The organism is Pseudomonas entomophila, from assembly GCF_029478665.1.
GTDB lineage: Bacteria > Pseudomonadota > Gammaproteobacteria > Pseudomonadales > Pseudomonadaceae > Aquipseudomonas > Aquipseudomonas entomophila_F.
Genome location: NZ_JARPQB010000010.1, coordinates 115,343 through 156,555, shown reverse-complemented (window position 1 = coordinate 156,555; position 41,213 = coordinate 115,343). Strand labels below are relative to the sequence as shown.

Here is a 41,213-nt window from a genome sequence, read left to right as displayed (position 1 = left end):
TCAACCTTTAATTTCAATAATTTCAAATAATTAGCGAGAAGACCGCATCACGGCCGCCAGGCGTGCGCTCAGCACCTGCACCGCCCCGCAGATCGAGCGCCGCTTACGCGGCGCATCGCGGATGAATCCGCTCCTACAGGCACGGCGTGGTTTATCGGCTGGCGCTGCAGCCGCCCCGCATGACGAGAGACAGGTACCTGCCGGCCCCAACTCCTATATAGAAGAAAGAGCCAACCCCAAAAACAAAACGGGGAGGCCTGTCGGCCTCCCCGCTTCCGCTTCTTCTATATAGAAAGAACCAAGCCTCACTCCGCCTTCAACGTAACTCGCGCAAAGGACTTCTTGCCCGCCTGGCACACATGGGTTGCACCAAGCACAAACATGAAGTCACGCTCGACCACCGCGCCATCAACCTTGACGGCGCCGCCACTCAACAAGTCCCGCGCCTGAGCCGAGTTCTTCACCAGTCCCGCCCGGTTCAACACGGCAGCGATCGGCAAGTCTTCCGCCGCAGCGACTTCGATCTCCGGCAGGTCTTCCGGCAGCTCGCCATCCTTCATGCGGTTACCCGCCGCACGGTGAGCATTGGCAGCCGCCTCCTCACCATGGAAGCGAGCGACAATCTCCTCAGCCAGCTTGATCTTGATATCCCGCGGGTTGGCACCCTTCGCGACATCCGCACGGAACTGATTGATCTCGTCCATGGAGCGGAAGCTGAGCAGTTCGAAGTAACGCCACATCAAAGTATCCGGAATCGACACAAGCTTGCTGTACATCACCCCAGGTGCTTCCTGGATGCCAACATAATTGCCCAGCGACTTGGACATCTTCTTCACACCGTCCAGCCCTTCGAGCAACGGCATGGTGACAATGTTCTGCGCTTCCTGCCCATACGCGCGCTGCAACTCACGCCCCATCAGCAGGTTGAACTTCTGGTCGGTACCACCCAGCTCCACATCGGCCTTCAGCGCCACGGAGTCATACCCCTGCACCAGCGGATAGAGGAACTCATGGATCGCGATCGGCTGATTGCTGGTATAGCGTTTGTCGAAGTCGTCACGCTCGAGCATGCGCGCGACCGTGTACTGGGAAGCCAGGCGGATAAAGTCGGCAGGCGTGAGCTGATCCATCCAGGTGGAGTTGAACGCCACCTCGGTTTTCGCTGGATCAAGAATCTTGAACACCTGCTGCTTGTACGTCTCGGCGTTATCCAGCACCTGCTCGCGGGTCAGCGGCGGGCGGGTGGCACTCTTGCCGCTCGGGTCACCGATCATGCCGGTGAAGTCGCCGATCAAGAAAATGACCTGGTGGCCAAGCTCCTGGAACTGGCGCAGCTTGTTGATCAGCACGGTGTGGCCCAGGTGCAGGTCGGGCGCGGTTGGATCGAAGCCCGCCTTGATGCGCAGCGGCTGGCCGCGCTTGAGCTTCTCCACCAGTTCCGACTCGACCAATACCTCTTCCGCACCGCGCTTGATAAGCGCCAGCTGCTCTTCAACCGACTTCATAGACAGACCCGCAAGGCTCAGATTCAAGGGGAGCCAACCATACAAGATCGGCCATCAATTACAAGTTTCGCAATGAAATGTGACCCGGACGACGCGCGACGGCGTCTACGCGCCCTTGCGCGAGAACGGATTTGGTTATATTTTATACAGTTATTTCATCTTCATCATGTCATTCATCTTTTCCACTTCATTTTTTCAAAGTCACTTCACCTATGACCAACGAAACGCCTAAAGCGCCCCCGCTTTATCCGAAAAGCCATCTGTTGGCCGCCAGCGGCATTGCTGCCCTGCTCAGCCTGGCGCTGCTGGTCTTCCCTTCCAGCGAAGTCGAAGCCAAGAAAACCACCCTCAGCCTGGAGCTTGAAAGCCCGGCCGAACAACTGAAGGACGAGTCCCGGGCCGCACCGCTGGTGCAGACCGAGCAGAACACCGACTCCCCTTTCGCCCAGATCGAAGGCGATGAGGCGGACACCGCCCAGACCAAGAGCGAACCCGCGCCTGTCGCCAAGCAAGAAGAGAAGGCTCCAGGCCATCGTGAAGTGGTCGTCTCCCGTGGCGATACGCTTTCCACCCTGTTCAACAAGGTCGGCCTGCCCGCCAACGCCGTCCACGACATCCTCGCCAGCAACAAGCAGGCCAAGCAGTTCAGCCAGCTCAAGCATGGCCAGGTGCTGCAGTTCGAACTGGACAAGGACGGCCAACTGACCAGCCTGCACAGCAAGGTCAGCAATCTCGAGACCATTCGCCTGACCCGCACCGACAAGGGCTTCACCTTTGACCGCGAGATCAGCAAGCCGGTGGTGCGCACCGCCTACGCGCATGGAGTGATCAAGAGTTCGCTGTCGGCCTCGGCCCAGCGTGCCGGCCTGTCCCACAGCATGACCATGGACATGGCAAAGATCCTCGGCTACGACATCGACTTCGCCCAGGACATTCGCCCAGGCGACGAATTCGACGTGGTCTACGAGCAGAAGATGATGGATGGCAAGGTGGTCGGCACCGGCAGCATCCTCTCCGCCCGCTTCACCAACCGCGGCAAGACTTACACCGCCGTGCGCTACACCAACAAGCAGGGCAACACCAACTACTACACCGCCGACGGCAATAGCCTGCGCAAGGCGTTCATCCGCACGCCAGTGGACTTCGCCCGCATCAGCTCGCGGTTCTCCGCGGGCCGCAAACACCCGATCCTGAACAAGATCCGCGCCCACAAGGGCGTGGACTACGCAGCCCCCCGCGGTACACCGATCAAAGCCGCTGGCGATGGCCGCATCGAACTGGCTGGCCGTCGCGGTGGCTACGGCAACACCGTGATCATCGCCCACGGCAACTCCTACAAGACCCTCTACGGTCATATGCAGGGCTTCGCCAAAGGCATCAAGACGGGCGGCAGCGTGAAGCAGGGCCAGATCATCGGCTACATCGGCACCACCGGCCTTTCGACTGGCCCGCACTTGCACTACGAGTTCCAGGTCAATGGCGTGCACGTCGATCCGTTGAGCCAGAAAGTGCCGATGGCCGACCCGATCGCCAAGGCCGAACGCGCACGCTTCAACCAGCAGAGCCAACCCCTGATCGCCCGCATGGATCAGGAAAAGGCCACCCTGCTCGCCGCCAACAAGCGCTGACGGCATGGCGCTCTACCTGGGGGTGATGTCCGGCACCAGCCTCGATGGCCTGGACATCGCCCTGATCGAACAACACGAGCAGCCAAAGCTGCTCGCCACCCACTACATCCCCATGCCCGCCGATCTCCGCCGGGATTTGCTCGGCCTTTGCGCCAGCGGGCCGGACGAGATTGCGCGCGCAGCCCTGGCGGAGAATCGCTGGGCCAGCCTCGCGGCCCACGGCATCAACCACCTGCTGGCCACTCAAGGCCTGAAGCCTGACGCTATCCGCGCCATCGGCAGCCACGGGCAGACCATCCGCCATGAACCCGCTCGCGGTTTTACCGTGCAGATCGGCAACCCGGCATTGCTCGCCGAACTGACGGGTATCTGCGTGGTGGGTGACTTTCGCCGCCGTGACGTGGCGGCCGGCGGCCAGGGTGCGCCACTGGTACCCGCATTCCATGAGGCCTTGTTCGGACATCTTGGCCAACGGGTAGCGATCTTGAACGTAGGGGGTTTCAGTAATCTGAGCCTGATCGAACAGGACAAACCGGTGCACGGCTTCGACTGCGGGCCTGGCAACGTACTGCTGGACGCCTGGGTCGAACGCAAGCAAGGCCTGGCCTTTGATGCCAATGGCAGCTGGGCGGCCAGTGGGACAGTCCAGCCTGACCTGCTTGAAGCGTTGCTGAGTGATCCGTTCTTTGCCGGGAGCGGCCCGAAGAGTACTGGCCGCGAAGTGTTCAACCTTCCCTGGCTGGATATGCATCTTGCGCGCTTGCCTGCGTACCGAGATGAAGATGTTCAGGCCACTCTGCTGGAACTGACCGCCACCAGCATCATCGATTCGCTGCGCCAGGCACAGGACGCTACCGAGTCGTTGCTGGTGTGTGGTGGGGGAGCACGCAACGGAACGCTGATGGCCCGCCTGGCGGCATTGATGCCCTCGACGCAGGTTGCCAGCACTGCGGCGCATGGCGTGGACCCAGACTGGGTCGAAGCCATGGCCTTCGCCTGGCTTGCCCACTGCTGCCTGGAGGGCATCCCCGCCAACCGCCCCAGTGTGACCGCCGCCAAAGGCTTGCGCATCCTCGGCGCCATCTACCCGGCATAGCCATCTTGCAGAATGCAAAACGCCGCGCAATTGCGCGGCGTTTTGCATTGCAGCACGGCAGTCAGATCGAGAACGACGAACCACAACCACAGGTAGTGGTGGCATTCGGGTTCTTGATCACGAAGCGCGAACCTTCCAGGCCCTCCTGGTAGTCCACCTCAGCGCCAGCGAGGTACTGGAAGCTCATCGGATCGACCACCAGCGCGACACCCTCACGCTCGACAATGGTGTCGTCCTCGGCCACGTCCTCATCGAAGGTGAAGCCATACTGGAAACCCGAGCAACCACCGCCGGTCACGAATACCCGCAGCTTCAGACGGTCATTGCCCTCTTCGCTGACCAGAGTCTTCACCTTGTGCGCAGCCCCTGGGGTGAACTCCAAAGCCGTGGGGGTGAAGGATTCGACGCTCATGTTGATTCTCCCGGCGCAGTGCCGCCATAAAACTCGATGTCGCGCATTATCCGCTTCTCCGAGAAAATCGGTCAAGAATTGTGCGGCTTTAGTCGCGCCCATGAAAAAGGCCCGCACAAAGCGGGCCTTGATGCACGGAGGCTGCTTACGGCAACAGGCCTGCGTGGGACAGCCCCATGCGCTCATCCAGGCCGAACAGGATGTTCAGGTTCTGTACCGCCTGTCCGGAAGCGCCCTTGACCAGGTTGTCGATCACCGACAACACCACCACCAGGTCTCCACCCTGCGGCCGATGCACGGCGATGCGGCAGACGTTGGCGCCGCGCACGCTGCGGGTTTCCGGATGGCTGCCGGCCGGCATTACGTCGACGAACGGTTCGTTGGCATAGCGCTTCTCGAACAGCGCCTGCAAGTCCACGGAGGTGTCGGCGACTGTGGCGTACAGGGTGGCGTGAATGCCGCGGATCATCGGGGTCAGGTGCGGCACGAACGTCAGGCCGACGTCCTTGCCGGCGGCCAGGCGCAGGCCCTGGCTGATTTCCGGCAGGTGGCGATGGCCTTTGACGGCATAGGCCTTCATGCTTTCGCCCGCCTCGCAGAACAACGAGCCCACCGCAGCGCCACGGCCGGCGCCGCTTACACCCGACTTGCAGTCGGCTATTAGACGCGAAGGGTCGGCCAGGCCAGCCTCCAGCAATGGCAGGAAACCCAACTGGGTGGCGGTCGGGTAGCAGCCGGGTACAGCGATCAGGCGTGCCTGACGGATCTTCTCGCGGTTCACTTCGGGCAGGCCATAGACCGCATCCTTGAGCAATTCGGGAGCGCCATGTGGCTGGCCATACCACTTGCCCCATTCAGCAGCGTCCTGCAGGCGGAAGTCGGCGGACAGATCGATGACCTTGGTCCCCGCCGCCAGCAGCTCGCCGGCCAGGGCGTGGGCCACTCCGTGCGGGGTGGCAAAGAACACCACGTCGCAGGCGCCGAGGGTCTTGCTGTCGGGCACGCTGAAGGTCAGCCCGTCGTAATGGCCGCGCAGGTTAGGGTACATGTCGGCAACCGCCACGCCCGCTTCGGAACGCGAGGTGATCACCGCCACTTCGGCCTGAGGGTGCTGCGCCAGCAGACGAAGCAGTTCGACACCGGTGTAGCCCGTGCCGCCAACGATACCGACCTTGATCATGACGCTTGCCCCTTATCAACGAACCGACTGGAAAACGCACGATAATAGGGGCGCAAAAGGCCCGTAACAACTCTTGGGATGTCCCTTGGGGCGCTGGGACTCTACTATCTGACGACCGTGAAAACCCGAAGGAACTCCTCATGCTCTATCTATGGATCAAGGCGCTGCATATCGTCAGCGTGGTCTGCTGGTTCGCCGGCCTGTTCTACCTGCCACGCCTGTTCGTGTACCACGCCCAGAGCCAGGACAGCGTCAGCCTGGATCGCTTCGTCACCATGGAGCGCAAGCTGTACCGCGGCATCATGAACCCGGCGATGATCGCCACCTATGTGTTCGGCGGCTGGATGCTGTATCTCAACCCCGGCTGGTTGAGCCAGGGCTGGCTGCACGCCAAGCTGACACTGGTCGCCGTGCTCACGGTCTACCATCACATGTGCGGCGCCCAGCGCAAACGCTTCGCCGCAGGCAGCAACACCCGCAGTCATGTCTACTACCGCTGGTTCAACGAAGTGCCCGTCCTCATCTTGCTGGGTATCGTAATTCTCGTGGTGGTCAAACCGTTCTGACGATAAACCGCCACCTACAGGAGTTTCGCCATGTCGCTGCCCGCCTCGCTCGAACAACGCCTGCGCTTGCCGCTGGTGGCCGCACCGATGTTCCTGATCTCCAACCCCGGGCTGGTGCTGGCTTGCTGCGCCAATGGCGTGGTGGGCAGTTTTCCGGCGCTCAACCAGCGCGACAGTGCGGGTTTCAAAACCTGGTTGGAAGAAATCGAGGCTGGACTGGCACAACTGCAGGTGCCAGCGCCCTATGCGGTGAACCTGATCGTGCACCAGAGCAACCCGCGCCTGCAGGCCGACCTGGCACTGTGCGTCGAGCACCGCGTGCCGATCGTCATCACCAGCCTGGGGGCGGTGAAAGAAGTGGTGGACGCGGTGCACAGCTATGGTGGCCTGGTGTTTCACGACGTCACCACCCGCCGTCATGCCGAAAAAGCCGCCGAAGCCGGCGTCGATGGGCTGATTGCCGTCGCCGCGGGCGCGGGCGGCCATGCCGGGACCTGGAGTCCGTTCGCGCTGGTTGCGGAAATCCGACAGTTCTTCGACAAGACCGTCCTGCTCGCGGGCTGCCTCAACCACGGCAACCAATTGCTTGCCGCCCAACTGCTGGGAGCCGACCTGGGCTACATGGGTACACGCTTTATCGCCACCCGAGAGAGCCAGGCCCAGGAAGCCTACAAACAGATGATCCTGGACGCAGGCGCGGCCGACATCGTGCATACCCCGGCAGTCTCCGGCATCCCGGCCAGCTTCCTGCGCCAGAGCCTGGAGCACGCCGGTTACGATCCAGGCGCCCTGAAGAACAACCCCGAGACCGGCAAGCTCAAGCCACTGGACGACGAGGCAAAGGCGTGGAAAACCGTCTGGTCCGCCGGCCAGGGCGTTGGCGAGATCCACGACCTGCCTGGCGCCGCCGAACTTATCAGACGTCTGTGCGACGAGTACCAGGCGGCCCTTGATCTTAGCCAGCAGCTACGCGGCAACGCCTTGTAGCAAATCGGCCAGGCTGTACACTAGGCGCCCCTCACGCCCCAGGAGCCTTGCATGACCCGTTACGCCATGATCACTGGAGCCTCCAGCGGCCTGGGCCTCGCCCTGGCGGAGGCACTGGCGCGGCGCGGGCGCAACCTGATCCTGGTGGCACGCCAGCGCGAGACGCTGGAACCGGTAGCCATCGAGCTCACCCAACGATTCGGGGTCGAGGTGCTGTTCCGTGCCTGCGATCTCAGCCAGCCCTTGCGCCTGTCGGGGTTCGTGCTCGAACTGGAGGAAGGCGAGCGGCGTATCGACTTGCTGGTCAACTGCGCCGGACAGCGTACCTATGGGCCGTTTCTCGCCAATGAATGGGCCGACGAGCAGGACCTGCTCGAGGTCAACATCCTCGCCCTGAGCCGGCTGTGCCACGCCATCGGCAACTTGATGGCGATCCAGGGTGGCGGGCAGATTCTCAATGTCGCCGGACTCGCCGGTGCCGCACCCGGGCCCTGGATGGCTGCCTATGCCGCCAGCAAAGCCTATGTGATGAGCTTTTCCGAAGCGTTGCGTGAGGAGCTCCGGCGTACCGGAATCAAGGTTTCAGTGCTGTGCCCGGGGCCGATACGCTCATCCCGGCGCAGGATACCGAGGCTTGATGGCGGCACTCGCTGCCCCAGCCCCGAGGAAATTGCCCTGTACACCGTCCGTGCCCTGGACAAGAACCGCGCACTGATCATGCCAGGCCGACGCAACCGCTGGCTGGCCTTCGCCCCGCGCCTGCTGCCACGCTGGCTGACGCGCAAACTGGCCGGCGTGATCCATCGGCGCTACTGCCCGGCCGGCATGGAATAACCACTGGGCGAGCGGCATCGGGCTCAGTACACTCGGCCCGGACACTCACCATGGAGCAAGTGCTGTGGACGATCTATTCCTCAAAATCATCAACCGGGAAATCCCGGCGGATATCATCTACGAAGACGACCAGATTCTGGCCTTCAAGGATATCGCCCCCGCGGCGCCGGTACATTTCCTGGTCATACCGAAGAAACACATCCGCACCCTCAACGACCTGACCGAAGAGGACAAGGCCCTGGCCGGCCACATCCTGTTCACCGCCCAGCGCCTGGCCGTCGAGCAGGGCTGCGAGGAAGGCTTCCGGGTGGTCATGAACTGCAACCCGCAAGGCGGCCAGACCGTCTACCACATCCACATGCATGTGCTCGGCCAGCGCCAGATGCACTGGCCACCGGGCTGATCCAAGGCAAGCTCGGTGCAACCGATTGCGGTAAACTGTCGGGCACACTCTTGCGGAGGTGCCCGATGGCTACCGAACGTCACTATTCGCCGCTCGACCGCTTGTTGCTGCAGGCCGATACCGCCATGCGCACCTTGCTGCCCTTCAGCGGCCAACCTGCCCGTCCGTCCCCGGCGATCATCCAGCCGGACACTGAACTCGACGAACAGCAGACCCGCCACATCGCCGGCCTGATGCGCATCAACCACACCGGTGAAGTCTGCGCCCAGGCGCTCTACCAGGGCCAGGCCCTGACCGCCAAGCTGCCCCAGGTGCGTAAAGCCATGGAGCATGCGGCGGAAGAAGAAATCGACCACCTGGCCTGGTGCGAACAGCGTATTCGCCAGCTCAACAGCCACCCCAGCGTACTCAACCCGTTGTTCTATGGCATGTCCTTCGGCATCGGCGCCCTCGCCGGTCTGGTCAGCGACAAAGTCAGCCTCGGTTTCGTCGCGGCTACCGAGCATCAGGTGTGCAAGCACCTGGACGAGCACCTTGAGCAGATCCCCGAGAACGACGGCAAGTCCCGCGCGATCCTCGAGCAGATGCGCATCGACGAGGAGCACCACGCTGAATCGGCCCTGGAAGCCGGCGGCTATCGTTTCCCGGCACCAGTCCGCTTCGGTATGAGCCTGTTGGCCAAGGTCATGACCAAGAGCACCTACCGCATCTGAGGTAACCCGGATGGAACGCTTCGACGCCAAGGACCTGGCACGCGCCGTGAGCGCCGGGATACTGCAACCCGGCCAGGACCGCGCATTACTGGACTTCCTGCGCCAGCAGCCACAAAGCTCCGGCAGCTTCCAGCTGGCTCACGTGGCGTTCTACTTTGGCGCGCTACTGATCATGGGCGCCATGGGCTGGTTGCTCACGGAAGCCTGGATGCGCATCGGCGACTCTGCGCTGCTGGCCATCGCCCTGCTCTACATTGCGGCGATCACCCTGTTCGCCTTGTCACTGCAACGCCGAGGCCAACCCCTCGCCGCAGGGGTGCTGGCGGCGGTGGCGGTCAGCATCGTGCCGCTGGCGGTGTTCGCCATCGAGCAGTTGCTCGGGTGGTGGCCAATGGATGATGCCCAGGGCGACTATCACCAGTACTACACCTACGTGCAGGGTGGCTGGCTGGTCATGGAGGCGGCAACCGTGCTCGCCGGCCTGCTGATGCTGCGCCTGGTGCCCTTTCCTTTCATTGTCATGCCGATTGCCGTGGCGCTTTGGTTCATGTCGATGGACCTCACCGAATGGTTTTACGGCGATGTCTTCGATTGGGAACAACGCCGTACCGTATCGCTGTGGTTCGGCCTTGGCATGTTGCTGGTGTTTCTCGTGGTGGACGGTCGCACCGAGCGCGATTACGCCTTCTGGGGTTATCTCGCGGGGTTGGCGGCTTTCTGGGGCGGGCTGACGCTGATGGACAGCGGCAGCGAATGGGGCAAGTTCGTGTACTGCCTGATCAACCTGGGCCTGATGGGCCTGGCTGTGCTTTTGCGCAGGCCGGTGTTCATGGTGTTCGGAGCGCTGGGGGTGGCGGCTTACCTGGGATACCTTTCCTACGAAGTATTCGCCGATTCCCTGCTGTTCCCTGTAGTACTGAGCCTGATCGGTCTCGCCGTTATCGGGCTAGGCGTGCTCTATCAGAAGCAACGGGAAGCATTGAGCGCACACCTACGAACAAAAGTACCTGCCAGCCTTTTGCAACTGCTCCCAGCGTTGCGCCGTTGAACATACGAATGTTCATCACCCGCCTGCTGCAAGGCCTCGGGCTGATTCTGGTTGCCTATCTCTTCGTTTGCCTGATGACAGCCAGCCTCAGGCAAACCGGGTTCAGCCTGGAGCTGCCTTATCTCGTCGAACCCAATAGCAACAGCGCACTCGAACTGTTGCTCTTCACCGCCCCGGTGCAGCTAGTGTTCCTTCTGCTCGGCTGCTTTATCCACAGCCGTCGAACGCTCATCTGCATTTTTGTGCTGCTTGCGATCATCGTCGCGCAGTTGCAGTGCTTGAACTTCGCCGAAAGCTACGGCAGTACCTGGAGCGACCTGGAACTGGTCATGCTGCTGGGCCTGAACGTGCATTGGTTGCTGCTTGCCCTAATCCCAGGGCTCGCACTACTGCTTGGCGTTGAGCGACTGCGCAAGCAGAGCGCCTGAGCTCCAGGCGCTCCCCCACGTCAGGCGAGCTCGACGATTTCGTAACCGTGGGTAATCTCGACGCCCGCGCGGTCCAGCATGATCGAGGCCGAGCAGTACTTCTCGGCCGACAGCTCCACCGCACGCTTGACCTGCGCCTCCTTCAACCCGCGGCCCTTGACCACGAAGTTGAGATGGATTTTGGTGAACACCTTGGGGTCTTCACTGGCACGCTCGGCCTCCAGGAAGGCTTCGCAGCTTTCCACGGCCTGGCGCGACTTCTTCAGGATGCTGACCACGTCGAAGCTGCTGCAGCCACCGAGGCCCAACAAAAGCATCTCCATGGGGCGTACGCCCAAGTTGCGGCCACCGGCTTCGGGTGGGCCGTCCATCACGACGACATGGCCGCTCCCCGACTCGCCGAGGAACATCGCTTCACCGGCCCACTGGATGCGTGCCTTCATCTATCCGGACTCCCGATTTCGTAAAAGGGTGTCAGCTTAGTCCTTGTGGCGCTGTCGGAAAAGCTCAAGACACGCCGCTTTTATGCCGATACAAACGAAAGTGTCTGATAAGCTGGCGCCAAATGCCTGGCGCACCACGCCAGGCCAACTATATAAAAGCCAATGCGTCGCATCGAACAGGATTTCGTGATGGTCTCCTCAGCCCTTCCCGCCAAGATCAAGAACATCGACAAGCTGCTCGGGCACTGCCAGCGCCGCCGCTATGCGGCCAAGAGCAACATCATCTGCGCGGGCGACCGGGCCGAAACGCTGTCGTTCATCGTCAAGGGTTCGGTGACGATCCTGATCGAGGACGACGAAGGCCACGAAATGATCATCGCCTACCTCAACAACGGCGATTTCTTTGGCGAGCTGGGCCTGTTCGAGCCGGTTGGCCAGGAGCACCAGCGTAGTGCCTGGGTGCGCGCCAAGACCGAATGCGAAGTGGCCGAGATCAGCTACGACAAGTTTCGCGAACTGGCGCGCCAGGACCCGGAAATCCTCTATGCGCTCGGTAGCCAGATGGCCCAGCGCCTGCGCAACACCACGCGTAAGGTGGGTGACCTGGCCTTCTTCGATGTAACCGGCCGGGTTGCCCGCTGCCTGCTCGAACTGTGCAAGCAACCCGACGCCATGACCCACCCCGATGGCATGCAGATCAAGATCACCCGCCAGGAGATCGGCCGGATCGTCGGTTGCTCCCGTGAAATGGTCGGCCGCGTGCTCAAGGACCTCGAGGAGCGCAGCCTGGTGCAGGTCAAGGGCAAGACCATGGTGGTCTACGGTACCCGTTAATCCTTCGGCAATGCCCCGATCACATCGGCATAAGCCTGGTTGAGGCGCTCGAACCAAGGTACCTCGGGCACCGCTTCATGCAGGGCGATATGGCTGTCGGCACGGCAGCGTTGCTCTAGCTCACAGCACTCGTTGAAGCGGTTCACCGCCGCCACCATCGATTCGCGCTCGTTATCCAGCAACAGTGCGCCATGCACCAGCACCACAGGGCGCTTGCCACCCAGGCCCTGGCGCCAGCGCTGGGCGGTGCCGACCAGTTTGCGGCCATTGAGGTTGACGTTGTAGCGCCCGTCACAGAAGGCGCCGTCGATTTCACCGACCGAAGCCCCCCCACCCCATTCGCGCAACACATCACATAACGGCAGGCACAGGCGCTCGTAGGCGTTCTCGATCCGCCCATGGTCGCCTTCGCTGCGCGGCGCCAAGTAGACCAGTGCAATGTTCACCGTGGCGTGGGACTGCGGCACCGGCTCGCCACCGGTTTCACGCAGCAACACCGGCCAGCCGGCGATCGCCAGCTCAGCGCAGGCGGCTTCGAAGTTGTCCAGACGGCTCATGCGTCGTGGCATCACCAGGGCATGGTCGGTCGGGCGCCAGAACAGCACACCGGATTCGCGTTCACCGCGGCACACGGCGGCCAGCAGGTCCTGCTCGGCGTGCAGGCCTTGCTCGACGGTCAGGGCCAGGGGTTGATCGGTCATTGTCCACCTTTGATGTTGTTCTCTCGGCCCCCTTCGCGGGTAAACCCGCTCCCACAGGAGCAATATGAGGAACCTGTAGGAGCGGGTTTGCCCGCGAAGGGGCCATGGCATACAAACAAAAAAGCCGACAAATGCCGGCTTCGACTCGATCAGTCCAGTGGCTGAACCACGGTTTTCTTCACCTAGTCCGGGAAGAACAGCCGTTGCAACTCCAGCCCCGGCTGCTCGGCGCGCATGAAGGCTTCACCGACCAGGAACGAATACACCTCGTTGATTTCCATCAGCTCGACATCGGCACGGTTGAGGATGCCGCTCTCGGTGATGGCCAGGCGATCGCGCGGAATGCGCGGCAGCAGGTCAAGGGTGGTCTCGAGGCTGACCTCGAAGGTGTGCAGGTTGCGGTTGTTGACCCCGACCAGTGGCGTTTCCAGGGTCTTCAACGCACGCTCCAGCTCATCACCGTCGTGCACTTCCACCAGCACATCGAGACCGACATCCTTGGCCGTGGCGGCCAGTTCGGCCATTTTTACATCGTCGAGCGCCGAAACAATCAGCAGCACGCAGTCGGCACCCAGGGCACGGGCTTCGACGATCTGGTACGGGTCGACCATGAAGTCCTTGCGGATCACCGGCAACGAAACTGCGGCACGGGCCTGCTGCAGATAGACGTCGGCACCTTGGAAGTAGTCCACGTCGGTCAACACGGAGAGGCAGGTCGCACCGCCCTTCTCGTAGCTGACGGCAATGTCTGCCGGCACGAAGTTCTCGCGGATCACGCCCTTGCTGGGCGAGGCCTTCTTGATCTCGGCAATCACCGCCGGTTTCTTGCGCTTGGCCTGCTCGATCAGGGCCTTGGCAAAGCCACGCGGCGCATCGGCAGCCTTGGCCATGGCCTCGAGCTCGGCGAGGCTGACGCGTGCGCTACGCTCGGCCACTTCCTGGAACTTGCGGGCGATGATCCTTTCCAGCACCGTCGGGACACTCATGCTTCGTTCTCCACCTTGAATACCGCGGTAAACGCACCCAGCTCCTGCAGTTTTTCCCAAGCCAGCCCGGTGTGCAGCACGTCATGGGCCAGTTCCACACCTTGCGCCAGGGTCATCGCGTGATCGGCGGCATACAAGGCGGCGCCCGCGTTGAGTACGATCATCTCGGCGGCCTTCTGTCCGTTCTCGGTCTTGCGCCGGCCCAGCGCGTCACGGATCAGTTCCAGCGACGCTTGCGGGCCTTCGACGGCCAGGCCATGCAGGCTCTGGCTCTTCATGCCGAGGTCTTCCGGCTCGACCCAGTACTCGGTGATCTGGTCATTCTTCAGTTCGGCGACGAAGGTCGGAGCGGCCAGGCTGAACTCATCCAGGCCGTCCTTCGAATGCACCACCAGCACATGTTTGCTGCCCAGGCGCTGCAGCACTTCGGCCAGTGGACGGCACAGGGCTTGGGTGAAGACGCCGACCACCTGGTGCCTCACGCCGGCCGGATTCGTAAGCGGGCCGAGCATGTTGAACAAAGTACGCAGGCCCAGGTCACGACGCGGTCCGGCCGCGTGCTTCATGGCGCTGTGGTGGGTCTGGGCGAACATGAAGCCGATGCCCAGGCTGTCGATGCAACGCGCCACCTGGACCGGCGTCAGGTTCAGATAGATGCCGGCAGCCTCCAGCAGGTCAGCGCTGCCGCTCTTGCCGGAAACCGCGCGGTTGCCGTGCTTGGCCACGGTGCAACCGGCCGCCGCGATAACGAAGGCCGACGCCGTGGAGACGTTGAAGATGTTGGCGCCATCGCCGCCGGTGCCGACGATGTCGACCACGCCGTCAAGGCTCTTGAGCTCGACCTTGTCGGCCAGCTCACGCATCACCGACACCGCGCCGACGATCTCGTCGATGCTTTCGCTCTTCATGCGCATGCCCATGAGGAAGGCGCCGATCTGCGCCTCGCTGCACTGGCCGGTCATGATCTGGCGCATGACATCGCGCATTTCCTCGGTGGACAAGTCCAGATGGCCGACGATACGGCTCAAAGCGCTCTTGATATCCATGATCGATCCTTAGCGGCGGCCGCCGGTCTGCTTGAGGAAGTTGGCGAACAGTTCATGGCCCTGCTCGGTGAGAATGGACTCGGGGTGGAACTGTACCCCTTCCACATTCAGCGTCTTGTGACGCAGGCCCATGATCTCGTCGACCGAGCCGTCTTCGTGGGCGGTCCAGGCCGTGACTTCCAGGCAATCCGGCAGCGTTTCGCGCTTGACCACCAGCGAGTGATAGCGCGTGACGGTGAGCGGGTTGTTCAAACCGGCGAACACGCCCAGGTCGCGGTGGAACACCGGGCTGGTCTTGCCGTGCATCACCTGGCGTGCGCGCACCACGTCACCGCCGAAGGCTTGGCCGATGGACTGGTGGCCGAGGCAGACGCCCAGGATGGGCAGCTTGCCGGCGAAATGCAGGATGGCCTCGATGGACACACCCGCCTCGCTGGGTGTGCAGGGGCCGGGCGAGACGACGATGCGCTCGGGATTGAGGGCTTCGATCTGGGCGATGGTCATTTCGTCGTTGCGAATGACCTTGACCTCGGCACCCAGCTCGCCAAGGTATTGCACGACGTTGTAGGTGAAGGAGTCGTAGTTGTCGATCATCAGTAACATCTGGAACGAACCTCTTGAATACTGACTTTTGATTCGAGCCTTCCACTGCCGATCACGGGTGCGCGAACAGGTGCGCAACAGGGCGGCAGGTGAAACGAAAGGAAGGCAAACAGGGACGGGCCGGGTATGCCGGCAGGAGAAAAAGTCAGGCGCGCCAACGCCAACGGGCGATGGCCTTGATCACGTGCATCAAGAGTTTGCTGACGATCAACACAGGGTAGGTCTCGTTCATACGTTCCGGCACAGTAGCCTACCGTGGCGACGGGCGCAATATGCCCGTAAACACGGGGAAACGAATGGAACGGTAGGCAAAGACCGGGAATTTGCTAAGGTCATTCGGCTTGTCCCGATAAAAACAACGAAAAGGATATCCCTGCATGCACAAGGCTCCCTTCCTGCGTACTTCACTCGGTGCCCTCGTGTTCGCCTGCAGCCAGGCCATGGCTGCACCCTCTCCCTATAGCTCGCTGGTCGTCTTCGGCGACAGCCTGAGCGACGCCGGGCAGTTTCCCGACCCAACCGGTGGTACAGCAGGCATGCGCTTCACCAACCGCGACGCCAACGGCAACTATGCGCCGGTATCACCCATGATCCTCGGCGGCCGGCTGGGCTTCAGCGACGCCTCGCTCGGCCCCTCGACGTCACCGACCAACCAGCTGCGCGGCATACCGGACGGCAACAACTGGGCAGTGGGCGGCTACACCACGCAACAGATCCTCGACTCGATCACCACCACCTCGAAAGCGGTCATCCCGCCAGGGCAACCCGGAGCCGGCACGGTGCTGCGCCAACGCCCCGGTTACTTGGCCAACGGCCTGGGCGCCGACCCGAACGCCCTGTACTACCTGACAGGTGGCGGCAACGACTTCCTCCAGGGCCTGGTCACCAGCCCGGCCAGCGCCGCCGCGTCCGGCGCCCGCCTGGCCGCCAGCGCCCAAGCGCTGCAACAGGCAGGTGCCCGCTACATCATGGTGTGGTTGCTGCCCGACCTGGGCCAGACACCGAATTTCAGTGGCACGCCACAACAGGGCCCGCTGTCGCAGCTGTCCAGCGTGTTCAATCAGTCGCTGGTCAGCCAGCTTGCCAGCATCGACGCCGAGATCATTCCCCTGAACATACCCGTGCTGCTCCAGGAAGCCCTGGCCAGCCCTGCGCAGTTCGGCCTGGCCACCGGCCAGAACCTGGTCGGCACCTGCTACAGCGGTAGCAACTGCGTGGGCAACCCGGTCTACGGCGCCAACGGCACAACGCCCGACCCGACCAAGCTGTTGTTCAACGACTCCGTGCATCCGACCATCGCCGGTCAGCAACTGATCGCCGACTACGGCTATTCGATTCTCGCCGCACCGTGGGAGCTGACCCTTCTTCCCGAAATTGCCCACGCCAGTGTCCGCGCCCACCAGGACGAGTTGCGCAACCAGTGGCAAACACCTTGGCAAGCGGTCGGCCAGTGGCAGGCGTTCGTCGCTACCGGCGCGCAAGACCTGGACTTCGGCAGCCAACGCAGTACCGCCAGCGGTGATGGTCGGGGCTATAACCTGACCCTTGGTGGCAGCTACCGACTCGACGATACTTGGCGGCTGGGGCTGGCCGCCGGTGTGTACCGGCAGAAGCTCGAGGTGGGCCAACAAGATTCGGACTACAAGCTCGACAGCTACCTTGCCAGTGCCTTCGCCCAGTTTCGCCAGGACCGCTGGTGGGCCGACGCGGCGCTCACCGCCGGGCATCTTGATTACAGGGACCTCAAGCGCACCTTCGCCCTGGGCGTGAACGATCGCAGCGAGAAAGGCGATACCGACGGCGAGACCTGGGCGGTCACCAGCCGCCTGGGCTACAACCTGGCCGCCGAGGGCAGCGAGTGGCAGTTGGCACCGTTCGTCAGCGCCGACTATGCACGGGTCAAGGTGGATGGCTATGACGAGAAGAGCGGACGCTCGACGGCGCTCGGCTTCGATGACCAGGAGCGCACGTCACGACGCCTGGGCGTCGGGATGCTGGGTAGTGTGCAGGTGTTGCAAGGCACGAAGCTGTTCGCCGAGGTCGCCCGGGAGCACGAGTTCGAGGATGACCAGCAGGACCTGAACATGCACCTGACCACGCTGCCGGCCAACGACTTCACCTTGACCGGCTATTCGCCGCACAGCAACCTGACCCGCGCCAGCCTGGGGGTGACTCATGAACTGGTGCCGGGGGTGAACCTGCGGGGGAACTACAACTGGCGCAAGAGTGACGAGCTGAGGCAGCAGGGGGTGAGCCTGGCGGTGAGCGTCGACTTCTGAGTAGCGATTCGCCAGCATGGATAAAGCCGTAATCGACTTCGCACGACCTCTGTAGGGGCTTTAGCCGCGATCACCCGCAAGGCGGGGATCCAACACCGCGTTGCCTAAATCGCGGCTAAAGCCGCTCCTACAGTGAGTTCTGTTGCCAGTGCTTATTTCGAGGTTTGCTCAGCCAACGCCACGGCACGGAACATCGCCCGGCGTTTGTTGATGGTCTCTTCCCACTCCAGCGCCGGCACTGAGTCCGCGACAATGCCACCACCTGCCTGTACATGCAGTTCGCCATCCTTGATCACCGCAGTACGGATGGCAATGGCGGTATCCATGTTGCCGTTCCAGGCGAAATAGCCCACGGCGCCACCATAGACACCACGCTTGACCGGCTCCAGTTCGTCGATGATCTCCATGGCACGGATCTTCGGCGCACCAGACAAGGTGCCGGCCGGCAAGATCGCCCGCAGCGCATCCATCGCCGTCAGCCCTTCACGCAGCTGGCCGGTGACGTTGGAGACGATGTGCATGACGTTGGAATAGCGCTCGATCACCATCTTCTCGGTCAGGCGCACACTACCTGTGGCCGACACCCGGCCAACATCGTTGCGGCCCAGGTCGATCAGCATCAGGTGTTCGGCGATCTCCTTGTCGTCCGACAACAGGTCGTCCTCCAGGGCACGATCGGCCTCTTCGGTGGCACCGCGTGGACGGGTGCCGGCAATGGGACGCACAGTGACCAGGTTGTCCTCGACACGCACCAGCACTTCCGGAGAGCTGCCCACTACGTGGAAGTCACCGAAGTTGAAGAAGTACATGTACGGCGTCGGATTGAAGCAGCGCAGCGCTCGGTACAAGTCGATAGGGGCGGCCTTGAAGTCGATGGACATGCGCTGCGACGGCACCACCTGCATGCAGTCACCAGCGAGGATGTATTCCTTGATGCGGCCCACCGCGTTCTCGTAGTCGGCGCGGGTGTAGCTGGAGCGGAACTCGGGCTCGGCGGCCATGGGCCCGCTGAGGTCCAGACCACGACGCGGGGTGATCGGCTGGCGCAGCTTCTCCAGCAACCCTTCCAGGCGCGCCTTGCCGTTTTCGAAAGCCTGCTCCTCGGCCGGGTCGACCAGCACGATCGCGTGCATCTTGCCCGCCAGGTTGTCGAACACCACCACTGCATCGGACACCATCAACAGGATATCCGGCACCCCAAGCGGATCCGGATTGGGGCTGGCGCCCAGGCGTTTCTCGACGTAGCGCACACAGTCATAGCCGAAGTAACCCACCAGGCCACCGTTGAAGCGCGGCAAACCGGGGATGTCGGCAACCTTGTAACGGTCCTTGAACGCCTCGACGAAAGCCAGCGGATCCTCGACATCGTGAGTTTCCACTTCGACGCCATCCTGCAGGATGCTGACGTGATAGCCATGCACGCGCATCACGGTGCGCGACGGCAGCCCGATCATCGAGTAACGGCCCCATTTCTCCCCGCCCTGCACGGACTCGAGCAGATAGGAGTTGGGTTGGTCGGCGAGCTTCAGGTAGATCGACAGCGGCGTGTCGAAGTCGGCCAGGGTTTCGCAGGCCAGGGGGATGCGGTTGTAGCCGGCGGCAGCCAGGCGCAGGAATTCTTCGCGGGTCATGTGTAGCCTCGTGGCAAGCAGCAATGGGGTCGGGCAAGCGGACGGGCCGGCAGGTGCCGGCGAGGGGGAGTCAGGCGCGCCAGCGCCAGCGGGCCAGGGCCTTGATGACTTTCATCCAGAATTTGCCAGTGACCACCACGTTTTTGTCTCTGCTTTGCGGGGCTTGAAGGTCCGCCAACGTTATCCCAGTGTCGGTGACTACGCAACCGGGCAGCAGGCGGCGCAGATCGTCGATCACCAGGCTGGGGGATTCATCGTCGATGGGGCGGCCGTGGTTGTAGCCATAGCTAAGGCCGACGCATTTGACCCCGGCTGCTTTCGCCGCCAACACATCACTGCGCGAATCGCCGATGAACAGCGACTGCTCAGGGGCAACGCCGGCCATCTTCATGACAAACAGCAAGGCTGCGGGGTCGGGCTTCTTCTGTGGCAGGGTGTCGCCACCAATGATCCAGCGGAAGTAGCGACCTATCTTCATCTGGTCAAGCAGGGGCGCGACAAAACGCTCCGGCTTGTTGGTGATCAGCGCCATTTCCACGCCCTGCTTGCTCAGCCAGCGCAGGGTGTCGCGCACACCGGGGTAGACGACGGTAAGCTCGTGGCTCTCGGCGTAGGCCTCCATGAACAGGGCCAGGGCACGTTCGGCCAGTTCGTCGTCCACGGTATCGTGTTCGATGCCGCCGGCCAACGCCCGGCGCACCAGGACCTGGGCACCGTTGCCCACCCAATGGCGCACGGCGTCGAGCCCGGCAGGCGGGCGCCCGAGTTCGAGCAGCATGCGGTCGACGGCTGCGGCCAGGTCGGGGACCGAGTCGATCAGGGTGCCATCCAGATCGAACATCACCAGCCTGGGCAGCGTCCCCGGGAACAGCTGCTCGAAGCCGCTCATGCGCGGGCCAGCGCCATTTCGGCACGCATCTTGTCGATGACTTCCTTGTAGTCCGGGGCGTTGAAGATCGCCGAGCCGGCCACGAAGGTGTCAGCGCCAGCGGCGGTGATCTCACGGATGTTGTTGACGTTGACGCCGCCGTCGATCTCCAGGCGGATATCGCGGCCGCTGGCGTCGATCAGCGCGCGGGCTTCGCGCAGCTTGTCGAGGGTGCCGGGGATGAACTTCTGCCCGCCGAAGCCTGGGTTGACGCTCATCAGCAGGACCATGTCGACCTTGTCCATCACGTACTTCAGGGCGTCGAGGCTGGTCGCCGGGTTGAACACCAGGCCGGCCTTGCAGCCGCCGTCGCGGATCAACTGCAGCGAGCGGTCGATGTGCTGCGAAGCTTCCGGATGGAAGGTGATGTAGGTGGCGCCGGCCTCGATGAAGTCGCCGATGATGCGGTCGACCGGGCTGACCATCAGGTGCACGTCGATCGGCGCGGTCACGCCGTACTTGCGCAGCGCGCTGCAGACCATCGGGCCGATGGTCAGGTTGGGGACGTAGTGGTTGTCCATGACATCGAAGTGGACGATGTCGGCCCCGGCGGCCAGAACCTTGTCGACGTCCTCGCCCAGGCGGGCGAAATCGGCGGAAAGAATGGAGGGGGCAATAGCGTAGGGCTGCATGGCGCACCTGTTGGCGGAAATCACGGTGGCGCGCATTGTAACCCAGGGAAGCGGATCGGGGCTGATTGGTATCAAGGATGCGCCGCAACCCTGTAGGAGCCGGCCTTGCCGGCGAACACCGGCACAGCCGGTGGCAGCCATCGCGTCGCCTGGTTCGCCGGCAAAGCCGGCTCCTACAACTGCACGGTCATCAGGCAGGTTGCTGGGTTCTCAACTTCTCGCTACGCCCTCGCAACCATTCCAGGGTCAGCAACAGGATCACCGAAAACACGATCAGCAGGGTGGCCGCCGCCGCGATGGTCGGGCTCAGGTTCTCGCGAATACCGCTGAACATCTGCCGCGGCAGGGTTGCCTGCTCCGGCCCGGCGAGGAACAGGGTTACCACCACTTCGTCGAACGAAGTGGCGAAGGCGAACAGCGCCCCGGAAATCACGCCCGGCGCAATCAACGGCAATGTCACCCGACGGAAGGTCAGCAATGGCGAAGCCCCGAGGCTGGCCGCCGCACGCACCAGGTTGTAGTTGAAGCCCTGCAGCGTGGCCGACACGGTGATGATCACGAACGGCACGCCCAGCACCGCATGTACCAGGATCAGCGAGACGAAGCTGTTGCCCATGCCCAGCGGCGCGAAGAACAGGTAGCTGGCCACACCAATGATCACTACCGGCACCACCATCGGCGAGATCACCAGCGCCATCACCAGCGACTTGCCGGGAAAATCACCCCGGGTCAGGCCGATCGAGGCCAAGGTGCCGAACACCATGGCCAGTACCGTGGCCGCCGGGGCGACGATAATGCTGTTCTTCAAGGCCCGCATCCATTCGGCGGAGCCGAAGAAATCCTGGTACCAGTGCAGCGAGAAGCCTTGCAGCGGATAGACCAGGAAGCTCCCACTGTTGAACGACAACGGCACGATGACCAGCACCGGCAGCACCAGGAACAGCAGGATCAGGCCGCACAGGATGCGCAAGCTGTAGAACCACACCCGTTCCACGGGCGACATGTAGGGGCTCAGCATGACAAGGCTCCTCAGCTCAGGCGCAGGCGGCTGGCGCCGACCAGCCAGCTATAGATCAGGTACAGCAGCACGGTCGCCAGCAGCAATAGCCCGCCCAGCGCGGTGGCCATGCCCCAGTTGATGCTGGTGTTGGTGTAGAAGGCGACGAAGTAGCTGACCATCTGGTCGTTCGGGCTGCCCAGCAGCGCCGGGGTGATGTAGTAGCCGATGGCCAGGATGAACACCAGCAGGCAACCGGCGCCGACGCCGGCGTAGGTCTGCGGGAAGTACACCCGCCAGAAGCTGGCGAAGGGATGGCAACCGAGGGAGATCGCCGCGCGCATGTAGCTGGGTGAAATACCTTTCATCACGCTGTACAGCGGCAGGATCATGAACGGCAGCAGGATGTGCACCATCGAGATGTACACGCCGGTGCGGTTGAACACCAGCTCCAGCGGTTGGTCGATGATGCCCATCGCCATCAGCGCGCTGTTGATCAGGCCACCCGACTGCAACAGTACGATCCACGCCGCCACCCGCACCAGGATCGAAGTCCAGAATGGCAGCAGCACCAGGATCATCAGCAGGTTGCTCTGCCGGGTCGGCAGGTTGGCCAGCAGGTAGGCCAGGGGGTAGGCCAGCACCAGGCAGATCACGGTGATCACCACGCCCATCCACAGGGTGCGGGCGAAGATGTCGAGGTAGATGGCCTGGTCGGGGGTAGCCTTGGCCAGCTCGCCCAGGTCGTCGATACGGTGGTCCAGTGCGGCCAGCAGGTAGAACGGCGTGACGCTGCTGGTGTTGCGACGGATCGCCTGCCAGTAGGCAGGGTCGCCCCAGCGCTCGTCGAGCGCCTGCAAGGCTTCTTTATAGGAGGCGGGCTCTTCCTTGAATGGCAGCGCCCGCGCGGTCTTGGCCAGCAGGCTGCGGTAACCGGCCAGTTCCATGTTCAGGCGCTTGGAAAGATCGCCCAGGGTCTGGTTCTTGCGCGACTCGGCCAGGTCCTGGCTCAAGGCCTTGTAGACCGCCTCGCCGGGCAGGCTCTTGCCATCCCACTGCGCCACCGCCTCGACGGTACGCGGCAGGCCGCCGACCACCTCGGGGTTGCCGACGCTCTTGTACAGCAGCGCCGCGATCGGCACCAGGAACACCAGCAGGAGGAACAGCGCCAGCGGCGCGATCAACGCCTGGGCCTTCCAGCGGTTGACCCGCTCGGCACGCTTGAGGCGCTGCTTGAGGCTTGGACCTGCGCCTTCGTTGATTGGCATTGCAATGGCCATGACGAACTCCGGTAAAACGGGGAAAAGGCTGTTCGCCGGCAAGCCGGCTCCTACGGATGGATTGCGCTTNGCGAACCACCGCGCAGCGGCCCGTGACTACTTCTTCGCCGCCCAGGCGTTGAAGCGTTGCTCCAGCTGTTCGCTGTTGTCGGCCCAGAAGGCCACGTCGATCTGCACCTGGTTGGCGATGTTCTCAGGCGTGGTCGGCATGTCCTTCTTCACCGCATCGGCCAGCAGCGGGACGGCCTTGGAATTGGCCGGGCCGTAGGCGATGTTCTCGGAGTAGGTCTTCTGTTGTTCAGGCTGCACGGTGTAGGCGATGAACTTCTTCGCTGCTTCCACGTCCTTGGCACCCTTCGGAATGGCCCAGGCGTCGAAGTCGTAGATGCCGCCGTTCCACACCACCTTGAGGTTGCTCTCTTTCTGCACCGCGGCGATGCGGCCGTTGTAGGCCGAACTCATGACCACGTCGCCCGAAGCCAGGTACTGCGGCGGTTGGGCGCCGGCTTCCCACCACTGGATGCTGGGCTTGAGTTCATCGAGTTTCTTGAAGGCGCGGTCCTGGCCTTCCTTGGTGGCCAGCACTTTGTAGACCTCTTTCGGCGCGACACCGTCGGCCATCAGGGCGAATTCCAGAGTGTACTTGGCGCCCTTGCGCAGGCCGCGCTTGCCCGGGAACTGCTTCGTGTCCCAGAAATCGGCCCAACTGGTGGGCGCGGTCTTGAGCTTGTCGGCGTTGTAGGCCATGACCGTGGACCAGACGAAGAAGCCGACGCCGCAAGGCTGGATGGCACCCGGCACATAATCGCTATCGTTGCCGAACAAGGCTGGATCGAGCTCTTCGAACATACCCTCGTCGCAACCGCGCGCCAGCTCAGGGGACTCCACCTCCACCAGGTTCCAGCTCACGCTCTTGGTGTCGACCATCGCTTTCACTTTGGCCATCTCACCGTTGTACTCACCAGCGACGATCTTGCCCTTGCCGGCCTTCTCCCACGGCTCGTAGAACGCTTTGACCTGGGCGGCCTTGTTGGCACCCCCGAAGGAAATCACGGTGAGGTCGGCCGCCATGGCCTGGCCGGCGGCGAACAGCCCCAGGGCCAGGGCGGTCAGTTTCAACTGCTTGCGCATTATTATTTTCTCCACAGTACAGGGTTGGTGAAGCAAACCATCAATGGGCTTCGGCAATCGGATCGAGCGCGCGGGCGTGCTCCACCTCCCAGCCCAGCGGTACCACATCGCCCACGGCCAGGGCCGGGTCGAGTTCGGCGATCGGCTGCTTCACGAAGAAGTCGGCCTTGCCGCAGACCTCCAGGCGCACCCGTACGTGGTCGCCCAGGTAGATGAATTCGGCCACGCGGCCGGAGAAACGGTTGATGCAGTTTTCGCTGTGACCGTTGAGGCGCACACGCTCGGGGCGGATCGACAGGGTGACCGGCTCACCAGCCTGGCCAACGTTCACCGCCAGCGCCTCGACCCGCTCGCCACGGGCCAATTGCACCTGGCAGCGCTTGCCATCGCTGGCCAGCAGGGTGCCGTTGATGCGGTTGTTCTCGCCGATGAAGTTGGCGACGAAGGTGTTGCAGGGCTCTTCGTAGAGGGTGCGCGGGTCTGCGATTTGCTGGATCTCACCCTGGTGGAACACGGCCACCCGGTCCGACATGGTCAGCGCCTCGCCCTGGTCGTGGGTCACGTACACCACGGTCACACCCAGGCGCTGGTGGATGTGCTTGATCTCCATCTGCATGTGCTCGCGCAGTTGCTTGTCCAGCGCGCCGAGCGGTTCGTCCATCAGCACCAGTTGCGGCTCGAACACCAGGGCCCGGGCCAACGCCACGCGCTGCTGCTGGCCACCGGACAACTGGCCGGGGTAGCGCTTGGCGAAGGCATCGAGCTGGACCATGTTGAGCACGCGCTTGACCCGCTCGCTGATGTCGGTCTTGCTCAGGTTGCGCACGGTCAGCGGGAAGGCCAGGTTCTCGGCCACGGTCATGTGCGGGAACAACGCGTAGTTCTGGAACACCATGCCGATATCGCGCTTGTGCGGCGGCACGTTATTGATCGAGCGCCCGGCCAGCTGGATCTCGCCGGCGGTGGGGGTTTCGAAGCCGGCCAGCATCATCAGGCTGGTGGTCTTGCCCGAGCCGGACGGCCCGAGCAGGGTGAGGAACTCGCCCTTGCGGATATCGAGGTTGAGGTCCTTGACGATCAGCGATTCGCCATCGTAGCTCTTCTGCACGCCCCGGAAGCTGACCAGCGTCTCGCTGGCCGCGTTCGAATTCGCCTCGCTCATGCCTGTACCTTCTTGTTGGAATGACTGCGTGGGCAAAAGCGTAGAAGAGGCGCGAAGGCCCGAAAATCGGGGGCGCTGAGAGAATGTCATCATCCGGATGGAAGACTTGCTGTAGGGATCGCCCTACAAGAATGGCGTTTTCAGGCAACTCGATCCCTGTAGGAGCGGCTTCAGCCGCGATCACCCGCGAAGCGGGTGCCAGCGACAGCGGAGTCTGTATCGCGGCTAAAGCCGCTCCTACGGTGAGGCCGCGTAAACACCAATGTCGCAACCAGAACACTCACACCAGCTTGTGCTCCATGGCGTACTTCACCAATTCCGCCAGCGAGTTGACCTTGAGCTTCTGCATCAAGCGCGCCTTGTGGGTGCTGATGGTCTTGCTCGACAACGCCAGCTGTTGGGCGATGTCATTCACGTTGGCACCCTGGGCCAGGCGCTCGAACACCGAGAACTCGCGCTCCGACAGTAGCGTATGCAACGGCCGGGTCTCGGTCAGGCCCACCTCGAACACCATGCGGTCAGCCAGGGCCGGGTCGATATAGCGCCCGCCCCCGGCCACCCGGCGAATGGCGGTGAGCAACAGCGCCGGGTCGCTGTCCTTGGTGGCATAGCCCGCGGCGCCGGCCTTCAGCGCCCGGGCCGCCATCTGCGCCTCGTCGTGCATCGACAGCATCAGGATCGCGGGCGGGTTGTTCAACGCGCGGATCCGCGGGATCGCCTCCAGGCCATTCACCCCCGGCATGGAGATATCCAGCAACACCACCTCGCAGGGCGTGTGCCGCAGCGTCTCCAGCAATTGCTCGCCGTTACTCGCCTCGCCCGCCACCTGCATGTCCCTGGCCAGGCCGATCAACTGCTTGATGCCTTCCCGGACGATGGTGTGGTCTTCCGCCACCAGCACTCGAATCACGATCGTTTCTCCTACACCAAAGGAATCGCCACGCTCAGGCTGGTGCCTTCGCCCGGCTCGCTGTCCAGGCTCATGCTGCCGCCCAGCATCAGCACACGTTCACGCACACCCACCAAGCCGAACGAGGTCGGCCGCGCCTCGCCCGGTATGAAGCCTTTACCGTCATCGATGACCGTCAGGCGCAATTGCCCGCCCTCGCGCACGAGGTCGATCTGCACCGTGTGCGCCTGGGCGTGGCGCATCACATTGGTCAGCGCCTCCTGGAGGATGCGGAACAGGCCCGTGGCCTTGGCATCGCTCAAGGGAGGCAGATTGTCCGGCACCTGCACCAGGCAGGGGATCTGCGTGCGCGCCTCGAAACGCCGGGCCTGCCACTCGATGGCCGAGGCAATGCCGGCGTCGAGGATCGGCGGGCGCAAGGCGGTGGCCACATCGCGCACCAGCTGGAACAACTGGGCGATCAGACGCTTCATGCTGGCCAGCCGCTCGTTGAGCCCGGTGTCCAGCCCACCGTAGGCCAGCTCGCACATCGACACTTCCAGTTTGAGTACCGTGAGCATCTGCCCCAGTTCGTCGTGCACTTCGCGGGCGATCCGGGCCTTTTCTTCTTCGCGCACGCTCTCCAGGTGCGCCGACAGCTCGCGAAGCTGCTCCTGGGAGCTGGCCAGCGCAAGTTCCGCCTGCTTGCCCTGGGTGATGTCCCAGACCACCCCGTCCCAGACCATGCGCCCATCGGCCAGGCGGCGGGTAGTGGCCTTGATGTCGGCCCAGCGCTGTTCGCCCTCGCGCGTCAGGATCCGTCCTTGCCAGGACCAATCCTGGTCAGTCGCCAAGGCCAGGTCCTGGACGCGGTGGTAGTCGCCGCGATCCTCCGGGTGGACCAGATTGCGCAGCCCCATCTGCGGGTGCTGGATGGCTGCCGGGCTATAGCCGACGAGGGCTTCGCTGCCCTCGCTGATGTAGGGAAACTCCGGGTCGCCTTCGGCCGGGTCGCGCTCCAGGCGGAACACCAGCCCCGGCACATTGCCGGCGATACCCTTGAGGCGCGCTTCGCTTTCGCGCAGTTCGGCAAGGGCCCGGCGGCGCTCGGTGACATCGGAGAGGAACACCACCAGGTACTCGGCATCGCGAAAACGCAGGAACGACAGCGACAGGTCCACCGGCAACTGGCTACCGTCGGCGCGCACACATTGGCTCTCGAACTGCAGCTCCCCACCCTCGCCGCTGCGCGCCCGCTTCCACAGGGCCAGCCAGCGATCCATGCTAAGGCTGGGCTCGACGTCGCTCAGCGGCCGCTCGATCAACGCCCCCTCATCGAACCCGAGCATGCGCTCGGCCGCGTGATTGGCGTAGCGCACGTGGCTGTCCCAGTTGACCCAGAAGATACCGACCGTGCTCTGGTCGATGGAGAACTGGCTCAGGCGCAGCGCTTCTTCGCGCACCTGGCGCTCGACCAGCGTCTCGCGAGCCGCCAGCAAGGCCCGCTCCACCCCCCGCTGCTGGCGACGCTGCCACACCAGCGTGGCCAGGGCGCAGAGCAGCAACAGACCGAACAACAGCGCGAGGTTCTGCCAGAACCCGGTCGACTCGGAAAAGCGTGGGTACTTGGGTTGCAACCAGCGTTGATGCAATTGCTCCAGGCGCTTGGCCGGCATCGCCTGCAGGCCGCGCTCGAGAATGTCAGCGAGCATCGGCCAGTCTCGTCGCGAGCCGATCCGCAGCAGCTGGGGCAGGCCGATGTCGCCCACGACGGCCAGGTCACTGAATTCGCTTTCGCGGGAAAGACGGCTGAGTTGCGCTTCATCAAGCACGGCGAAACCGGCCTGGCCGCCCAGTACCAGCTGCAATGCCTCACGTTCGCTGGGCACGCCTTGCAGGTTGAGGTTGGTGTAGTTGCCACGCAGGTAATCGGCCAACCGGGAGGGCATGCGCACCGCGACCCGGTCATTGGCGGTCAACTTCTCCAGCTCCACCGCCACCGCGCCACTGCGCACTCCCACCACCAACTGCGGCACACGCATGTAGGGGTCACTGAACAACCAGTTGCGCAGGCTGGCCGGGGTCTGGGCAAGCCCAGGGGCAAAGTCGATCTCGCTCGCCTGCAAGGCATGCTCAAGGGCTGCCTCGTCGGTGAACCCGCGCCAGGTCAGATCCAGCCTGAGCGCCTGGGCCAGCTCATCGACCAGTTCGACATTCGCGCCGTAGTACTGCTGGAGACGGCGATCGAACTGCGCGTAAGGCGCTTGCAACACGAATCCGACACGCAGGCTGCGGTGCGCGTCCAGCCATTGTTGCTGGGCAGGCTCCAGCGCAACCACGGGGGGCGCCTCCGGCCTTGCCAACGCGATCAAGGGTAGACACAACCAGCCGATAACCCACAGGCAACGCACTCGCTTCATCTATACGCTCGTCTTGGCAAGGATGGCCACCTGGCGTGGCCGTCGCGGGCAAATACTATTAGGCTGCCGGTATCATTCTGGCCTTGGGTTGATTCATGTTCACACTTTATCGCACGACGCTGGCAATGTTCTGCCTGGCCTCGCTCCTGCCCCTCGGCGCTCAAGCCGCCGACACCGAAAAAACAGAGGCTGCCATCGAGGCCGCCGCACCTACGCCGCGCCCAGCCCTGGCCGAACGCAGCCAGGACGACGCCCTGGCCCTCGAGCGCCAGGCGCCCAAGGCCGAGCAGCAGACCTTGCAGGCCAATGGCGAGAACTTCCTGGCACTGTGGAAACCCGCCAACGACAGCGACCCGAAAGGCGCGGTGATCATCGTCCCGGGCGCGGGTGAGACGGCCGACTGGCCGAATACCGTCGGCCCGTTGCGCCGGGGCTTCCCGGACGCAGGCTGGCACACCCTGAGCCTGAGCCTGCCGGACCTTTTGGCCGAACGCCCGCAGGCACGGGTCGAGGCCAAGCCGGCCGCCACCGCGCAAAAGCCTGAGGGGGAGTCGGCACCGGCCAAGGACACGCCAGCGGACGCCAACGCCAACGTCGCCCAGGCCACCGCCCCCGAGGCGGACGCCGCCGAGAGCACCGACGCGGTCGAAGCCGACGAGCACAGCGACCAGGCCGATGCCGAGCGGATCTTCGCCCGCCTTGACGCCGCGGTGGCCTACGCGCAGCAGCAGAAGGCACGCAGCATCGTCCTGCTCGGCAATGGCAGCGGTGCCTACTGGGCCGCGCGCTACCTGAGCGAGAAGCAGCCGCCGCAGGTGCAGAAACTGGTGATGGTCGGCGCGCAGACGCCGGCACGGGTCGAGCAGGACCTGCAAAGCCTGACCTCGAACCTGAAAGTCCCGACCGCCGACATCTACTACGCCGGCCGCCCCCAGGACAGCCAGGCCGCCCAGCAGCGCCTGCAGGCGAGCAAGCGGCAGAAGGACAGCCAGTATCGCCAGGTTTCGCTGATGGCCATGCCAGGAAACAAGGCGGCAGAGCAGGAGCAACTGCTGCGCCGGGTGCGTGGGTGGCTGACGCCCAAGGAAGAGTGAAGCACCTTGCGGGGTATTCGGAATTCACGTCTGCGCCTATAGGCGCAGCCTTGAGCCGCGATAGGGCCGCAAGGCGGCCCTGGCGGTCTTTGCCCAGTACTGAAATCCTGGGGCCGCTACGCAGCCCTTTCGCGGCTCAAGGCCGCTCCTACAGGGATCGTGCAAGGCTTGTCCTTGGTGCGATCGCTGGCTAGATACCCCGACGTTTACGGACCATGGCAAAGGCCTGGTGCAGCTCACGCGTCAGCTCGGTCGCCTCGCGCACCTTCGCCTCACTGGCGCCACTGCCCACCAGTTTGTCCGGGTGGTGGCGACTGAGCAGACGGCGATAGGCCTGCTTCACCTGGTCGGTGTCGGTGTCCGGCTCCACCCCCAGCAGGCGCAAGGCTGCCGCATACGTCATCGTGCCGCCTTCGAGCGACGCCTTTCGCGGCTCGTACTCCAACGACAGCGCCTGCACCTGGCTGCGGCTCAGCCCCAGCTGCTCGCCCCAGCCCAACAACAGGTCACGCTCCTGGCGCCCCGCCTTGCCATCGGCCCAGACCATCCGCCAGCAGGCGCGCAAAGTACCTTCCGCAGCATGGGGCTGCAGCTTGATCCGGCGCAGGTGATGCCCCAGCCGATCCTTGCCCGCCTTGCCACGGTTGAACGCAGCGATGGCTCGCCGCCGCGCAGGCTCGCCAAGATCCAGGCGTATCATCTCCTGGCGGGCTTGCTGGATGTGCCCTTCGGCCACCCGACCATCGCTCTTGGCCAGGCGCCCAAGCAGCACGAACAGCAGTTCGTCATCACGCAGCGCCGGGCGGCCACCCAGGCGCTCGCGCATATCGTCCCATCCCTGAAGACGCAGGCGCCGATCCATGGCCTGGCCCAGCAGCGCCCCGAGCAATGCCCCTGGAATGCTGGCCACGGCGAAACCGGCCCCGGCACCAATCACTGTGCTTGGCCACCACATTTCAGGTATTCGCTCCGATCAGGCGCTCGACATCGGCCAGGCGTTCGAGGGTGCCGACATCGACCCAGTGCCCAGCATAATGCTCGCCACTCACACGCCCCTCGACCATGGCCTTGCGCAGCAACGGGGCCAATTTGAAGGCTCCCGCCTGACAGCCATCGAACAACGAAGGGTCGAGCACGGAAATGCCGCTGAACGTCAGCGTACCTGGTGCATCGTCGCCGTCGACCACTTGCCCATCCAGCAGTCGGAAATCGCCGCGACCGTGGTGCCCGGGGTTATCGACCAGCACCAGGTGCGCCTGGCCCTGCAGGGGGGCGTTCAGCGCGCGGAAGTCGTAATCCGTCCAGATATCGCCATTGACCAGCAGGAACGGCGCGTCCCCCAGCAACGGCAGGGCCTTGAAGATCCCCCCGCCGGTCTCCAGCGGCTCGCCCTCCGGTGAGTAGCGGATGCTCAGCCCGAAACGGCTGCCATCCCCCAGATGATCCTCGATCTGTTGACCAAGCCAGGCGTGATTGATGACAACGTCGCGGACGCCGGCCCGGGCCAGCGCCTCGAGATGGTACTCGATCAGAGGCTTGCCGGCGGCGGGCACCAGTGGCTTGGGGGTATGCAGGGTCAATGGGCGCATACGCTCGCCCTTGCCTGCCGCCAGGATCATCGCCTTCATGGGCGTGCCTCGCCCTTGAGTTCGCCAATCAGTTGCCCCAGCTCGGCCAGCTCAGGGCGTCGGGCGATCACTTCTTCTATATAGGTGAAGAAGCGTGGCACGTCGGTGAGATAGCGTGGCTTGCCATCACGGTGGCAAATTCGCGCGAAGATACCGATCACCTTGAGGTGACGCTGCACCCCCATCAAGTCGCTGGCACGGTGGAACGCTTCGAAGTCGTCCTGGACCGGGATGCCCGCGGCCCGTGCCTTGTCCCAGTAGTTGCGCAACCAGCCCTCGACGCGCGCCTGGGGCCAGCTGAGGAAGGCATCCTTGAACAGGCAGGTGATGTCGTAGGTGACCGGGCCGTAGACCGCATCCTGGAAGTCCAGCACACCGGGGTTGGGCGCACTGTGCATCAGGTTGCGCGGCATGTAGTCGCGGTGTACCAGAACCTTGGGCTGGGCCAGCGCGCTGTCGATCAGCACCTGGCTCACCCGTTGCCAGGCGGCCTGCTGACCCTCGCTCAGTTGCAGGCCGAGCGCTCGGCCTACGTACCACTCGGGGAACAGTTCCAACTCACGGCGCAACAGGGCGACATCGTAGCCAGGCAGCGCGGCGTCCATCGGCAGGCGCTGGAAGGCCAGCAATGCCTCAATGGCATCGGCGAACAGTGCGTCGGCGTTGCCCTGGTCGATGATGTCCAGGTAGGTCTGGCGCCCCAGGTCGCCCAGCAGCAAGAAGCCGCGTTCCAGGTCCTGGCCGTGGATCACCGGAACGTTCACGCCGGCACTGGCCAGCAGATGGTCGATATCCACGAATGGCCGGCAGTTTTCCTGGGGAGGTGGGGCATCCATGATCACGAAGCTGTGGCCAGCGCCTTCCCAACGGAAGTAGCGGCGGAAACTCGCATCGCTGCTGGCGGAGGTCAGGCTGCCTTCGGGCACTTCGCCCCAGGCGTTGTCGCGGAACAGGGTCTCGAGCTGCCCGGCAAGCCAGGCGGTCAGTTGTTGCAGGCGTACATCGTGATCGGGCATTACAAGGGTTCTCCGACGGCCCTAGCCGTCAAGCGGGTCATGCTTTATTATCCAGCATCTTTTTCAGACCATCGAGAGGCGTGCGGCCCCCACACGCGGGCAGATGGCACGCAGGAAGCCCGGACTAATAAGATGGCATTGAAATCCCCCGCGTTTCGTAGAAAGTTTCCGTTGCTGGTGACTGGCGGTCTGCTGGCACTGCAACCCCTGGCCACGTCGTACGTGGTGGCGGCCGAGCAGTTCGACTGCCAAGTGTCCGCTGCCGGTGGCTGGGACTGCAAGCCCAAGGTCTCAGGCAACCTGCCTCCACGCCCGGTACACCCGGGCGCTGCCGCTGCAAGCTCGGGTGCCGAAGCACCAGGCGAAGCTGGCGAGGCGCAGGCCGAAAAACCGATGCTGGTCACCGAGTCGAAAGGCCGTGGCCTGAAGTCGCGCAGCGAGGACTACAGCCACCTGGACTGGGTGCCGCGCGAGAAGCTCACTGCCGCGCAACTGGCCGAGACTGGCCCGTACTGCGGCGGCGCCTACATTGAGCCGACCCGCCCGGGCATGGACGACACCACGCCCAAGGACGAGTCGCCCACCTACATCAACGCCAAGGTCTCCAAGTACCAGCAGGAGCAGCAGATCGCCACGCTCGCCGGTGACGTGGTCATGCGCCAGGGCAGCATGCAGGCCGAGGCCGACGAAGCCAACCTGTACCAGGCCGAAAACCGTGGCGAGCTCAAGGGCAACGTCAAGATCCGCGACAACGGCTCGCTGGTTGTGGGCGACGAGGCACAGATCCAGCTCGACACCGGCGAAGCCCGGGTCGACAACGCCGAATACGTGATGCACAAGTCGCACATCCGCGGCAACGCCCTGTACGCCAAGCGTGCGGAAAACGCCATCATTCGCCTCAAGGACGGTACCTATACCACCTGTGAACCGGGCAGCAACGCATGGCAGCTCAAGGGCAACAACATCACCCTGAACCCGGCCACCGGCTTCGGTACCGCAACCAACGTGACGCTGCGGGTCAAGGATTTCCCGGTGTTCTACACACCGTACATCTACTTCCCGATTGACGATCGCCGCCAGTCCGGTTTCCTGCCACCGTCGTTCAGCACCAGCGGCGACACCGGCTTCATGCTGGTCACCCCTTACTACTTCAACCTGGCACCTAACTACGATGCCACGTTGTACCCGCGCTACATGGCCAAGCGCGGCATGTTGATGGAAGGCGAGTTCCGCTACCTGACCAAGTCCAGCGAAGGCCAGTTCGGCGGCGCGTACCTGAGCGACCAGGACGATGACCGCAAGCTGCAGACGGACTACAAGAAAGAACGCTGGATGGTCAACTGGCAGCACAAGGGTGGCCTGGACGACCGCCTGATGGCCGAGGTGGACTACACCGACATCAGCGATCCGTTCTACTTCCAGGATCTGGAAACGGACCAGATTGGTGTGCAGAAGCGAGACTTCATCAACCAACGGGGTACGCTCACCTATCGTGGTGACAATTATTCCGCGGGTTTGAATGTCCACGCCTACGAAATGGCGACCATCTCGCAGATCACGCCGTACGACAGGCTGCCACAAGTCACCTTCAACGGGATGTTGCCCTACCATCCAGGTGGGCTCGACTTCAGCTACGAGACCGAAGCCGTCCGCTTCGACCGCGACCTGAAGAACGACCTTGTGTTCAACAAGGACGGCGAGGCGGATGGATCACTGGGTTATGTGTTCGATCCAAATGGCAACATCATCGGCGGTCGCCGCATCGATGAAAGTGTCAGCGGCATTGCCCGTGCCAATGGCACCCGCCTGAACGCGGCACCTGCGATCAGCCTGCCAATGGGCGCCAGCTATGGCTATGTCACGCCGAAGTTGAAATACGTCTATACCCACTACGACCTGGACCTGGACAGCCAAGGCAAGGCGCAGGCGGCAGCACAGTCGTCTATTGCCGGCTACGGCAGTTACAACAGCACACTGAACCGTGATGTCCCGGTGTTCAGCGTCGACAGCGGTCTTTACTTCGATCGGAACACTCAGCTGTTTGGCACGAACTATCGCCAGACACTCGAACCGCGTCTGTTCTATCTCTACGTCCCCTACAAGGACCAGAAGGACATCCCGCTGTTCGACTCGGCTGAAAACACCTTCAACTATGCTTCGCTGTTCCGTGACAATCGTTTCAGCGGCACGGACCGTATCGGTGACGAGAACAAACTGTCGCTGGGTGTGACCAACCGCTGGATCGAAGACAACGGCTTCCAACGCCAGCGCTTCAGTATCGGCCAGGCTTACTACTTCAAGGATCGCAAGGTCCAACTCCCTGGCATCGACTATCGCGCCCGAGAGTCCAGCCTGTCGAATGTCTCGCCCTATGCGCTCGAATACGAGTATGCCTTCAACCGCGATTGGCGATTCAATTCGGACTTCAACTGGGATCCGGACAGCCGCAGCACCCGCTCGGGCAGCGCGATGTTCCACTACCAGCCTGAAGACAATCCAAACAAGGTCGTCAACCTTGGCTATCGCTACCGCAACGACATGGTCATCTACGACTCGCTGACCGGTACTTGGAAGGAAGGCGGCAGTTACGGCACGCCAGGCCAGCCGAACTACATCAAGGACTACTACAAGATCCAGCAGCACGACTTCTCGGTCATCTGGCCGATCGTGCCGCAATGGAGCGTCATCGCACGCTGGCAGCACGACTACAACCGCAACCGCACCCTCGAAGCGATGGGCGGTTTCGAATATGACAACTGCTGCTGGAAGCTGCGCCTGATCAACCGTTACTGGTTGGACTACGACGACTTCAGCCAAGCGACCCCAAGCAACGAAAAAGGCGACCACGGTGTCTTCCTGCAGATCGTGCTGAAGGGCCTCGGTGGCGTGGTAGGCAACAAGGTCGAATCGTTCCTGGACCAAGGCATTCAAGGTTACCGTACACGTGAAGAGCAAGCTTATTGATCGTCTGCGCCCGCTGATGCTGGGCGCCGTATTGCTGAGTGGCGCGGTGCATGCCGCGGTGCAACCCATTGACCGTGTGGTGGCCATCGTCGACAACGACGTGGTCATGCAGAGCCAACTGGACCAGCGCGTACACGAAGTGCAGCAGACCATCGCCAAGCGTGGCGGTGGGGTGCCACCGGCCGGTGCGCTGGAGCAGCAGGTGCTGGAGCGCCTGATCGTCGAGAACCTGCAACTGCAGATCGGCGAGCGCTCGGGCATCCGTATCACCGACGAGGAGCTGAACCAGGCCGTCGGCACCATTGCCCAGCGCAACGGCATGTCGCTGGAACAGTTCCGCGCCGCCCTGGCCCACGACGGCCTGTCGTATGACGACGCCCGCGAGCAGATCAAGCGCGAGATGATCATCAGCCGCGTGCGTCAGCGGCGGGTGGCCGAGCGCATCCAGGTTTCCGAGCAGGAAGTGAAGAACTTCCTCAACTCGGACCTGGGCAAGATGCAGCTCTCGGAAGAGTATCGCCTGGCCAACATTCTCATCCCGACCCCGGAAAGCGCCAACTCCGACGCGATCCAGGCGGCAGCTCGCCAAGCGGGCGACGTCTACCAGCAGCTCAAGCAAGGTGCCGACTTCGGTCGCCTGGCCATCGCGCGCTCGGCCAGCGAGAACGCCTTGGAAGGCGGCGAGATGGGCTGGCGCAAAGCCGGCCAACTGCCACCTGACTTCGCCAAGATGCTCAGCAGCATGACGGTCGGCGACATCACCCAGCCAATCCGCATCCCCAACGGTTTCATCATCCTCAAGCTCGAGGAGAAGCGTGGTGGCGAAAGCAGTGTGCTGCGCGACGAAGTGCATGTGCGCCACATCCTGATCAAGCCTAGCGAGATCCGCAGCGACAAGGCCACCGAGCAACTGGCCGAACGCCTGTACGACCGGATCAAGAACGGTGAAGACTTCGGCGAACTGGCGAAGAGCTTCTCGGAAGACCCGGGCTCGGCGCTTAACGGTGGCGACCTCAACTGGGTCGACCCGAACAGCCTGGTGCCGGAGTTCCGCGAGCAGATGGCCAACGCCCAGCAAGGCGAAGTCACCCGCCCGTTCCGCACCCAATACGGCTGGCACGTGCTTGAAGTGCTGGGCCGCCGCGCCACCGACAGCACAGCACAGGCGCGTGAGCAACAGGCCATGAACGTCCTGCGCAACCGCAAGTACGACGAAGAGCTGCAGACCTGGCTGCGCCAGATCCGCGACGAAGCCTACGTTGAAATCAAGCTGCCTGGCGCCGACCAGGCCGGCCAGTGAAGCCCCTGCGCTTCGCCGTTACACCCGGTGAACCAGCCGGCATAGGCCCCGACCTGTGCCTGCTGCTCGCCGCCGAGGCACAGCCCCACCCCCTGATCGCCATCACCAGCCGTGACCTGCTCGCCGAGCGGGCCGCGCAGCTGGGGCTGGCCGTCGACCTACGCCTGGTCACGCCCGGCAGTTTCCCGGAACACCCGGCCCCCGCCGGGAGCCTGTACGTCTGGGACACCCCCCTGGCCAAGCCAGTAGTAGCCGGACAACTGGACAAGGCCAACGCCGCCTTCGTCCTGGAGACCCTCACCCGCGCCGGCCAAGGCTGCCTCAACGGTGATTTCGCCGGCATGATCACCGCCCCCGTGCACAAGGGCGTGATCAACGAGAGCGGCATCGCCTTCTCCGGGCACACCGAGTTCCTCGCCGACCTCACCCATACCGCGCAAGTGGTCATGATGCTGGCGACACGAGGCCTGCGCGTGGCACTAGTGACCACTCACCTGCCCCTGCGCGACATCGCCGATGCCATCACCCCCGAACGCCTTGAGCGCGTCACCCGCATCCTGCATGCGGACATGCGCGACAAGTTCGGCATCGACAACCCACGCATCCTGGTCTGCGGGCTCAATCCGCACGCCGGGGAAGGCGGCCACCTGGGCCGCGAAGAAATCGACATCATCGAGCCCGCCCTGGAGCGCCTGCGCCAGGAAGGCATGGACCTGCGCGGACCACTGCCGGCCGATACCCTGTTTACCCCCAAATATCTGGAGCACTGCGACGCGGTGCTGGCGATGTACCACGACCAGGGCCTGCCCGTACTCAAGTACAAGGGCTTCGGTGCCGCGGTCAACGTGACGCTGGGCCTGCCGATCATCCGCACCTCGGTCGACCACGGCACCGCCCTGGACCTGGCCGGCAGTGGCCGGATCGACACCGGCAGCCTGCGCGTCGCCCTGGAAACCGCCTACCAGATGGCCGAGAACCGACCATGAACGAGCATTACCAACACCGGGCGCGCAAGCGCTTCGGCCAGAACTTCCTGCATGACGCCGGAATCATCGACCGCATCCTGCGGGCGATCAACGCCAAGGCCGGCGAACACCTGCTGGAAATCGGCCCGGGCCAGGGCGCCCTCACCGAGGGCCTGCTGGGCAGCGGCGCACAGCTGGACGTGGTGGAGCTGGACAAGGATCTGGTGCCGATCCTGCAACACAAGTTCGCCGGGCGCGGCAATTTCCGCCTGCACCAGGGCGACGCCCTGAAGTTCGACTTCAATCAGCTGGGCGTGCCGGAGCGCAGCCTCAAGGTGGTGGGCAACCTGCCCTATAACATCTCGACACCGCTGATCTTCCACCTGCTGGCCCACGCCCACCTGATCCGCGACATGCACTTCATGCTGCAGAAGGAAGTGGTCGAGCGCATGGCCGCAGGCCCGGGTGGTGGTGACTGGGGCCGCCTGTCGATCATGGTCCAGTACCACTGCCGCGTGGAACACCTGTTCAACGTAGGCCCAGGCGCGTTCAACCCCCCGCCGAAAGTGGATTCGGCCATCGTGCGCCTGGTCCCCCACGAGGTACTGCCGCACCCGGCCAAGGACCCGCAATTGTTGGAGCGCGTGGTACGCGAAGCCTTCAACCAGCGCCGCAAGACCCTGCGCAACACGCTCAAGGGCCTGCTCGACAGCCAGGCCATCGAGGCTGCCGGCGTCGATGGCAGCCTGCGCCCCGAGCAACTGGACCTGGCCGCGTTCGTACGCCTGGCCGACAAGCTGGCCGAACAGCAGGGCTGATAGCCCTGTTCGCCGGCAAGCCGGCTCCTACAGGCGATACGCCCCATCGTAGGAGCCGGCTTGCCGGCGAACGGTCCCGCAGCTGCCCAGCACCGCTGGCCCTCCCCCCCGCCAATGGCCTAGACTGCGTTATTGCGTCAGTTCGCCCAAGGCCCTTGCATGTCCGACCCCCGCTACCAGATCGACGTCAGCGTCGTCACTCGCTACCTCAAAGAACAATCCGACCCCGAGAACGACCGTTTCGCCTTCGCCTACACCATCACCGTGCAGAACAACGGCACGGTGAAAGCCAAGCTGATGTCCCGGCACTGGCTGATCACCAACGGCGATGGCGAAGTCGAGGAAGTCCGGGGGGCAGGCGTGATCGGCCAGCAACCGCTGATCGAACCAGGACAGAGCCACACCTACAGCAGCGGCGCGGTGATCAGCACCCGTGTCGGTACCATGCAGGGCAGCTACCAGATGTTCGCCGAGGACGGAAAACGCTTCGACGCCACGATCGCGCCGTTCCGCCTGGCCGTGCCCGGAGCACTGCACTGATGACCACCTACGCGGTCGGTGACCTGCAAGGTTGCCTGCAGCCACTCAAGTGCCTGCTCGAACGCGTGCGCTTCAATCCCGCGGTGGACCGCCTATGGTTGGTGGGCGACCTGGTCAACCGCGGCCCGGAGTCGCTCGAGACCCTGCGCTACCTCTATTCGATTCGTGATTCGCTGATCTGCGTGCTGGGCAACCATGACCTGCACCTGCTGGCTGCCTGGCACAACGTCGAACGCCTGAAGAAAAGCGACACCCTGCGCGAAATCATAGAGGCCCCGGACGCCGACCAACTGTTCGACTGGCTGCGCCGGCAGAAGCTGCTGCACTACGACGAACCACGCGGCATTGCCATGGTCCACGCCGGCATCCCACCGCAATGGACACTGGGCAAGGCACTGGAACTGGCCGCCGAAGTCGAGGAAGTGCTGCGCGACGATGGCCGTCTCAAGCTGTACCTGGACGGTATGTACGGCAACGAGCCCAACAAGTGGAGCAAGGACCTGGCGGGTGTCGAACGCCTGCGGGTGATCACCAACTACTTCACCCGCATGCGCTTCTGCACTGCCGCCGGCAAGCTCGACCTCAAGAGCAAGGAAGGGCTGGACAGCGCCCCCAAAGGCTACAAGCCCTGGTTCGACCATCCAGACCGCCGCTCGCGGCACGTGAAGATCATCTTCGGCCACTGGGCCGCCCTCGAAGGCCGTGTCGACGTACCGGGCGTGATCGCCCTGGACACCGGTTGCGTCTGGGGCGGCGCGATGACCCTGTACAACGTCGACAGCGGCGAGTACCACCGCTGCGATTGCACCCGTGAGGGCACCCCTCGCCCACCAGCACCCCACAACGATCAACCCTGAAGGAAGCGCACCCATGAGCGAATTCAAGCGTATCAGCCCCGAGCAAGCCCTCGCCCTACGTGCAGCAGGTGCGGTCGTGGTGGACATTCGCGACCCGCAAGCCTACGCCGCCGGGCACATCACCGGCGCCACTCATCTGGACAACCACTCGGTGGCCGATTTCATCCGCAGTGCCGACCTCGATGCGCCTACACTGGTTGTCTGCTACCACGGCAATTCCAGCCAGAGCGCCGCCGCCTACCTCGTCGGCCAGGGCTTCTCCAATGTCTACAGCATCGATGGTGGCTTCGAGCTGTGGCGCGCCACCTACCCGGACGAAACCGCTCAGGGCAACGTGGAATAATTTTTTTCATTTTTCCTGCAGCCCGCGCTCCGTGCGGGCTCGCGCCAGACCTGACGAACGGTCGCAGGCGTCTTCTTGGCTCCCCGCCCTTGACCTTGCGTATAACCAACTATCCTTAAGCCCAGGCCATCCAAGAAAAGGGGAGAGCCGGTACACCGGCGTGCGGGTCATCGGTAGCGTTTCAGGGTGTTCTGGGGGGTTTACAGCAATCGGCAAGCCCGGTTGCATGCCAGCATCGGCTGACTGATCCGGCGTCGTCTCCACGTATCGAGCGAGGTGACGTCATGAGCATTTTTAGCCACTTCCAACAACGTTTCGAGTCCACCCGGCAGGAAGAACTCTCCCTGCAGGAGTACCTCGAACTGTGCAAGAAAGATCGCAGTGCCTATGCCTCGGCGGCCGAGCGGCTGTTGATGGCTATCGGTGAACCCGAGCTGATCGACACCTCCAGCAACTCCAGGCTGTCGCGGATCTTCTCCAACAAAGTGATCCGTCGATATCCAACCTTTGCCGACTTCCACGGGATGGAAGAATGCATCGACCAGATCGTCTCCTACTTCCGCCATGCCGCTCAGGGCCTGGAAGAGAAGAAACAGATCCTCTACCTGCTGGGCCCGGTAGGCGGCGGTAAATCGTCGCTGGCCGAAAAACTCAAGCAGTTGATGGAGAGAGTACCGTTCTATGCCATCAAGGGCTCGCCGGTGTTCGAATCGCCCCTGGGGCTGTTCAACGCTTCTGAGGACGGCGCTATTCTCGAAGAGGACTTCGGGATACCACGACGCTATCTGAACACCATCATGTCGCCCTGGGCCACCAAACGCCTGGCGGAGTTTGGCGGTGATATCAGCCAGTTCAAGGTGGTCAAGCTCTACCCTTCGATCCTCAATCAGATCGCTATCGCCAAGACTGAACCGGGCGACGAGAAC

40 protein-coding genes (1 of these 40 cut by a window edge) are annotated in these 41,213 nt (G+C 63.3%); 20 read left to right on the top strand and 20 right to left on the bottom strand.

What is annotated here, in order from left to right; translation table 11 throughout:
* Positions 1-305: 305 nt before the first annotated feature.
* Positions 306-1,505 carry a tyrosine--tRNA ligase gene (gene tyrS, locus P5705_RS07255; RefSeq protein ID WP_277460186.1) on the bottom strand — a complete coding sequence of 400 codons (1,200 nt, stop codon included), beginning with the start codon at positions 1,503-1,505 and terminating at the stop codon, positions 306-308.
* 212 nt (positions 1,506-1,717) lie between these two features.
* Between tyrS and P5705_RS07250 the strand changes: the two genes are divergently transcribed.
* Complete coding sequence (locus tag P5705_RS07250; RefSeq protein WP_277460185.1) at positions 1,718-3,133, top strand: peptidoglycan DD-metalloendopeptidase family protein; 1,416 nt, start codon at positions 1,718-1,720, stop codon at positions 3,131-3,133.
* A gap of 4 nt (positions 3,134-3,137) precedes the next feature.
* The gene (locus tag P5705_RS07245; protein ID WP_277460184.1) at positions 3,138-4,229 is read left to right on the top strand and encodes an anhydro-N-acetylmuramic acid kinase; all 1,092 of its coding nucleotides are present in this window, start codon (positions 3,138-3,140) and stop codon (positions 4,227-4,229) included.
* Positions 4,230-4,290: 61 nt separating this feature from the next.
* On the opposite strand, the gene erpA is transcribed toward P5705_RS07245, so the two are convergent.
* Complete coding sequence (gene erpA, locus P5705_RS07240) at positions 4,291-4,641, bottom strand: iron-sulfur cluster insertion protein ErpA (RefSeq protein WP_011531872.1); 351 nt, start codon at positions 4,639-4,641, stop codon at positions 4,291-4,293.
* Positions 4,642-4,786: 145 nt separating this feature from the next.
* Complete coding sequence (gene argC, locus P5705_RS07235) at positions 4,787-5,821, bottom strand: N-acetyl-gamma-glutamyl-phosphate reductase (protein ID WP_277460183.1); 1,035 nt, start codon at positions 5,819-5,821, stop codon at positions 4,787-4,789.
* 140 nt (positions 5,822-5,961) lie between these two features.
* Between argC and hemJ the strand changes: the two genes are divergently transcribed.
* From hemJ to P5705_RS07200, 7 genes are all read left to right on the top strand, one after another.
* The gene (gene hemJ, locus P5705_RS07230) at positions 5,962-6,387 is read left to right on the top strand and encodes a protoporphyrinogen oxidase HemJ (RefSeq protein WP_277460182.1); all 426 of its coding nucleotides are present in this window, start codon (positions 5,962-5,964) and stop codon (positions 6,385-6,387) included.
* 30 nt (positions 6,388-6,417) lie between these two features.
* Positions 6,418-7,374, top strand: coding sequence for an NAD(P)H-dependent flavin oxidoreductase (locus P5705_RS07225; RefSeq protein ID WP_277460181.1), 957 nt, complete (start codon positions 6,418-6,420; stop codon positions 7,372-7,374).
* Positions 7,375-7,425: 51 nt separating this feature from the next.
* Positions 7,426-8,208: an SDR family NAD(P)-dependent oxidoreductase gene (locus P5705_RS07220; protein WP_277460180.1), complete on the top strand. Its 783-nt coding sequence runs from the start codon at positions 7,426-7,428 to the stop codon at positions 8,206-8,208.
* Positions 8,209-8,272: 64 nt separating this feature from the next.
* Positions 8,273-8,611 (top strand): histidine triad nucleotide-binding protein, encoded by a 339-nt coding sequence (locus tag P5705_RS07215; protein WP_277460179.1) that lies wholly within the window; start codon positions 8,273-8,275, stop codon positions 8,609-8,611.
* Between the two features lie 65 nt (positions 8,612-8,676).
* Positions 8,677-9,324, top strand: a complete 648-nt coding sequence (coq7, locus tag P5705_RS07210) for a 2-polyprenyl-3-methyl-6-methoxy-1,4-benzoquinone monooxygenase (RefSeq protein ID WP_277460178.1) — start codon at positions 8,677-8,679, stop codon at positions 9,322-9,324.
* Positions 9,325-9,334: 10 nt separating this feature from the next.
* Positions 9,335-10,372 carry a DUF2157 domain-containing protein gene (locus tag P5705_RS07205; protein ID WP_277460177.1) on the top strand — a complete coding sequence of 346 codons (1,038 nt, stop codon included), beginning with the start codon at positions 9,335-9,337 and terminating at the stop codon, positions 10,370-10,372.
* Between the two features lie 8 nt (positions 10,373-10,380).
* Positions 10,381-10,800: a hypothetical protein gene (locus tag P5705_RS07200; protein WP_277460176.1), complete on the top strand. Its 420-nt coding sequence runs from the start codon at positions 10,381-10,383 to the stop codon at positions 10,798-10,800.
* A 20-nt stretch (positions 10,801-10,820) separates the two neighbouring features.
* Here the strand turns inward: P5705_RS07200 and P5705_RS07195 are convergent, their stop codons facing one another.
* Positions 10,821-11,243: an OsmC family protein gene (locus tag P5705_RS07195; RefSeq protein WP_213659316.1), complete on the bottom strand. Its 423-nt coding sequence runs from the start codon at positions 11,241-11,243 to the stop codon at positions 10,821-10,823.
* 189 nt (positions 11,244-11,432) lie between these two features.
* On the opposite strand from P5705_RS07195, the gene crp reads away from it, so the two are divergent.
* A complete protein-coding gene (gene crp, locus P5705_RS07190) occupies positions 11,433-12,077 on the top strand; it encodes a cAMP-activated global transcriptional regulator CRP (RefSeq protein ID WP_011531862.1) in 645 nt (214 codons plus the stop codon).
* Here the strand turns inward: crp and P5705_RS07185 are convergent.
* The 4 genes from P5705_RS07185 to P5705_RS07170 all read right to left on the bottom strand — a co-directional run bounded on the left by P5705_RS07185 (position 12,074) and on the right by P5705_RS07170 (position 15,413).
* Positions 12,074-12,778 (bottom strand): lipoate--protein ligase family protein, encoded by a 705-nt coding sequence (locus P5705_RS07185; protein ID WP_277460175.1) that lies wholly within the window; start codon positions 12,776-12,778, stop codon positions 12,074-12,076. The two genes, crp and P5705_RS07185, sit on opposite strands and share 4 nt — an antisense overlap.
* A gap of 182 nt (positions 12,779-12,960) precedes the next feature.
* Complete coding sequence (gene trpC, locus P5705_RS07180) at positions 12,961-13,764, bottom strand: indole-3-glycerol phosphate synthase TrpC (RefSeq protein ID WP_277460174.1); 804 nt, start codon at positions 13,762-13,764, stop codon at positions 12,961-12,963.
* Complete coding sequence (gene trpD / locus P5705_RS07175) at positions 13,761-14,810, bottom strand: anthranilate phosphoribosyltransferase (RefSeq protein ID WP_277460173.1); 1,050 nt, start codon at positions 14,808-14,810, stop codon at positions 13,761-13,763. The genes trpC and trpD overlap by 4 nt, the downstream gene beginning before the upstream one ends.
* A gap of 9 nt (positions 14,811-14,819) precedes the next feature.
* Entirely contained in the window at positions 14,820-15,413 is a 594-nt protein-coding gene (locus P5705_RS07170) for an aminodeoxychorismate/anthranilate synthase component II (RefSeq protein WP_011531858.1), read from the bottom strand.
* A 377-nt stretch (positions 15,414-15,790) separates the two neighbouring features.
* Between P5705_RS07170 and estP the strand changes: the two genes are divergently transcribed.
* Entirely contained in the window at positions 15,791-17,692 is a 1,902-nt protein-coding gene (estP, locus tag P5705_RS07165; protein ID WP_277460172.1) for an esterase EstP, read from the top strand.
* Positions 17,693-17,844: 152 nt separating this feature from the next.
* Here the strand turns inward: estP and trpE are convergent, their stop codons facing one another.
* The 9 genes from trpE to P5705_RS07120 form a co-directional block, all read right to left on the bottom strand.
* Complete coding sequence (gene trpE, locus P5705_RS07160) at positions 17,845-19,323, bottom strand: anthranilate synthase component I (protein ID WP_277460171.1); 1,479 nt, start codon at positions 19,321-19,323, stop codon at positions 17,845-17,847.
* Between the two features lie 70 nt (positions 19,324-19,393).
* The gene (locus P5705_RS07155) at positions 19,394-20,212 is read right to left on the bottom strand and encodes a phosphoglycolate phosphatase (RefSeq protein WP_277460170.1); all 819 of its coding nucleotides are present in this window, start codon (positions 20,210-20,212) and stop codon (positions 19,394-19,396) included.
* The gene (gene rpe, locus P5705_RS07150) at positions 20,209-20,883 is read right to left on the bottom strand and encodes a ribulose-phosphate 3-epimerase (protein WP_252091545.1); all 675 of its coding nucleotides are present in this window, start codon (positions 20,881-20,883) and stop codon (positions 20,209-20,211) included. Before rpe ends, P5705_RS07155 begins: the two co-directional genes overlap by 4 nt.
* 190 nt (positions 20,884-21,073) lie before the next feature.
* Positions 21,074-21,901: an ABC transporter permease gene (locus P5705_RS07145; protein WP_277460169.1), complete on the bottom strand. Its 828-nt coding sequence runs from the start codon at positions 21,899-21,901 to the stop codon at positions 21,074-21,076.
* 11 nt (positions 21,902-21,912) lie between these two features.
* Positions 21,913-23,160, bottom strand: coding sequence for an ABC transporter permease (locus P5705_RS07140; RefSeq protein ID WP_277460168.1), 1,248 nt, complete (start codon positions 23,158-23,160; stop codon positions 21,913-21,915).
* 96 nt (positions 23,161-23,256) lie between these two features.
* Positions 23,257-24,291 (bottom strand): ABC transporter substrate-binding protein, encoded by a 1,035-nt coding sequence (locus tag P5705_RS07135; RefSeq protein WP_277460167.1) that lies wholly within the window; start codon positions 24,289-24,291, stop codon positions 23,257-23,259.
* 40 nt (positions 24,292-24,331) lie between these two features.
* Positions 24,332-25,453: an ABC transporter ATP-binding protein gene (locus P5705_RS07130; protein ID WP_240063886.1), complete on the bottom strand. Its 1,122-nt coding sequence runs from the start codon at positions 25,451-25,453 to the stop codon at positions 24,332-24,334.
* A gap of 280 nt (positions 25,454-25,733) precedes the next feature.
* Positions 25,734-26,366, bottom strand: coding sequence for a response regulator (locus tag P5705_RS07125; protein ID WP_248921218.1), 633 nt, complete (start codon positions 26,364-26,366; stop codon positions 25,734-25,736).
* An 8-nt stretch (positions 26,367-26,374) separates the two neighbouring features.
* Positions 26,375-28,762, bottom strand: a complete 2,388-nt coding sequence (locus P5705_RS07120) for a PAS domain-containing sensor histidine kinase (protein ID WP_277460166.1) — start codon at positions 28,760-28,762, stop codon at positions 26,375-26,377.
* Positions 28,763-28,857: 95 nt separating this feature from the next.
* Here P5705_RS07120 and P5705_RS07115 point away from each other — a divergent pair, with 95 nt between their 5' ends.
* Entirely contained in the window at positions 28,858-29,856 is a 999-nt protein-coding gene (locus P5705_RS07115; protein WP_277460165.1) for an alpha/beta hydrolase family protein, read from the top strand.
* A gap of 190 nt (positions 29,857-30,046) precedes the next feature.
* Here P5705_RS07115 and P5705_RS07110 read toward each other — a convergent pair whose 3' ends face one another.
* Genes P5705_RS07110 through P5705_RS07100 form a run of 3 tightly spaced genes read right to left on the bottom strand, consistent with a single transcriptional unit; the run spans position 30,047 to position 32,500 of the window.
* Entirely contained in the window at positions 30,047-30,811 is a 765-nt protein-coding gene (locus tag P5705_RS07110) for a TerB family tellurite resistance protein (RefSeq protein ID WP_277460164.1), read from the bottom strand.
* 1 nt (position 30,812) lies between these two features.
* On the bottom strand, positions 30,813-31,484 hold the full coding sequence (gene murU / locus P5705_RS07105; RefSeq protein ID WP_277460163.1) for an N-acetylmuramate alpha-1-phosphate uridylyltransferase MurU: 672 nt from the start codon (positions 31,482-31,484) through the stop codon (positions 30,813-30,815).
* Positions 31,481-32,500 carry an aminoglycoside phosphotransferase family protein gene (locus P5705_RS07100; RefSeq protein ID WP_277460162.1) on the bottom strand — a complete coding sequence of 340 codons (1,020 nt, stop codon included), beginning with the start codon at positions 32,498-32,500 and terminating at the stop codon, positions 31,481-31,483. Before P5705_RS07100 ends, murU begins: the two co-directional genes overlap by 4 nt.
* 132 nt (positions 32,501-32,632) lie before the next feature.
* On the opposite strand from P5705_RS07100, the gene P5705_RS07095 reads away from it, so the two are divergent.
* The 8 genes from P5705_RS07095 to P5705_RS07060 all read left to right on the top strand — a co-directional run.
* Entirely contained in the window at positions 32,633-35,464 is a 2,832-nt protein-coding gene (locus tag P5705_RS07095) for an LPS-assembly protein LptD (protein ID WP_277460161.1), read from the top strand.
* On the top strand, positions 35,445-36,764 hold the full coding sequence (gene surA / locus P5705_RS07090; protein WP_277460160.1) for a peptidylprolyl isomerase SurA: 1,320 nt from the start codon (positions 35,445-35,447) through the stop codon (positions 36,762-36,764). The genes P5705_RS07095 and surA overlap by 20 nt, the downstream gene beginning before the upstream one ends.
* Positions 36,761-37,750, top strand: a complete 990-nt coding sequence (gene pdxA / locus P5705_RS07085; protein ID WP_277460159.1) for a 4-hydroxythreonine-4-phosphate dehydrogenase PdxA — start codon at positions 36,761-36,763, stop codon at positions 37,748-37,750. The genes surA and pdxA overlap by 4 nt, the downstream gene beginning before the upstream one ends.
* Positions 37,747-38,547, top strand: coding sequence for a 16S rRNA (adenine(1518)-N(6)/adenine(1519)-N(6))-dimethyltransferase RsmA (gene rsmA / locus P5705_RS07080; protein WP_277460158.1), 801 nt, complete (start codon positions 37,747-37,749; stop codon positions 38,545-38,547). Before pdxA ends, rsmA begins: the two co-directional genes overlap by 4 nt.
* Positions 38,548-38,706: 159 nt before the next feature.
* Positions 38,707-39,087 carry a Co2+/Mg2+ efflux protein ApaG gene (gene apaG / locus P5705_RS07075; protein ID WP_248918385.1) on the top strand — a complete coding sequence of 127 codons (381 nt, stop codon included), beginning with the start codon at positions 38,707-38,709 and terminating at the stop codon, positions 39,085-39,087.
* On the top strand, positions 39,087-39,944 hold the full coding sequence (locus P5705_RS07070) for a symmetrical bis(5'-nucleosyl)-tetraphosphatase (RefSeq protein WP_277460157.1): 858 nt from the start codon (positions 39,087-39,089) through the stop codon (positions 39,942-39,944). Before apaG ends, P5705_RS07070 begins: the two co-directional genes overlap by 1 nt.
* A gap of 13 nt (positions 39,945-39,957) precedes the next feature.
* Entirely contained in the window at positions 39,958-40,287 is a 330-nt protein-coding gene (glpE, locus tag P5705_RS07065) for a thiosulfate sulfurtransferase GlpE (protein ID WP_277460156.1), read from the top strand.
* 284 nt (positions 40,288-40,571) lie between these two features.
* Positions 40,572-41,213: the 5' portion of a PrkA family serine protein kinase gene (locus P5705_RS07060; RefSeq protein ID WP_277460155.1), read on the top strand. 1,281 nt of this gene lie beyond the right edge of the window; the window shows 642 of its 1,923 coding nt (coding positions 1-642); the start codon lies at positions 40,572-40,574; its stop codon lies off the right edge, out of view.

Excerpts from the sequence above, each read along its gene's own strand:
- P5705_RS07225 (WP_277460181.1), top strand. The coding sequence starts at position 6,418 with ATGTCGCTGCCCGCCTCGCTCGAACAACGCCTGCGCTTGCCGCTGGTG.
- P5705_RS07145 (WP_277460169.1), bottom strand. The coding sequence starts at position 21,901 with ATGCTGAGCCCCTACATGTCGCCCGTGGAACGGGTGTGGTTCTACAGC.
- P5705_RS07135 (WP_277460167.1), bottom strand. The coding sequence starts at position 24,291 with ATGCGCAAGCAGTTGAAACTGACCGCCCTGGCCCTGGGGCTGTTCGCC.
- murU (WP_277460163.1), bottom strand. The coding sequence starts at position 31,484 with ATGAAGGCGATGATCCTGGCGGCAGGCAAGGGCGAGCGTATGCGCCCA.
- hemJ (WP_277460182.1), top strand. The coding sequence starts at position 5,962 with ATGCTCTATCTATGGATCAAGGCGCTGCATATCGTCAGCGTGGTCTGC.
- trpC (WP_277460174.1), bottom strand. The coding sequence starts at position 13,764 with ATGAGTGTCCCGACGGTGCTGGAAAGGATCATCGCCCGCAAGTTCCAG.
- trpD (WP_277460173.1), bottom strand. The coding sequence starts at position 14,810 with ATGGATATCAAGAGCGCTTTGAGCCGTATCGTCGGCCATCTGGACTTG.
- trpE (WP_277460171.1), bottom strand. The coding sequence starts at position 19,323 with ATGACCCGCGAAGAATTCCTGCGCCTGGCTGCCGCCGGCTACAACCGC.
- P5705_RS07095 (WP_277460161.1), top strand. The coding sequence starts at position 32,633 with ATGGCATTGAAATCCCCCGCGTTTCGTAGAAAGTTTCCGTTGCTGGTG.
- glpE (WP_277460156.1), top strand. The coding sequence starts at position 39,958 with ATGAGCGAATTCAAGCGTATCAGCCCCGAGCAAGCCCTCGCCCTACGT.
- P5705_RS07115 (WP_277460165.1), top strand. The coding sequence starts at position 28,858 with ATGTTCACACTTTATCGCACGACGCTGGCAATGTTCTGCCTGGCCTCG.
- coq7 (WP_277460178.1), top strand. The coding sequence starts at position 8,677 with ATGGCTACCGAACGTCACTATTCGCCGCTCGACCGCTTGTTGCTGCAG.
- P5705_RS07220 (WP_277460180.1), top strand. The coding sequence starts at position 7,426 with ATGACCCGTTACGCCATGATCACTGGAGCCTCCAGCGGCCTGGGCCTC.
- P5705_RS07200 (WP_277460176.1), top strand. The coding sequence starts at position 10,381 with ATGTTCATCACCCGCCTGCTGCAAGGCCTCGGGCTGATTCTGGTTGCC.
- P5705_RS07185 (WP_277460175.1), bottom strand. The coding sequence starts at position 12,778 with ATGACCGATCAACCCCTGGCCCTGACCGTCGAGCAAGGCCTGCACGCC.
- rpe (WP_252091545.1), bottom strand. The coding sequence starts at position 20,883 with ATGCAGCCCTACGCTATTGCCCCCTCCATTCTTTCCGCCGATTTCGCC.
- P5705_RS07170 (WP_011531858.1), bottom strand. The coding sequence starts at position 15,413 with ATGTTACTGATGATCGACAACTACGACTCCTTCACCTACAACGTCGTG.
- P5705_RS07110 (WP_277460164.1), bottom strand. The coding sequence starts at position 30,811 with ATGTGGTGGCCAAGCACAGTGATTGGTGCCGGGGCCGGTTTCGCCGTG.
- P5705_RS07250 (WP_277460185.1), top strand. The coding sequence starts at position 1,718 with ATGACCAACGAAACGCCTAAAGCGCCCCCGCTTTATCCGAAAAGCCAT.
- P5705_RS07195 (WP_213659316.1), bottom strand. The coding sequence starts at position 11,243 with ATGAAGGCACGCATCCAGTGGGCCGGTGAAGCGATGTTCCTCGGCGAG.
- P5705_RS07130 (WP_240063886.1), bottom strand. The coding sequence starts at position 25,453 with ATGAGCGAGGCGAATTCGAACGCGGCCAGCGAGACGCTGGTCAGCTTC.
- rsmA (WP_277460158.1), top strand. The coding sequence starts at position 37,747 with ATGAACGAGCATTACCAACACCGGGCGCGCAAGCGCTTCGGCCAGAAC.
- argC (WP_277460183.1), bottom strand. The coding sequence starts at position 5,821 with ATGATCAAGGTCGGTATCGTTGGCGGCACGGGCTACACCGGTGTCGAA.
- P5705_RS07120 (WP_277460166.1), bottom strand. The coding sequence starts at position 28,762 with ATGAAGCGAGTGCGTTGCCTGTGGGTTATCGGCTGGTTGTGTCTACCC.
- P5705_RS07100 (WP_277460162.1), bottom strand. The coding sequence starts at position 32,500 with ATGCCCGATCACGATGTACGCCTGCAACAACTGACCGCCTGGCTTGCC.
- estP (WP_277460172.1), top strand. The coding sequence starts at position 15,791 with ATGCACAAGGCTCCCTTCCTGCGTACTTCACTCGGTGCCCTCGTGTTC.
- P5705_RS07245 (WP_277460184.1), top strand. The coding sequence starts at position 3,138 with ATGGCGCTCTACCTGGGGGTGATGTCCGGCACCAGCCTCGATGGCCTG.
- crp (WP_011531862.1), top strand. The coding sequence starts at position 11,433 with ATGGTCTCCTCAGCCCTTCCCGCCAAGATCAAGAACATCGACAAGCTG.
- P5705_RS07155 (WP_277460170.1), bottom strand. The coding sequence starts at position 20,212 with ATGAGCGGCTTCGAGCAGCTGTTCCCGGGGACGCTGCCCAGGCTGGTG.
- P5705_RS07140 (WP_277460168.1), bottom strand. The coding sequence starts at position 23,160 with ATGGCCATTGCAATGCCAATCAACGAAGGCGCAGGTCCAAGCCTCAAG.
- erpA (WP_011531872.1), bottom strand. The coding sequence starts at position 4,641 with ATGAGCGTCGAATCCTTCACCCCCACGGCTTTGGAGTTCACCCCAGGG.
- apaG (WP_248918385.1), top strand. The coding sequence starts at position 38,707 with ATGTCCGACCCCCGCTACCAGATCGACGTCAGCGTCGTCACTCGCTAC.
- P5705_RS07070 (WP_277460157.1), top strand. The coding sequence starts at position 39,087 with ATGACCACCTACGCGGTCGGTGACCTGCAAGGTTGCCTGCAGCCACTC.
- P5705_RS07205 (WP_277460177.1), top strand. The coding sequence starts at position 9,335 with ATGGAACGCTTCGACGCCAAGGACCTGGCACGCGCCGTGAGCGCCGGG.
- tyrS (WP_277460186.1), bottom strand. The coding sequence starts at position 1,505 with ATGAAGTCGGTTGAAGAGCAGCTGGCGCTTATCAAGCGCGGTGCGGAA.